Source organism: Herbaspirillum sp. GCM10030257 (assembly GCF_042666555.1).
In the GTDB taxonomy this organism is placed as follows: domain Bacteria; phylum Pseudomonadota; class Gammaproteobacteria; order Burkholderiales; family Burkholderiaceae_D; genus Noviherbaspirillum.
This window is the reverse complement of sequence record NZ_JBHTDH010000011.1, coordinates 1-57,671: the sequence shown is the minus strand read 5'-3', so window position 1 is coordinate 57,671 and position 57,671 is coordinate 1. Positions and strand designations below refer to the sequence as shown.

53 protein-coding genes and 1 pseudogene (1 of these 54 running past the window's edge) are annotated in these 57,671 nt (G+C 56.4%); 22 read left to right on the top strand and 32 right to left on the bottom strand.

Annotation, left to right across the window (positions count from 1 at the left end; genetic code table 11):
• From ACFQUU_RS17270 to ACFQUU_RS17190, 17 genes are all read right to left on the bottom strand, one after another.
• Nucleotides 1-369, bottom strand: partial view of an FAD-binding protein gene (locus ACFQUU_RS17270; RefSeq protein ID WP_382249272.1) — the beginning only. The gene continues 1,338 nt to the left of window position 1, outside the view; only the first 369 of its 1,707 coding nucleotides appear in the window; it begins with the start codon at nt 367-369; the stop codon falls past the left edge of the window.
• 4 nt (nt 370-373) lie between these two features.
• The gene (locus ACFQUU_RS17265; RefSeq protein ID WP_382249271.1) at nt 374-901 is read right to left on the bottom strand and encodes a flavin reductase family protein; all 528 of its coding nucleotides are present in this window, start codon (nt 899-901) and stop codon (nt 374-376) included.
• 49 nt (nt 902-950) lie between these two features.
• Entirely contained in the window at nt 951-2,147 is a 1,197-nt protein-coding gene (locus tag ACFQUU_RS17260; RefSeq protein WP_382249270.1) for a flavin-dependent monooxygenase, read from the bottom strand.
• Between the two features lie 349 nt (nt 2,148-2,496).
• Nucleotides 2,497-3,210, bottom strand: a complete 714-nt coding sequence (locus ACFQUU_RS17255) for an aspartate/glutamate racemase family protein (RefSeq protein ID WP_382249269.1) — start codon at nt 3,208-3,210, stop codon at nt 2,497-2,499.
• A gap of 39 nt (nt 3,211-3,249) precedes the next feature.
• Nucleotides 3,250-4,530, bottom strand: coding sequence for an NAD(P)/FAD-dependent oxidoreductase (locus ACFQUU_RS17250; RefSeq protein ID WP_382249268.1), 1,281 nt, complete (start codon nt 4,528-4,530; stop codon nt 3,250-3,252).
• A gap of 18 nt (nt 4,531-4,548) precedes the next feature.
• Entirely contained in the window at nt 4,549-5,274 is a 726-nt protein-coding gene (locus ACFQUU_RS17245) for an amino acid ABC transporter ATP-binding protein (RefSeq protein WP_382249267.1), read from the bottom strand.
• A gap of 38 nt (nt 5,275-5,312) precedes the next feature.
• Nucleotides 5,313-5,981: an amino acid ABC transporter permease gene (locus ACFQUU_RS17240; protein ID WP_382249266.1), complete on the bottom strand. Its 669-nt coding sequence runs from the start codon at nt 5,979-5,981 to the stop codon at nt 5,313-5,315.
• Between the two features lie 10 nt (nt 5,982-5,991).
• Complete coding sequence (locus ACFQUU_RS17235; RefSeq protein WP_382249265.1) at nt 5,992-6,660, bottom strand: amino acid ABC transporter permease; 669 nt, start codon at nt 6,658-6,660, stop codon at nt 5,992-5,994.
• Nucleotides 6,661-6,746: 86 nt separating this feature from the next.
• Entirely contained in the window at nt 6,747-7,547 is an 801-nt protein-coding gene (locus ACFQUU_RS17230; RefSeq protein ID WP_382249264.1) for an ABC transporter substrate-binding protein, read from the bottom strand.
• A 58-nt stretch (nt 7,548-7,605) separates the two neighbouring features.
• Nucleotides 7,606-8,277 (bottom strand): Lrp/AsnC family transcriptional regulator, encoded by a 672-nt coding sequence (locus tag ACFQUU_RS17225; protein ID WP_382249399.1) that lies wholly within the window; start codon nt 8,275-8,277, stop codon nt 7,606-7,608.
• A 327-nt stretch (nt 8,278-8,604) separates the two neighbouring features.
• Complete coding sequence (locus tag ACFQUU_RS17220; protein WP_382249263.1) at nt 8,605-9,414, bottom strand: enoyl-CoA hydratase/isomerase family protein; 810 nt, start codon at nt 9,412-9,414, stop codon at nt 8,605-8,607.
• Between the two features lie 85 nt (nt 9,415-9,499).
• Nucleotides 9,500-10,627, bottom strand: a complete 1,128-nt coding sequence (locus ACFQUU_RS17215) for a CaiB/BaiF CoA transferase family protein (protein ID WP_382249262.1) — start codon at nt 10,625-10,627, stop codon at nt 9,500-9,502.
• 29 nt (nt 10,628-10,656) lie between these two features.
• Nucleotides 10,657-11,394: an IclR family transcriptional regulator gene (locus ACFQUU_RS17210; protein WP_382249261.1), complete on the bottom strand. Its 738-nt coding sequence runs from the start codon at nt 11,392-11,394 to the stop codon at nt 10,657-10,659.
• Between the two features lie 39 nt (nt 11,395-11,433).
• Nucleotides 11,434-12,588: an acyl-CoA dehydrogenase family protein gene (locus tag ACFQUU_RS17205; protein WP_382249260.1), complete on the bottom strand. Its 1,155-nt coding sequence runs from the start codon at nt 12,586-12,588 to the stop codon at nt 11,434-11,436.
• A 114-nt stretch (nt 12,589-12,702) separates the two neighbouring features.
• Entirely contained in the window at nt 12,703-14,814 is a 2,112-nt protein-coding gene (locus tag ACFQUU_RS17200; protein WP_382249259.1) for an acetate--CoA ligase family protein, read from the bottom strand.
• Nucleotides 14,811-15,308 (bottom strand): MaoC/PaaZ C-terminal domain-containing protein, encoded by a 498-nt coding sequence (locus ACFQUU_RS17195; RefSeq protein WP_382249258.1) that lies wholly within the window; start codon nt 15,306-15,308, stop codon nt 14,811-14,813. Before ACFQUU_RS17195 ends, ACFQUU_RS17200 begins: the two co-directional genes overlap by 4 nt.
• Before the next feature lie 34 nt (nt 15,309-15,342).
• Nucleotides 15,343-16,095, bottom strand: coding sequence for a beta-ketoacyl-ACP reductase (locus tag ACFQUU_RS17190; RefSeq protein ID WP_382249257.1), 753 nt, complete (start codon nt 16,093-16,095; stop codon nt 15,343-15,345).
• 214 nt (nt 16,096-16,309) lie between these two features.
• On the opposite strand from ACFQUU_RS17190, the gene ACFQUU_RS17185 reads away from it, so the two are divergent.
• The 7 genes from ACFQUU_RS17185 (at nt 16,310) to ACFQUU_RS17155 (ending at nt 23,584) form a co-directional block, all read left to right on the top strand.
• A complete protein-coding gene (locus tag ACFQUU_RS17185) occupies nt 16,310-17,275 on the top strand; it encodes a tripartite tricarboxylate transporter substrate binding protein (protein WP_382249256.1) in 966 nt (321 codons plus the stop codon).
• A gap of 73 nt (nt 17,276-17,348) precedes the next feature.
• Complete coding sequence (locus ACFQUU_RS17180; protein WP_382249255.1) at nt 17,349-18,332, top strand: Bug family tripartite tricarboxylate transporter substrate binding protein; 984 nt, start codon at nt 17,349-17,351, stop codon at nt 18,330-18,332.
• Between the two features lie 62 nt (nt 18,333-18,394).
• A complete protein-coding gene (locus tag ACFQUU_RS17175; RefSeq protein ID WP_382249254.1) occupies nt 18,395-19,255 on the top strand; it encodes a MaoC/PaaZ C-terminal domain-containing protein in 861 nt (286 codons plus the stop codon).
• An 18-nt stretch (nt 19,256-19,273) separates the two neighbouring features.
• Nucleotides 19,274-20,818, top strand: coding sequence for an AMP-binding protein (locus ACFQUU_RS17170; RefSeq protein ID WP_382249253.1), 1,545 nt, complete (start codon nt 19,274-19,276; stop codon nt 20,816-20,818).
• 16 nt (nt 20,819-20,834) lie between these two features.
• The gene (locus ACFQUU_RS17165) at nt 20,835-21,974 is read left to right on the top strand and encodes an acyl-CoA dehydrogenase family protein (RefSeq protein WP_382249252.1); all 1,140 of its coding nucleotides are present in this window, start codon (nt 20,835-20,837) and stop codon (nt 21,972-21,974) included.
• Between the two features lie 39 nt (nt 21,975-22,013).
• The gene (locus ACFQUU_RS17160; protein ID WP_382249251.1) at nt 22,014-23,171 is read left to right on the top strand and encodes an acetyl-CoA acetyltransferase; all 1,158 of its coding nucleotides are present in this window, start codon (nt 22,014-22,016) and stop codon (nt 23,169-23,171) included.
• 2 nt (nt 23,172-23,173) lie between these two features.
• Nucleotides 23,174-23,584: a Zn-ribbon domain-containing OB-fold protein gene (locus ACFQUU_RS17155; RefSeq protein ID WP_382249250.1), complete on the top strand. Its 411-nt coding sequence runs from the start codon at nt 23,174-23,176 to the stop codon at nt 23,582-23,584.
• 279 nt (nt 23,585-23,863) lie between these two features.
• Here the strand turns inward: ACFQUU_RS17155 and ACFQUU_RS17150 are convergent, their stop codons facing one another.
• The 7 genes from ACFQUU_RS17150 to ACFQUU_RS17120 all read right to left on the bottom strand — a co-directional run bounded on the left by ACFQUU_RS17150 (nt 23,864) and on the right by ACFQUU_RS17120 (nt 31,939).
• Entirely contained in the window at nt 23,864-25,573 is a 1,710-nt protein-coding gene (locus tag ACFQUU_RS17150; protein WP_382249249.1) for a gamma-glutamyltransferase family protein, read from the bottom strand.
• Nucleotides 25,574-25,693: 120 nt separating this feature from the next.
• Complete coding sequence (locus ACFQUU_RS17145) at nt 25,694-27,328, bottom strand: methyl-accepting chemotaxis protein (protein ID WP_382249397.1); 1,635 nt, start codon at nt 27,326-27,328, stop codon at nt 25,694-25,696.
• Between the two features lie 149 nt (nt 27,329-27,477).
• Nucleotides 27,478-27,939 (bottom strand): cache domain-containing protein, encoded by a 462-nt coding sequence (locus ACFQUU_RS17140; RefSeq protein WP_382249248.1) that lies wholly within the window; start codon nt 27,937-27,939, stop codon nt 27,478-27,480.
• Nucleotides 27,940-28,214: 275 nt separating this feature from the next.
• The gene (locus ACFQUU_RS17135) at nt 28,215-28,391 is read right to left on the bottom strand and encodes a hypothetical protein (RefSeq protein ID WP_382249247.1); all 177 of its coding nucleotides are present in this window, start codon (nt 28,389-28,391) and stop codon (nt 28,215-28,217) included.
• A gap of 140 nt (nt 28,392-28,531) precedes the next feature.
• Entirely contained in the window at nt 28,532-29,668 is a 1,137-nt protein-coding gene (locus tag ACFQUU_RS17130; RefSeq protein WP_382249395.1) for an acyl-CoA dehydrogenase family protein, read from the bottom strand.
• 81 nt (nt 29,669-29,749) lie between these two features.
• A complete protein-coding gene (locus ACFQUU_RS17125) occupies nt 29,750-30,718 on the bottom strand; it encodes a Bug family tripartite tricarboxylate transporter substrate binding protein (RefSeq protein WP_382249246.1) in 969 nt (322 codons plus the stop codon).
• 54 nt (nt 30,719-30,772) lie between these two features.
• On the bottom strand, nt 30,773-31,939 hold the full coding sequence (locus tag ACFQUU_RS17120; RefSeq protein WP_382249245.1) for an acyl-CoA dehydrogenase family protein: 1,167 nt from the start codon (nt 31,937-31,939) through the stop codon (nt 30,773-30,775).
• Between the two features lie 188 nt (nt 31,940-32,127).
• Here ACFQUU_RS17120 and ACFQUU_RS17115 point away from each other — a divergent pair, with 188 nt between their 5' ends.
• Entirely contained in the window at nt 32,128-32,916 is a 789-nt protein-coding gene (locus tag ACFQUU_RS17115; protein WP_382249244.1) for an IclR family transcriptional regulator, read from the top strand.
• 5 nt (nt 32,917-32,921) lie between these two features.
• Here the strand turns inward: ACFQUU_RS17115 and ACFQUU_RS17110 are convergent, their stop codons facing one another.
• Both ACFQUU_RS17110 and ACFQUU_RS17105 read right to left on the bottom strand, forming a co-directional pair.
• Nucleotides 32,922-33,719, bottom strand: coding sequence for an IclR family transcriptional regulator (locus tag ACFQUU_RS17110; protein WP_382249243.1), 798 nt, complete (start codon nt 33,717-33,719; stop codon nt 32,922-32,924).
• A 70-nt stretch (nt 33,720-33,789) separates the two neighbouring features.
• Nucleotides 33,790-35,001 (bottom strand): CaiB/BaiF CoA transferase family protein, encoded by a 1,212-nt coding sequence (locus ACFQUU_RS17105; RefSeq protein ID WP_382249242.1) that lies wholly within the window; start codon nt 34,999-35,001, stop codon nt 33,790-33,792.
• A 272-nt stretch (nt 35,002-35,273) separates the two neighbouring features.
• Between ACFQUU_RS17105 and ACFQUU_RS17100 the strand changes: the two genes are divergently transcribed.
• The 10 genes from ACFQUU_RS17100 to ACFQUU_RS17055 all read left to right on the top strand — a co-directional run bounded on the left by ACFQUU_RS17100 (nt 35,274) and on the right by ACFQUU_RS17055 (nt 48,734).
• A complete protein-coding gene (locus ACFQUU_RS17100; RefSeq protein WP_382249241.1) occupies nt 35,274-36,080 on the top strand; it encodes an IclR family transcriptional regulator in 807 nt (268 codons plus the stop codon).
• 163 nt (nt 36,081-36,243) lie between these two features.
• The gene (locus ACFQUU_RS17095) at nt 36,244-37,563 is read left to right on the top strand and encodes a DUF1254 domain-containing protein (protein ID WP_382249240.1); all 1,320 of its coding nucleotides are present in this window, start codon (nt 36,244-36,246) and stop codon (nt 37,561-37,563) included.
• Nucleotides 37,564-37,572: 9 nt separating this feature from the next.
• Nucleotides 37,573-38,931 (top strand): DUF1254 domain-containing protein, encoded by a 1,359-nt coding sequence (locus tag ACFQUU_RS17090; RefSeq protein WP_382249239.1) that lies wholly within the window; start codon nt 37,573-37,575, stop codon nt 38,929-38,931.
• Nucleotides 38,932-38,942: 11 nt separating this feature from the next.
• Complete coding sequence (locus ACFQUU_RS17085) at nt 38,943-39,938, top strand: Bug family tripartite tricarboxylate transporter substrate binding protein (RefSeq protein WP_382249238.1); 996 nt, start codon at nt 38,943-38,945, stop codon at nt 39,936-39,938.
• 68 nt (nt 39,939-40,006) lie between these two features.
• The gene (locus tag ACFQUU_RS17080; RefSeq protein ID WP_382249237.1) at nt 40,007-41,284 is read left to right on the top strand and encodes an alkyl sulfatase dimerization domain-containing protein; all 1,278 of its coding nucleotides are present in this window, start codon (nt 40,007-40,009) and stop codon (nt 41,282-41,284) included.
• A gap of 29 nt (nt 41,285-41,313) precedes the next feature.
• Entirely contained in the window at nt 41,314-43,443 is a 2,130-nt protein-coding gene (locus ACFQUU_RS17075) for an acetate--CoA ligase family protein (RefSeq protein WP_382249236.1), read from the top strand.
• Nucleotides 43,444-43,490: 47 nt separating this feature from the next.
• Nucleotides 43,491-44,471 (top strand): Bug family tripartite tricarboxylate transporter substrate binding protein, encoded by a 981-nt coding sequence (locus tag ACFQUU_RS17070; protein ID WP_382249235.1) that lies wholly within the window; start codon nt 43,491-43,493, stop codon nt 44,469-44,471.
• Nucleotides 44,472-44,548: 77 nt separating this feature from the next.
• The gene (locus ACFQUU_RS17065; protein WP_382249234.1) at nt 44,549-45,874 is read left to right on the top strand and encodes a DUF1254 domain-containing protein; all 1,326 of its coding nucleotides are present in this window, start codon (nt 44,549-44,551) and stop codon (nt 45,872-45,874) included.
• A gap of 249 nt (nt 45,875-46,123) precedes the next feature.
• Complete coding sequence (locus ACFQUU_RS17060) at nt 46,124-47,170, top strand: porin (protein WP_382249233.1); 1,047 nt, start codon at nt 46,124-46,126, stop codon at nt 47,168-47,170.
• Between the two features lie 433 nt (nt 47,171-47,603).
• Nucleotides 47,604-48,734, top strand: a complete 1,131-nt coding sequence (locus ACFQUU_RS17055) for an MFS transporter (protein WP_382249232.1) — start codon at nt 47,604-47,606, stop codon at nt 48,732-48,734.
• 8 nt (nt 48,735-48,742) lie between these two features.
• Here ACFQUU_RS17055 and ACFQUU_RS17050 read toward each other — a convergent pair whose 3' ends face one another.
• The 5 genes from ACFQUU_RS17050 to ACFQUU_RS17030 all read right to left on the bottom strand — a co-directional run bounded on the left by ACFQUU_RS17050 (nt 48,743) and on the right by ACFQUU_RS17030 (nt 53,621).
• Nucleotides 48,743-49,435, bottom strand: a complete 693-nt coding sequence (locus ACFQUU_RS17050; RefSeq protein ID WP_382249231.1) for a hypothetical protein — start codon at nt 49,433-49,435, stop codon at nt 48,743-48,745.
• 198 nt (nt 49,436-49,633) lie between these two features.
• Nucleotides 49,634-50,122, bottom strand: coding sequence for an acyl-CoA thioesterase (locus ACFQUU_RS17045; RefSeq protein ID WP_382249230.1), 489 nt, complete (start codon nt 50,120-50,122; stop codon nt 49,634-49,636).
• A 64-nt stretch (nt 50,123-50,186) separates the two neighbouring features.
• Nucleotides 50,187-50,549, bottom strand: a complete 363-nt coding sequence (locus ACFQUU_RS17040; protein WP_382249229.1) for a RidA family protein — start codon at nt 50,547-50,549, stop codon at nt 50,187-50,189.
• A gap of 592 nt (nt 50,550-51,141) precedes the next feature.
• Nucleotides 51,142-52,293, bottom strand: a complete 1,152-nt coding sequence (locus tag ACFQUU_RS17035; RefSeq protein ID WP_382249228.1) for a branched-chain amino acid ABC transporter substrate-binding protein — start codon at nt 52,291-52,293, stop codon at nt 51,142-51,144.
• Between the two features lie 332 nt (nt 52,294-52,625).
• Nucleotides 52,626-53,621 (bottom strand): LysR substrate-binding domain-containing protein, encoded by a 996-nt coding sequence (locus tag ACFQUU_RS17030; protein WP_382249227.1) that lies wholly within the window; start codon nt 53,619-53,621, stop codon nt 52,626-52,628.
• 96 nt (nt 53,622-53,717) lie between these two features.
• Between ACFQUU_RS17030 and ACFQUU_RS17025 the strand changes: the two genes are divergently transcribed.
• The 4 genes from ACFQUU_RS17025 (at nt 53,718) to ACFQUU_RS17010 (ending at nt 57,331) form a co-directional block, all read left to right on the top strand.
• Nucleotides 53,718-54,536: a gamma-glutamyl-gamma-aminobutyrate hydrolase family protein gene (locus tag ACFQUU_RS17025; protein WP_382249226.1), complete on the top strand. Its 819-nt coding sequence runs from the start codon at nt 53,718-53,720 to the stop codon at nt 54,534-54,536.
• A 14-nt stretch (nt 54,537-54,550) separates the two neighbouring features.
• Nucleotides 54,551-55,057 (top strand): hypothetical protein, encoded by a 507-nt coding sequence (locus ACFQUU_RS17020; protein WP_382249225.1) that lies wholly within the window; start codon nt 54,551-54,553, stop codon nt 55,055-55,057.
• A gap of 63 nt (nt 55,058-55,120) precedes the next feature.
• Nucleotides 55,121-56,392, top strand: coding sequence for a D-amino acid dehydrogenase (locus ACFQUU_RS17015; RefSeq protein ID WP_382249394.1), 1,272 nt, complete (start codon nt 55,121-55,123; stop codon nt 56,390-56,392).
• A 30-nt stretch (nt 56,393-56,422) separates the two neighbouring features.
• Nucleotides 56,423-57,331 (top strand): ornithine cyclodeaminase family protein, encoded by a 909-nt coding sequence (locus tag ACFQUU_RS17010; RefSeq protein WP_382249224.1) that lies wholly within the window; start codon nt 56,423-56,425, stop codon nt 57,329-57,331.
• A 213-nt stretch (nt 57,332-57,544) separates the two neighbouring features.
• Here the strand turns inward: ACFQUU_RS17010 and ACFQUU_RS17005 are convergent.
• Nucleotides 57,545-57,671: pseudogene (locus ACFQUU_RS17005) on the bottom strand (ABC transporter ATP-binding protein); the annotation flags it as partial.

The following is a 57,671-nucleotide window of genomic DNA, read 5'->3' as shown; positions in this document are numbered from 1 at the left end:
GATCATCGCCGCGCTGTTTTCACAGAAGCTGCGCAAGGTCTCGGTACTGACGACGTCGCCTGTTTCCTGGCGCAGGTAGTCGTACATTGCCTGCGGCGTATCGTTAACTCCTGCCAGCTGTTGTTGCTTTGTCCCACCGCCCGCATAGACCACACCGCCGCTTTTTGCGCTCGCGCCGCCGCCCTGAAAACGGTCGCACAGTATCACACTGGCGCCGTGGCTTGCGGCTTCGATCGCCGCGCAGGCGCCAGCAGCACCAAAACCCAGCACGAGAACATCGCATGCGGCATCCCAGGCGATACTGTCGGCATGATCCAGCCGGAGGGGCGCATCGATCGTCATGCCGTCCGCAACCCGTGAGTTCACCATTGCGTTATGCGCAGACGGCGAGTTCGGGCGGGAGCGGTGTCGATGTCGTATAGGCACCGTCGACATAGACCAGCGGCGAGACCGTATCACCGACAAAGATCTCCTCGATGCGGCCGATGAAGACGGTATGCGTTCCATACTCGAAATGCCCGTCCTGGCGACAGATTACGCTTGCCTGTGCATCGGCCAGATAGGGAATGCCGTCCGCGTTGGCATTCCAGCTGCCTGCGGTAAACCTTTCCTCACCTTTCAGCCGGCCGGCGCAGGCCAGGGCAATGTCCTGCTGATTCGCTGCCAGGATATTCACGCAGAAGTCAGCGCCGCCCGACAAGGGCGCATGCATGGACGAGGACCGGTTGATGCAGATGAGTAGCGATGGCGGATCCGCCGACAGTGAATCGACCGCGCTGGCTGACATGGCGTAACGCTGGCCATTGTGGAAACAGGTAATGACACTCACGGACTTGGCGAGCCGCCGCATGGCTTGCAGCATTGCGTTGCGCAAGACTTCCTGGGAATCGTGGACGCTCATGATGAATCCTTGGGATGATGAATGGTTCTGGTACAAAGCCGACTGGCGTTCAAATGAAGAAGTCCGTGTTGTCGCGCCCAAGCATTACGCCACCGTAATTGCGGGCGAACGGGTCAATGTTGTTGGCAACATGGGAACGCGCAGCATGCACATCAAGAAACACGCGTGTCATCGGGTTGCTGAGATAGATACCTCGTCCGCCGCAGTAGCGCAGTAAGCGGCTGACATGCGATGCGCAGCGCTCGGCGACAGCCGCGGAGTGATAGCGGTATTGCACACGAGTCTTGATCGGCAAGGCGTTGCCCTCGCGTGCGGCTTCCATCATCACGCCGAAGTTGCGCATTAGAATGGTTTTCATCTCATCGACGGCAGCCTGAGCATCGGCGCACGCGAGTTGCGCACCCGTATCTTCGGAGGTCTTTTGTCCTGTGTTGGTACTGACACGCGCCGGTGCGCTATCAAGGAACTGATTGATCGCACCTTGCAATGCGCCGATCGAACTTGTCGACACGGCCCGCACAAAGATTTGCGCAAATGGAAGGCGGTACAACGGTGCCGTATTGACCTTGTTACCCGGACTGTCACACATGAATCCGTCTTTCGCCTTGTGCGTACGGTATTCCGGTACGAAGACGTCTTCGACGACGATGTCGTGGCTGCCGGTGCCCTTCAGCCCCAGCACATCCCAATTGCGTACGATCCTGTAGTCTTTGCGGGGTAGCAGGAAAGTCCGGTATTCGGGTGCCGTTTCACCGTTCTTTGGCGGCACCAGTCCGCCAAGCAATACCCATTCGCAATGCTCGCTACCGCTGGAAAATCCCCAGTGGCCGGAAAACCGGAATCCACCATCGACTTCCTTCACCTTGCCCACCGGCATATACGTGGATGAAGTCAGCACCGAACTATCGCGGCCCCAGACTTCTTCCTGTGCCCGCTCATCGAAGAGAGCCAGCTGCCAGTTGTGCACCGCGACAACACCGTAGACCCAGGCGCTCGACATGCAGCCCTCGGCAAGTGCCATCTGGATCGTGTAAAACACGTCCGGCGACATTTCATAGCCGCCATAACGTTTGGGTTGCAGAACGCGAAAGAAGCCTGCCTTCTGAAAATCGGCAATGGTTTCGGCAGGAACCATGGCTTCGCGCTCCGCGCGCCCGGCGCGTTCCGCCAGGATCGGCACCATGGCGCGTGCCCGTTCGATCAAAAGTTCTGCCGTTTGCTGTGTCTCGGGCTGCCTTTGTTGCATTCTTATCTCCGCGTCATCCACCGTTGAATCGCCTGGCAATGGTTGAGCGTTTTGCCAGTGTTCACATGGTGTTGGATAACTTCGGCTGCAACATCGTCCGAAAAGACTATGCAGGTGCGGGACCAAGCCATCCTGACTGGCTACACCGTTGTACAACTCATTTTTCCACTTCGACCGTGGCGAAAATCAGTCGGCGGCAGGCCGCCTTTTCCGCATGGGTGACCATCCCAGGCTCGCCTCTCTATCCCTCTTTGATAACCGATCGATCATTCGTCTCTTTGCTAGCACGGCAGTCAGTTGATAATGCCATCAACATCGGCCAGTCGTGTTTCAGAAATTTTCCCATCCTTCAGATAGCTGAATGGAAGTAATTAACCATCGTTATAAAGTCAAACACCGGAAGGCCTGTCTGACGACGGATCGCTTTTGAAAAGGGAGGCAGATCGGTGCATTCAAGAACAAATGCCCGGATATTCGGATGCTTCTCAATCGCCCGTAGGGCTGTTCCTAACACCTCTCTCTCAATTTCATCAAGGTCAACATCCGTCTCTGGCTCTGTGAATATCTGATTCCAGGCCTTGCAATCTTCAAGCCCGCAAATGACCAGTCCTTCCTGGTTCAGGATGCCGGCCGAAACGAAATGCTCCGGTCGAAGAGCGCTGGCTCTTGCGGTGATGACGCAAATTTCGCCAGTCGTGCCGTGAACTTGTTTGACCAAAGGGATCTGCAACAAACTGGATGCGAAAACCGGTACATTCAATGCAGCCGCCAATTCACGCTGAAAAATGGCGTTAAACCCACAGCTTGTCGTGATGGCCTTGATACCGTCCGCAACCAGCGCCCTGGCATCTTCTATCATGGTCTGCAGAACCGTTGGGTCCGGATCTTCAAGAATCGTATGAACGTTGGCACCCTGTACCGGTTTTAGTCGTACCGGATAAGCGTAAGACTCCAAGTTGGTGCTGTTGCCCACCAGAGTTTCCAGCTGCATCAATCCCTTGGGAACGTGTCCCGTTTCCCAGCACAAGATGCCAATCTTTGCGCCACCAATTTCGCTTTTCATGTTTTCCTCATACAAGCTGGCGCAACCTCTGCCTGCCATCTAAAACCTGTTTATCCTGTAAGGCGTGATATCGAATGGCATTGGATCGTCACTGACGAGGCTGCTAATAAGCTGCGCCGTGATCGCCGATAAGGTCAATCCTAAATGGCCATGCCCGAAAGCATAAAAAACATTGCTGTGACGGGGTGAACGACCAATCACCGGCAGTGAGTCCGGTGTCGATGGGCGGTATCCCATCCATTCACGCTGCACTTGTTGCTCCGCAATGCCTGGCAATGCCTTGCGTGCGAAAGGAATAAGCGCACGGATACGCCGGAAATCCGGCGGCGCACTTAAGCCCGCCAATTCATCGCCGCTGACCATGGAAACCCCATCATGCATAGGTGATAAGACGAAGTGGTTTTCGGGGAATGAGACTGGACGATTTAATAATTGCTTTTCACCAGTGCGAAACGAAACATGATAACCACGTTCCGTATCAAGACATACGGTGTCGCCACATTGTTTTGCAAATTGCTTTGACCATGCACCTGTGGCGACCACGACTGAGTCAAAGACGTGTAAGCCTTGTTTGGTCTTGACGGTGATTCCACTGCCGGCAGACTGTGGCTTGACTTCTACAACAGCTTCGCGGATATGCTGGGTACCGTTTTGGCGGGCACGTTCGAAGTACGCTTGTGTGAGCGCTTTGGGATAATTAACAAATCCGCTTTCCGGTTGAAAGATGCCATGTTTGTATACCGCTTTATCAAGATTGGGCTCGAGCTCCTCAATTTCTTTTGCATTTAGCACCAAAAAATTAACACCATGGCGTGTCATCAATTCACGATCAAACGCGGTGGCCGCAAAGCCGGAGTCGGTCCCATAGACTTTCAACCACCCGGCAGGCTTGATGAGATGTTGTGCATTGCTGATTTCAGACAAGGACAGGTGAGCCTGCATTGCGCGCGATACCAACGGCTGCAAGTCAGACGCTATGCTTGCAACCCGTGCAGGACGTGCTGAAGCAATAAATCGGAATAGCCAGGGAAGAATCTTGAAGAAATAGGAAGGACGAAGAACAGCTGCGCTATTCCGATCAAAAATATAGGAGGGAATTGCGCTGATAACACCTGGCGTAGCGGTAGGAAGAACTGCTCCGGTAACGATTCCGCCCGCATTCCCTGAGCTGGTCCCGGCACCAATTTCATCAGGCTCGAAGACCGTAACCTGGTAACCCTTCATCGAGAGGGTCAGAGATGCGGCAGCGCCCACCACACCACCACCAATGATGGCGATCGTTCGTGGAGAACTTGCCTTTTGAGCGGATTGTTTATTCATTCAATGTCCCGACGCTGACTAGTGGTGAAGAATCTTGCCGAGAAACTCACGTGTCCTGTCGTTCCTGGGGGCGGTAAAGAATGTTTCCGGTTCTGCGACTTCAACAATGCTGCCCTTATCCATAAACACCACGCGGTCAGCAACCTTTCGCGCAAAACCCATCTCATGGGTCACCACAATCATGGTCATCCCGTCTTTGGCCAGGTTCACCATGACATCCAGAACTTCATTAATCATCTCGGGATCGAGCGCAGATGTCGGCTCGTCAAACAGCATGATTTTGGGTTGCATGCATAGACTGCGCGCGATGGCCACCCGCTGCTGCTGTCCTCCCGACAATTGGTGTGGATACGAATTGAATTTATCGCCCAAGCCTACCTTTTCCAGTAGTTGGCGGCCGCGCTGGTTGGCTGCCTCCTTTGACAGCCGGCGTACATGGATAGGAGCCAGTGTCACATTTTCCAGAGCGGTCTTGTGCGGATACAGATTGAATTGTTGAAACACGAATCCCAACTCCATACGCAATGGTCGCAGATTCGCCTCAACGTTCACCGGTTTGCTGTCAACCAGCAGCTCACCCTCTTGAAACTTTTCCAAGCCGTTTACGCAACGTATGAGTGTGCTCTTTCCTGAACCGCTCGGACCACAGACAACGACCACCTCGCCCTTTGCAACAGAAAGATTGATGTCCTGTAATACGTGATTTTTCCCATACCACTTGTTGACCCCGTTGAAATTAATCATTCATTGATTCCTTGTCGGTGTTAAGTCCTGCTCCATACTTAATGGACAGTATTAGGACTATTTTTTTCCAATCGCCGCGAAAGATGCAACAACGGATAACAAATCAGGAAATAGCCTATTCCAACGACGGCAAAAACAAGCAATCCGTTTGGCACGTTTTGCACAATCACCCAACCTGAACGCGTTAAATCGAGGAGGCCAATCGCAGAAACAACCGAAGAGTCCTTCACCAGCAGAACGAACTGCCCCACCAGGGACGGCACAACCATTCTTATCGCCTGTGGCAGCACAACCAGCCTGAGCTGTTGCGTACGTGTGAGACCTGCCGCCACTGCGGCTTCGATTTGTCCGCGCGGGACGGCATTGATACCGGATGCAATGATTTCCGAAATAAAGCACGCGGCAATATTGGAAAGTGCTATCGCTCCAGCGGTAAAGGAGTTCAGTTCAACACCTGCTGCCGGCAGAATAAAAAAGACGACAAACACCTGAACCAGAACTGGTGTGCCGCGGAATAGATCAGTGTATGCGCCAATAGCAAACGACAACCACTTGTGGGAACTAGCTCGTCCTATACCCAAAATAAACCCAAGGAGTGTCCCTACGATAATGCTGATTGCCGACAGGGCGATGGTTGCTCCGATTCCCTTTAGGAGAACAAAGTGATACTGGGAAACCTGGTAAATCTGCTCAAGAAGCATCGTCATATTCCCGATCTCAGCGAAGTGCGGACGCACGGTTGGAATAACTCCACAACGACGCTATAAATTTCAGCCCGAAGTACAAGACCAGATAACCTGCGGCCGTAGTCACCAGGCCTTCGACTGGCATGAAGCGATCAGTTGCCAGGGCTTGGCCGATACGCGTGAGCTCCAGCACCGAAATCAGCGACAACAGAGACGAGTCTTTGACCAGCACGATGGCTTGCCCGATCAGCGGTGAAACCATGGGACGCAACGCTTGCGGAAGAATGATGAGCCGCATTTGCTGCCAATAACTCATGCCGGAACTGGCACTTGCCTCAACCTGCCCTCGCGGAATGGCAAGTATTCCGGAGCGAATAATTTCACTGACATAGGCGCCGCTGTTTAATGAAAGAGCCAGCACACCAACTACGATTTCCGGCGTGCTCACCCCAAGGATAGGCAAGCCGAAGTACAGAAAATAGAGCTGAGCGAGCAAAGGGGTTGCCCGTATCACGTCGACATAGGCGACTGCGGGGACGCGCAGAAAACGTGAAGGCTGAATACTCATCGCACAGGCAATGATTCCAACGACGATGGCTCCTGTGAACGCGACCAGAGATATTAACGCTGTGGACATGAAACCAACCCAGAATTCCGGAAGGGTTTCAGCTATTATTCGAAAATTCAAGCTCAACAGCATTAGGCACCCATTCTTTAAATGTATTCAAATAAGACGCGGGTAGCGCAATGGTATTTACGCTACCCCTACATTTAATTGAGGTGCACTTAGTGGTCTTCTTTCCATTTGGCGGAGTTAACCCAGTAGTCAAGATTCTTCTGCAAGCGACCATCCAGCGTTGTCTGATCGATGAACAGATTCATCCACGTGAGCAAATCCAGAGAGTCATACCGCGTTGCAAAGGCCAGGGTTTCTTTGGCAAGCATCTCTGGCATCACCTTGAAGGTACCGGCGGGGTAACCTGCCGCCTGGCCAGCTACTGCGGTGCTGTCATTGATGAGACAATCAGCCTGTCCGTTTTTCACGGCGTCCAGGAGTAGATTGCCGCCACCCTTGTAGCTCTTGATCTGACCGTTCGGAAAAACAGTTTTAGCCAACTTTTCACCGGTGCTTCCGAACAGAACCGCAATTCTGGCACCAGGCGCTTTACATGCCTCGGTGGAGGTGAACTTGGTGCCCTCCTTGGTCGCCACCACAGGTCCGACATGAATCCAGGGTTTGGTAAAAGCCACTTTCATTGCACGCGCCAAGGTGGGAGTCATGTCTGCAGCGAGCATGTCGGCCTTACCTGACATCAGAGCGGGCAGAAGTCCATCCCAGTCGAGGTCAAGAAACACCACTTTCACACCCATTTCCTGGGCCATTAATTTGGCGAGTTCAACGGAACTGCCTGTGCGCTCCCCTTTTTTGTTAATCAGGGAGAACGGAGGCCCTTGGGTCTGAACCGCAACGCGCAACTCCCCACGCTTTTGGATATCGTCCAAGGTGCCGGCATGCGCAGTGACTGCCGCCCCCACAAATCCTATGCACGTCAGTAGAATCGCCCGCAGGAATTTTGATGCTGTCATGCTCTTTCTCCTCGTGTACTCTCCGCAGAGGACCATCCTCCGGAAGAAGATTTGAACCCTATTGGTCAGTCGATCCGGACGATTTCGCAGGATGCTCATTTGCGTCCGGCCCTTCATCCTCCCAACACCCTTTGGTCAAGGGAACCCACTTGTTATGCGACTTCATCACCACGAAAGACTCACTTCCTCTGATAACTCCCGCGTCGGCGACACGGGGCAGCAGCTCACTTGTAAAGCGATAAAGATCATGAACATCACCGGCTACCACAACTTCTACGATCAGGTCGTAGCGGCCGGTAACGATGCTGACAGACGATACAAACGGCAATGCGGCAATCTTCTGTGACAGTTCGTCCATTCGTCCTTGCGCATTGGCGTTAATGCCCACAATCGCGGAAATCAGCTCGGGACGCTCTGACAAATTGAGCAAGCCAACGATCTTCAACGCGCTTTTTTCAACCAGTGCCCGCAGGCGAGAGCGCACGGTGGGTGGACTCAAGCTCAATTTTTCTGCGAGCTGGTTCACGCTCAACTGTGCATTTCCCGAAAGCATCTTGGCAATCCGGCGATCCGTAGGATCGAGGTGTTCACGCGTCATTTGTAAAAATAGGCTGGTTTTTATTTTCAAACAGAAGATAATTAATGGAATAGTATTCCAAACTGAAAATTTGGCAAGGAATATTAATTGCCGGAGAAATTGCGACTGGTTCGACGTGCAATTGATAAACATTTGACGCAAGCACGTCTGGACTGGCTATACGTCACTTTACCGACGGCCATACCGAACGCTGACCAACAACCGGTGGATTTCCATCGATTTCGCCGGTCAATCATTTATTTGTCGCGTCAGGCGGCCCGGGGATGATCCTGATGCAGACGCTCCTTCGCGGAATACATCGCCTGTATGACCGTGTGATCTCCGGCGATCGGAGCACCGGCTTCACAAAAAATTCTAAAGGCCTTAAGCGACTATCAGGGAGTGTGACGGTACATGGCGCAGGCCGGCTTTCGCAGCGCAGGAGGCGGCCATTGTTCGCGCGCTTTTGGCAAGAATGAGCTAATCGTCTTCTGACGGCCACCTAAAACGCTGCGGTTCTTTATTGACGAATCGCCTGGCTGCATCACGGTGAAACTCAGAGGAGCGCGCAACGCCCTGCCCGGCTGCCTCCAGTTCAAGCATAGTGCTAAGGTCACTATTGAGCGAGGCGTTGAAACCGCGCTTCGTGATGGAAAGCGCCGATGATGGAAGTGCGGTCATGGACAGGGCAATCTGACGCGCGCGTTCATCGATACGGTCGTATGGCTGGATTTCACAAACGATTCCCATGTCTTTTGCTTCCTCGGCACCAAACTCTCGCGTCGAGAAAGCAAGCTCCTTGGCGCGCTGAAGCCCAACCATGCGCGGAAGCGTGTAGAAGGTCGCACAATCCGGGATGGCGCCGAGACGAAGAAAGGAAAGGCAAAAGCGCGCGCGCTGCGAAGCCAGGATGAGATCAGCGGTGAGCGCCAGTCCGAAGCCGGCACCATAGGCTGGTCCGTCGACCTTGGCAATCACAGGCCGATCGAGAGTGATCAGGTCCTCAATCGTGTAGTGCAACTTGATCATGCGCTCGCGCGATTCTTCAGCGGAAGCGCCGGAATGCATCGTACTGATATCACCGCCTGCGCAAAACGCACCGCCTGCGCCGCCAAGAATCAGTACCCGAACCGTAGGGTTGCGGCGAATAGCACTGACCGCATCGCTGAGTTCTTCCCGGATAACCATATCTAACGCATTTTTCTGAGCTGGCCGGTTCAACGTGATTGTAGCCACCCCAGCTTCCAGGCTGTACAGGATCGTCTTGTACTCGTTTGGACGTGCTTGCATAGGACAGGTCTCCGCTTCAGTTTATCAGTGCTGATTGCAGGCTGCTGCTGGCACGCTTCTGAACACAGCAGGATGGTTTTATCTGTCAAGCGATAACGCCGTTCTCCCGGAATGTCCGGATATCGGCTTCGCTCATGCCCAGTTCGATCAGCAATTCGTCCGTGTGCTGACCGGCTTTAGGGATCGGCAGCGCTTGTCCTGGTGTCCGGGAAAAGCGAGGAGCCGGCGCCGGGTGGACAATGCCATCGGTCTCGACGAAGCTTCCGCGTTCCTTGTTGTGGGGATAGTCCGGCGCCTCAAGGAAATCGAGGACCGGCGCGAAGCAGACATCGGTGCCTTCCAGCAGTGCGCACCACTGCTCCCGCGTCTTGCCGGCTATGATGCTTGCGAGTTTTGCACGTAGCAGCGGCCACTGCGCACGCTCCCATTGCTGGACGAAGTCGTTGTCCTCGATGCCGCACAGCTCCAGCAACAACTGATAAAACTGCGGCTCGATCGCACCGATAGAGATAAACTTGCCATCCGCACATGCATAGCAGCCATAAAAATGTGCGCCGCCATCGAGCATGTTGGATTGCCGCTGATTGACCCAGTCACCACTTCGAATTTTTCCGTGGTAGGTACTCGCCAGGAGGGAAGCGCCGTCACAGATCGCCGCGTCTACCACCTGACCTTTCCCTGTGCGGCTGGCCTCAAGCAAGCCGCACAGGATGCCGAATGCCAGCATCATTGCGCCGCCACCCATATCCCCAACGAGATGCAATGGAGGCGTCGGCGGGCGATCGGCATATCCCGTCGCGTGCAGAGCACCCGTGATGGCGATGTAGTTCAGGTCGTGCCCCGCGGCCTGCGACAATGGACCTTCCTGTCCCCAACCGGTCATGCGCCCGTACACGAGGCGCGGATTACGCTTCAGGCAAACGTCAGGCCCTAACTCCAGCCTTTCCATCACGCCCGGCCGGAAACCTTCCAGTAGCGCATCAGCTTTTTCAATGAGGGCAAGTACGATTTCAGCCGCACCCGGTTTCTTGATGTCGAGTGCGATAGTACGGCGGCCGCGGTCGATGATGCCGCCATTCCCGAAAAAACCGGCCGACAACCGGTCAATTCGTATGACATCCGCTCCCATATCTGCCAGCATCATCGCGCAAAACGGACTGGGACCGATCGCCGCCATTTCGACTACCGTAAAACCACTCAATGGACCAGCCATGCTTATTGCCTTTCTTTAGATCCTCGATTCTATGACTCGAAAAACTCAGCCCGCGCATCGAGAATTATCTTGATGTATTTCTCCACGTCGTCATCGATACGATGGGTCGGACCGACAATAGATAGCGCCGTCAACTGGCCGCCGACACGCCCGGCGATGCCGATCGCAGATACACCCTCGTTGCCTTCATTGCGAGTAATGAAATATTTTTTCGGCAGTTGCTCCTCAATCTGCGCACGCAGCGCTGCGGCGGCGGTAATGCTGCTGGATGTAACTGGCTCGAAGTGCAGTGTATCGATCAGAGCGTTACGGCTGGCTTCATCCATTTCGCCTAGCAGGGCTTTGCCGAGTGCCGTGACATGCAATTCGAGCGTGGTTCCGGGCTGCAGGACATAACGCAGCGCACGCGGACTCTCCTGGCTGGCATAGATTTTCACTTTATTTCCATCCAGCAGGCCGCACATCGAGGATTCTCCCGATTGCCGGGTCAATATTTCCAAGGCTTCCGAGGCGAATGCCTGCAAGGGATCTGCCGCTGCGATCCCTTGCGCCACGTCCAGGAGCCTGGCAGTGGGATGGAAATACCGCGACTTGGGCGAGCGGAGCAGATAGCCGGCTTGACGTAGCGTGTACAACAGGTCGGAGCAGCTACTGTCTGCCAAGTCGAGGTAGCGAGCCATTTCGGAATTGGAAAGGGGACGCCGTTCCCTGGCGTAAACTTCAAAGACTTGCAGAACGCGCTGTGCAGTCGGAATAATTTGAGGCATGAAGGTAAGAATCTACGGTGAATGTTCAATGGAAATCTGTTATTTCAAGGCTGATATGCCAAGCACGCTTTGTGCCATCAGCAGCGACTGAATCTGGTTAGTCCCTTCGGCAATGCTCAAATGGCGTGCGTCGCGATAATAACGCTCGACGGGGAAAAGGGTCGTGTAGCCGGCACCGCCATGTACCTGCATCGACATCTCCGCTACCCGTAGCACCGCGTCGGTGGCATGGCGCTTTGCCATCGAGCAGAGCATCTGGCTGTCAGGCGCGTTGCGGTCGAGCGCATCCGCCGCCCGCCAGCACAGCAGACGCGATGTTTCGACCAGCGTCATCATGTCGGCAATCATTTGCTGCACCAGTTGAAAGCTGCCGATCGGCCGTCCGAACTGTATTCGTTCACCAGCGTATTTTGCTGCCGCTTCATAAGCCGCCTCGGCGATGCCAAGCGCAGAAAAGGCGACAACGCAGCGACCGATGTTGAGATACTTCTTGGCGAGGCCGAAGCCCTTGCCTTCCACGCCAATAAGATTCGCTGCCGGAATCTCGACATCTTCGAACAAGAGCTCGCCAAGCGGGCAGCTCAGCATGCCCATCTTAGGTATCGCACTCGAGGAGAAACCAGGCATGGCGCGTTCAAAGAGTAGACAGGACACGCCGCGTTCGCCACTTTTACGTTGCGTCTGCACAAACACCACACCCAGTTCGCATACCGGACCAAGACTGATGTAGAGCTTGCGGCCATTGACCTTCCATCCGGTGTCGGTTTCGACAGCACGGGTTTCGAGATTGGCGGCATCGGAGCCGATATTTGGCTCGCTCAACGCGAAGCTGGCGATGGCTTCGCCGGACAACACGCGCGGAAGGTATTTTTCCTTCAGATATTGGGAGCCGCCGTCGGTTAGCACCGACGCTGCTAAGTTACTGGTACTTACAATGCTGCGTAAGGAAGGCCAAACCCGCGCGAGTTCGGCGATCAGCACGCCGTAAGTCATTACCGGCAAACCGTAACCGCCGTTTTCCTCTGGCAGCATGCCGCCCAAAAGGCCGAAGTCACGCATTGCCTTTACCATTTCCTGCGGTACCAGCTTTCCTTCGGCTTCGTAACGGTCAACAATTGGGGCAACTTCCGCCTTCAGGTAACGGCGTAGCGAATCGCGCAGTTCAGTCTGGGTCGCGTCGAGAGAGAAGTCCATAAGCTATTCCGAGTGGTCTGGTCTATGCGTCATGTTTTTTGAAGGCGGCTCGGTCTTGCACATATCCTGCACTGCATTGTGAGCCGACTTCATGTTGCCTGGCTTTTAAATCGGTCACTCACTCTCCTGGCGAGCTCGGAAGGCAATCAGCGCGTCCAGAGGCACGGCGCCTTCGCCTGTCGTACCAACCCACACGGGGTTGAGTTCCATTTCGTGGAGCGTGTCGCGGTGCTCCCAGGCGAAATCCGAGATCTGTACGATCAGGGCTTCCAGGGCAGCAAAGTCGACCGGCGGCTGACCACGCACACCCTCCAGTATCTCGACATGCTTGATGTCGCGTACCAGCTCGCGTGCGTCTTCCTGCGACAACGGGATCATACGGTGCGCCACGTCCCGAATGGTCTCGACGAAGATGCCGCCCAAGCCGAACGTCAGGATCAGGCCGAACGCCATGTCGCGGTGTACGCCGACGAGCACTTCGCGCCCACCCCGGGGCAGCATTTTTTCAACCAAGATGCCGTCAATTACCGCGGCCGGGGCATATCGTCGGACTGATTCATGGATTGCGGCAAAGGCTTCGTGCACGGCATCCGCAGAAGCGATATTGAGCCTGACCCCGCCTGCCTCGGTCTTGTGGGCGATCTGCGCGCTGGCAACTTTCATCACCACCGGGAAGTCTAGTTGTTTTGCGTGCTCGACTGCTTCTTCAACGCTCTGAGCCACCTGCCCTTCCGGGATGCGGATCCCGGCTTTATGCAGCATGGCCTTGGTCTCCGCTTCGCTCACCATACGCGTACCGCCGGCGGTCTTTTCCGTTTTGTCCGCAACAGCTCTTGAATGAGATACCTGCGGTTTCCAGGAGATCGCCTTGCTTAGGGCCACAATCGCGTCTGACATGGACAGGAAGGGCAACAGGCCTGCCTTTTCCAACAACTGGAAGCCACCGCCCAGCCGACGGCTCATCCAGACCGGGACAATCAATGTGTCGGTTTCGGCCACGACTTCGGCAATGCCTCTAGCCATGTCCTCAGTGATGTCGCCATAGTCCATCGGGATCGGAAACAGAACGGTGCCCACCGCGGGGTCGGCGCACACGATGCGCAGGCATTCGTTCGACAAAGCCCGATTGCGCAGGATGTCAGCGGTAGTATCGACCGGATTGCCGATGTTGGCAAAATCCGGCAGAAGCTTTTTGAGGGCAGACGACGTGGCAGGAGAGAGGGTGGAAAGCGGCAGGCCCGCGGCGCCGGCGATGTCGGCCGCGAGGGCGGCAGTACCGCCGGAAAAAGTATAGATGCACAAACCATTGCCGCTTTTGGACGTCACCCGTGTGAGAAGATTCGCCACGGCCAGCAACTCGTCGAGATCGCCCACTTCAGTCACGCCAAACTGGCGGAATACTGCGCTGTTGACGGCCGCCGTCCCCGCTACGGAAGCGGTATGCGACTGGGCGGCGCGCACGCCGGCTTCCGATCGCCCGATCTTCAGCACCACCACCGGCTTGTTACGGGCGCGCGCCAGCTCCAACGCTGCCGTGAGCCGCCGACCATCCTTGACACCCTCCATCAGCAGCGCGATGACTCTGATTTGCGGATCATTCGCCATGTGCGCGACGAAATCAGGGATTTCCAGATCGACCTCATTCCCAGCGGAAAACCACAGTCCTATGCCATCGCCAAACGAAAGCCCCTGCAGCAGGTTGCGGCCGAGTCCCCCGCCCTGCGTTGCAAGCCCGATAGAGCCGCTATTCAAGTCATCCTTGAAGGCTGGTGAAAAGTTCATGCCCAGTCGGTCGCGAACGTTCACGAAGCCTGGGCAGTTTGGTCCATAGACGTGGAGGCCGGTGGTGCGACACAGCGCTGCAATTTCGCCTTCCAGTCTTCGGCCTTCTTCACCCACTTCGGAAAAGCCGGATGTCATTACGATAGCAAATGGAATACTGCGTTCCACGCATTGCTTCAAGTTGTCCAGCACCAGCGAGGCATTGACCACGATGAGCGCGACATCGATCTCGTCGGCTGGCAGATCACGGATCGACGGCCAGCACGTTTTGCCACCTATGTCCTGGTATGCCGGATTGACCGGGTAGATCTTGCCTGGGATCGCCGAGTGGAGCCGCAGGTTATCGTACAGGCGGCGCCCCTGACTTGATTCCCGCGCGGAAGCGCCAACCACAACGACGTTGTGCGGATTGATAAAACGCGTTAGATCGACGAATGGTTTCATATGCGTTCTCCCATTGATCGCATCATCATCGCAAAGTCAGCCTGCACGACCACCTCACCGCGCTGATTGATTGCCTCACGCCGAAACACCACCTTGTCCTTGCCGGGGCGGTAGTTCTTGATTTTTTCCATTACCGTAACCTGCACAAAAATCGTGTCGCCGATGAAGGTTGGCTTCGGGAAGCGGCAGTTAATGTCCAGCAACGCCAGCACAAAGGGCTCCAGCTGCCGGTAGCCATTTGACTGCGTAGTCAGACCTGACAGGATGGACAGCACCAGCAAGCCGTGGGCGATGCGTTGTCCGAACGGTGTGCTCCTGGCGTATTCCTCATCAACATGAAGGCGATTGAAATCGCCCGACAGGCCGGCGAAACTGACTATGTCGCTCTCGGTGATAGTGCGGCCGGCCGATTGAAAGGAATGGCCAACTTCAAGCCCTACGGGCGGTGCTGCGGTCAGGACCGTGTCCATGTTGGTTTCGCTGGTGCTTTGCATAGTGATTGGTGTGGATGAAGGCACGATGCAGTGGTTACGAAGAATAGCGGCCGCCGGTTACGTGCAGTAATTCGCCAGTGATGAACGAGGCCCGGTCTGAGGCCAGGAAGGTAACTGCGTTAGCGACGTCTTCGACCGCGCCCAAACGTTGTACCGGTTGGTGGGCAAGAGCGTTAGTGCGCAGCATGTCGTACGTGGACAGCCCGCGCACCAAGGGAGTTTCGATCAGGCCTGGAGCGATTGCGTTCGACGTGATGTTGAACTTGCCTTGTTCGAGCGCCAGGGCGCGGGTGAAACCAATTAGGCCGGCCTTTGCCGCGGAATAGTTGGTCTGCCCCGGATTGCCCCAGTGTGCGCGTGACGCGATGTTGATGACACGACCCCAGCGCTTTTCCATCATTGAGGGCAGAACAGCCTTGGTGCAGTAGTAAGCGCCTTTCAGAATGGTATCCACCACCGAGTCCCAGTCCTCGACCGGCATCTTGAGGAGGTACTTGTCGCGGGTAAAGCCGGCGTTGTTAACCAGGATGTCGATGCTGCCGAATTCGCGCATGGCTTGCCGCGCCATTTCCTGCACCTGTTCATTGTTGCAAACGTCGAGTACGGCGCCGATTGCCTCATGGCCGGCGTTTCTCAGGTTGGCGACAGCCTGTGCCGCCGATTCCGCGTCGATATCGGTAATGACAATCTTGGCACCCTCCTGCGCCAGCGCCAAGGCAGAGGCATAGCCTATCCCACGGCCAGAACCAGTGATTACCGCGACTTTACCAGTGAGCTGCAGGTCCATCTTTCATCCTCCGTTAGCGAATGATTGCTGATTGCGCAATGTTTGTGATCGCGCCGAGTTCTCGGCCGTAAAATTTAATCCGGGCTTACGTAAAACTATACGGTACGCCGTAAAACTTGACAAGTTCTTTCGGTATACGGTTATAATTTTCGGCATGTCGGAAAATATTCGCAGCGCCCGGCATTCCACTCTACCTATAGGAAGGAGACTGACCATGGCAGTTTTGAAGGGATTGTTAGCCGCGGTATTGAGCGTGGCCGCAGTAGGAGCGGCCTTCGGCGCCGATATTTATCCAAACAAGCCGGTGCGCATCTATGTTGGCTTTGCGCCGGGCGGCGCCACGGATCAGCTGGCCCGGCTGTACGCAAAGAAACTGGGTGAAAAATTCAATCAGCCATTTATTGTGGAAAACCGTGCAGGCGGTGGCGGCAATATCGCCGTCCAAGCGCTGACCCAGGCCCCAGCCGACGGTTATACGATTGCGATGGCTGCCAACTATGTGGCGGCAAACGCCGCCATGAAGCGCAATCCTTACGACTGGGAGCGGGAGCTGGCGCCGATCGGCATGGTCGCTTCGACGCCGAACATTCTGGTGGTGCCACCTAATTCCAAGCTCAACAGCGTTGCCGACCTGATTCGGGAGGCTAAAAAACCCAATAGCAATCTGACGTTCGGTTCTGCCGGCATGGGTTCCTCCATCCACCTCGCAGGCGAACTCTTCAAGGTCATGGCCGGGGTCGATATGACTCATGTCCCCTACAAGGGCGTATCACCAGCGGAAGTCGATCTCATGGCAGGTACGGTAGACATGATGTTTGGCAGCGTCTCGACCGCCATCCCGCTGATCCAGGCCAAAAAGCTGAAGGCCATTGCGGTAACCGGGCCCGAGCGCATGAAAGCCATGCCCGATGTGCCAACCATCGAGGAGGCGGGCTTGAAGGGCTACGACGTGCAGGCGGTTTATTTCATGACAGCGCCGGCGAAGGTGCCGACTCCCATCCTGACCACCTTGGCTGACGCGATCGCCGAAATCAACAGGCAACCGGATGTACAAAGCTTCGTCGAGCGCATTTACGCCAAGCCCTTGACCGGGGGGCCGAACGAAGCCAAGGCGTTCTTGAAGGCCGAGATGGAGAAATGGCAGGGCGTGGTCAAAGCCACCGGGTTGAAGGTTGATTGAGTGAAAGCTGGGGTTGCCGCCAAACCCCGGAACGCAGAATTACATCGATTCAAGAACCGTACAGGAGACTCCAATGAAGAACTCTAGGCGTAACGCGCTGGCAATGATTGCCGGCTTGGCCACCGCCCTTTCCCTGCTCCAGACTTCCCATGCAGCCGACAACTACCCCAGCAAACCGCTTCGCCTGATCGCGCCCAGTTCACCTGGTGGGATTCTGGATATCACCAGCCGGGTGATAGGCAAAAAGCTGTCGGAACAGCTAAAGCAGCCAGTGGTGGTCGAAAACGTGCCTGGCGCAGCCGGCATCCTGGGCATGCAGAGCATGCTGCGCGCCGAACCCGACGGTTACACGCTGGTGATGGGCAGCAGCGGGCCGAACGCCGTCAACTATACGCTGTACAACAAACTGCCCTACAAGATGTCGGACTTTGCACCGGTAATCAGCGTCATCACGATGCCTAACGCTCTGGTCATCAATGCCAATACCCCGGTTAAGACTCTGGATGAGTTCCGTTCCTATGCCAGGAACAAGCAGGGCGGGCTATCAATGGCCATTTCCATGATCGGGACCTCGGGGCATCTTGGGGGTGAACTGGTGCGAAACCGGCTCGATTTCCCTGCCGTCACGGTGCCATATAAGGGCGCCGCGCCCGCCTCCAAGGATCTGGTGGCAGGCGAAGTCGATTTCATGGTCGAGAACGTGATCACCGTAGCTCCTCTGGTCAAGGGAGGCAAGTTGCGGGCGCTCGGCGTTACCACCAAAGACCGCAGCCCCATCCTGCCCGACGTTCCCACTCTCGCGGAGCAAGGCTATCCCGATATCGATGTCGGCGCATGGCTTGGCGTGCTCGTATCAGCCAATACTCCGCCCGCCATCGTCAACCGCCTGAATGCGGAATTGAACAAGGTGCTGGCTGACGAAGAGGTGAAAAAGACCTTGGCCCAGCAGGGCGGAAAAGTTCTAGGCGGCACGCCTGCGGAGTTCGATGCCTTCATTCGATCCGAGAAGGACCGCTGGGAAAAAGTCATCAGAGCCGCCAACATCCGGGTGGAATGACCAGAGGCGCCGGCGGCACACAGTAGCGGTCGGCAAGGAATATGGAGCAAGGAGACAAGAGCATGGCAATCGATTATCACAACCTGCGCAACTGGAAATTCGAAGATCGTATTGACCGCTACACCGCACGCGATTGCATGATCTACGCGCTCGGGTTGGGGTACGGCAGCGATCCTATCGATGAAAACGAGCTCCGTTATGTGCATGAAGAACAGACAGCAGTTGTGCCAACATTCCTCGCCACCATAGGAGCGCCAAACGGCTGGGCCGCCGATCCAGCCACCGGCATCGATTGGCTGAAAATCCTGCACGGCGAGCACCGGATGACCTTCCATGCCCCGATGGCCGCACACGGCGCGGTGCGTAGCACGACCAGGGTCAGCCGCGTCGTTGACAAAGGTGCCGGCAAGGGCGCGCTGGTAGTAACCATCCGGGAAATCACGGATGCTGAAACCGGCAAGCCGCTGGCCACGGTCGAGCACGTGTCCTTCTGCAGGGCTGATGGCGGCTTCGGTCAGGGCGACGAAGCCCCGGAAGCCTTGCCCGGCACACCAGAGCGCGTGCCAGACCAGGTAGTCCTGTTATCCACTCTTCCGCAGCAAGCCTTGCTGTACCGCCTCAACGGCGATCTCAATCCAGTCCACGTCCTGCCGCACATGGCACGGACGGCAGGCTTCGACCGCCCCATCCTGCACGGCCTGTGCACCTATGGCATGGCGGCCCGGGCACTGCTGCAGATCTATGCCCCGACCGCGCCGGAACGGTTGACCGGCATCGCCGCCCGTTTTTCGTCACCGGTCTTTCCAGGCGAGTCGCTGCGCACCGAAGTCTGGCGCGACGGCTCGCGCCTGCAGTTTCGCGTCCTGGCCCATGAACGCGACAAGGTCGTGCTGAGCAATGGCGTTGCCAGCCTGGCGCAGTAATCGACAGAGAGGAAAAGCATGTCGCCACTTGAAGTCTATGCAAAGGAAATGCCTGACCGTGTAGCTTACCGTATGGTCCCGTCGGGACAAGCCGTCACATGGCGCGAACTCGAGCAGCGCAGCCGCAAGTGCGCGGCTGCGCTGTTGGAGGCAGGTTGCCGAACCGGCGATGTGATCGCGGTATTCCTGGAAAACCACTTGCGCTATTTCGAGTTGCTGTGGGCAGCGCATCGTATCGGTCTGTACTACACCACCATCAGTCGGCATCTGAAGCGCGACGAGGCCCAATACATCATCGAGAATTGCGACGCGCGCCTTCTGTTCTATTCCGGCATTACCTGCGCGGAGGTCGATGTTCGCCGCATGACCGAACTCGGCGTCGCTTGTGTCAGCATGGACGAGACTGACGCGAGCGCAGCGCATTACGAATCCTGGATAGGGTGCATTCCAGATGACGTGCGTCTGCCGAATACCTTGGAAGGCACTGATTTTCTGTATTCTTCGGGCACTACCGGATTACCGAAAGGCATCAAACGTCCGCTCGCTACGGCCAACCAGTTCTTCCGCGTTGGCAATGCCGCCAGCAGCACCTGGAAGGCGTTTGACCGCAACACGGTCTATCTTTCTACGGCGCCGTTCTATCATACCGCGCCGGTGCGTTGGAACATGGCGGTTCTGCGCGCTGGCGGCACTTGCGTGATGATGGAAAAATTCGACCCGGCCGGTGCCCTGGACGCGATCGATACCTTTGGCGTGACGCACTCGCAATGGGTTCCAACCATGTTCATCCGCATGCTGCGCCTGCCGCGAGAAGAGCGCGAGCGCCATGACCTGTCGTCTCTGCGCTACGCTGTGCACGCCGCAGCGCCCTGCCCGGCCGAGGTGAAGGAAGCCATGATCCAGTGGTGGGGTCCTATCCTGTACGAGTACTACAGCGGTACGGAACTGGTCGGCCGGACATCGCTCGGTTCCGAGGAATGGCTGACGCATCGAGGTTCGGTCGGTAAGCCGGAATTCGGGCAGGTACACATCCTGAGCGAAGACGGCCAGCACGAATTGCCACCAGGCGAGCCGGGCCTGATTTACTTCTCGGGCGGCGGGTCCTTCGAATACCACAAAGACCCCGGCAAGACGCGTGAGGTGTACAACGAGCGCGGCTGGGCCACATACGGCGATATCGGCTACCTTGATGAGGAAGGCTATCTCTACCTGACCGACCGGCTTTCCAACATGATTGTTTCCGGCGGCGTCAACATCTATCCGCAGGAAGCAGAGAACCTGCTGTGCATGCATCCGGCAGTGGCAGATGTGGCAGTGGTAGGTGTACCGAACGACGAGTTCGGCGAGGAGGTCAAGGCTGTGGTGCAGTTACGTGACCCGGGTCAGGCCAGCTCCGAGCTGGCGCAACAGCTGATGGCTTACTGCCGAGAACGGCTGTCGCCCATCAAGTGTCCGCGAAGTATTGATTTTTCCGACGACATGCCACGTACCGAGACCGGCAAACTATTGAAACGCCTGGTCAAGCAGCGTTACTGGCCAACCGAAAAGGGCATTGCCCGTTAATCCACCAGGGAGCAGCATGAACCAGAAGCGCAGATTCTTCATGCCGGAGCACGAGATGTTCCGCGACACTGTCGCCCGCTTCATCGGCGAAGAGATCACCCCGTACCACTACCAGTGGGAGAAGAACGGAATGGTGCCACGGGAATTGTGGCGCAAGGCTGGGCGGACCGGCATCCTGTTGCCGAGCACACCTGATCGGTACGGCGGCGGCGGCGGCGACTTTTTACACACCATCATCGTGGTGGAAGAGATTGCCCGAGCGCTCGCCACCGGCGTGACGGGCTTTACCACTCATTCGGACATCGTCGCGCCCTACTTGCTCAATTTCGGTTCCGAGCACCAAAAGCAGCGCTACTTGCCGGGCATGGCCAAGGGCGACATCGTTGCCTCGCTGGCGATCACGGAACCAGGCGCCGGCAGCGACGTCAAGGCGATCCGCACCACGGCCGCCAAGGTCCAAGGCGGCTATGTGATCAACGGCCAGAAAACCTTCATCACCAACGGCTTTCACGCGGACCGGGTACTGGTCGTCGCCAAGACGGACCCGAGTGCCGCGTCACGCGGCATCAGCCTGTTCTGGGTCGATACCACGACGCCTGGGTTTTCGCGTGGGCAATTGCTGGATAAGGTCGGTCAAAAGGCACAGGACACAGTCGAACTGTTCTTCGAAGATATGTTCGTGCCGGAAGACGAAATGCTGGGCGAGCCCAACCAGGGCTTCGGCTACTTGATGAAGGAACTGGTACGCGAACGCCTGATGATTGCGGTGCGTTGCGCAACCGCTCTGGAAACCGCGCTGCAATGGACGATTGACTATACGAAGCAAAGGCGCGCCTTCGACAAGCCGTTGATCGACAACCAGTATCTCCGCTTCAAGCTTGCCGATATCAAGACGCTGGCTGCGGCTACGCGCGCTTTTGTTGACGGCAGCGTTCAGCAATACCTCGATGGCGACCTGGATGCCGGCGGCGCAGCGATGGCCAAGCTTTGGGCATCGGAAGCAACGCGCGCGATCGATGATCTGATGCAATTCCACGGCGGCAACGGTTACATGCGCGAATATCCGATTGGCCGCGCTTACACCGATGTGCGGCCGAACCGCATCTACGGAGGCACCTCGGAGATCATGCGTGAGCTGATCGCCAGGACATTGTGACCCCGCCCATTCGAACCTCAACACGACCATCGTACATTTATGACCAAGAATCTTTCAAAATCCGTCGCCATCGTGGGTGCCGCTGAGTCCGACCTCGGCAAGGTACCTGGAATGACCTCGCTCGATTTGCAAGCGCAGGCCGCCGCGCGTGCCTTGCGCGACGCGGGCCTCACGCTGAAGGACGTGGACGGCGTGTTCGCTCACGTCGACGACAAGTTCTCGAGTCTGCAACTTGCAGAATATCTCAGCATCCGGCCGCGCTACGTGGACTCGACCAGCGTCGGCGGCATGTCCAATGTCATGCATATCCGCCATGCGATGGCTGCGATCAATGCCGGCATGTGCGAAGTGGCTCTCGTGGCTTATGGCAGCACGCAGTTGTCCGATGGAACGCGCAAGGTTGGGGGTACGCCCGAGGACATGCGCATGCCCCGTGGGCAGTTCGTCACGCCTTACGGGCAGCTAAGTCCCATTGGCTACTATGCCATGGTTGCGCAACTGCATATGCAGCGCTACGGCACCACGCACAAGGACTTGGCGGAAGTGGCAGTCGCAGCACGCAAGTGGGCGCAACTCAATCCCAATGCCTACCGGCGTGAAGAGACTTCGATCGAGGAAGTGATGGCATCGAAGATGATCGCCGATCCGCTGCGTCAGCGCGATTGCTGCCTGGTGACCGATGCCGGTGGCGCCTTCATCCTCACCTCTGCCGCGCGTGCCAAGTCCCTCAGGCGGCCGCCGGTGTATGTCATGGGCATCGCCGAATCTTTCTCCCATCACTACACGCCCTTCAACACTTCCGACTGGCTAGACACCAGCGTGGCCCAGACCGCGAACGAAGCACTGGAAATGGCAGGCGTCACGCGCGCAGATATCGATGTAGTGCAAATTTACGACCACTTCACCATTGGCGTAATCCAGTCACTGGAGGAACTGGGTTTTTGCAAACGCGGCGAAGGTGGCGCGTTCGTGGCCGATGGCCGACTAGCGCCCGGCGGCGATTTCCCGATAAATACCTCCGGCGGTGGCCTCTCCTACAACCACCCCGGTCAGTTTGGCATGCTGCTATTGCTCGAAGCAGTGCACCAGCTGCGCAAGGAATGCGGAGAACGACAGTTGCCCAAGGCCGACCTGGCGCTGGTACATGCGCCCGGCCTGGTATTTTCCTGCAACACCACCCTGATACTCGGAGTCTGACGATGACACAAACCCAACGCCCTCTGCCGCAACCGACCAAGATCACTCAGCCGTACTGGGATGCGGCGAAGGAAAACCGTTTGATCGTTCAGGAGTGTACCCACTGCAAGACGCGCCAGTTCTATCCGCGTGAATTTTGCATATCCTGCCTGTCCGAAGACGTTAAGTGGATAGAATGCAGTGGCAAAGGCACGGTTTACACTTATACAATCAACCGCCGCGCAGCTAACGCAGCGATGAACGATCTGGTCCCCTACGTAGTTGCCGCGATCGATCTGGACGAAGGCGTACGTATGATGGCTAATATCGTAGACAGCCCGATTGAAGCGGTTAAGATCGGCAGTCGGGTGCAGGTCTGCTTCGAAAAGGTGTCGGATGAAATCACCCTGCCGCAGTTCAGGCTAAGGGTTTAATTTTCCCCTACCATGGCCACCGCAAGCTGGGCTTGCCTGAGCGGAATTTGCTGCCCTTAGAAGAACATGACGCTGGTCGCGCCCACTATGGGCCACTCCAGCTCGCTAACCTGTTGTTGGAATCCGCTTGGTTTTGTACTCATCATTCGCTGATCGGAGGTCGTGTCTATCTCTTAGTTTACATTGACGCCGGCGCACCGGTGGCTGTACCCGTCACGGTGGAAAAACTTCAAACACTCTTCCCACCATGACGGATTTTAGCCTCCAACTGCGACGTTATTACAAACCAAGGGCCATGCCGTCACTGCGCGGATCATGCGCGCCCTCGATGCGGCCGTCGCCATGGATAACAATAGCGCCTGCCTGACCTCCGAGCGGGCTGTTTGAAGCAATCGGGCTCATTTCATGGCCGCGACGCGCAAGTTCCTTGAATACCTCGGTCCCGGCATCGCGCTCCAGTTTGAGGCTGTCGCGGCTGTCGGAAAACGTTTTACCCAGGAGGAAACGCGGACGAGCGAGCGCCTGCAGAGGATCCAGTTTGTAATCGAGCAGACGCGTCAGCACGACAGACAAGGTTTGTGGCTGACCATCTGCTCCTTGTGTCCCGTACAGCACATGGGGTTTGCCATCCTTGAGGGCCATGCCGGGGTTGAGCGTATAGAACGGACGCTTGCCCGGCTTGATGACGTTCGGGCTCTTCGGATCCAAGCTGAATGCCGCACCGCGGTTCTGCCATATCATCCCGGTGTCGCCTACCACTACGCCGCTGCCCCAGTCGAAATACACGCTTTGTAGAATACTTACGCTACGCCCCTCGGAATCGGTTGCGCCGAAGTACACCGTATCGCCTGTCTTGAAGACATGTGGCCATGGCATGGCTTTAGCCTTGTCGATCGCCGCCGCCTTGCGCGAGAGATGTTCCTTCGACAGCCACCGCTCGACTGGCTGCCTGACGAAGTCGGGATCGGCAATGCCGGGACGATCAAGGAATGCCTGCTTTACTGCCTCGACCAACAAATGGTAATAGTCGGCACTGCCTTCCGGAACACTCTTGAGATCGAATTCCCTGAGTATTCCCATGATTTCCAGAGTGGAGATGCCTTGGGTTGGAGACGGCGGAGCCAGCAATGTAACGCCCCGGTAGTCGAGCGATGCGGGTGCCGCTTCCTTGGTCTGCGTGCGCTTCAGGTCGCTGGCCGTTAGCGGCGAACCGACGGCTGCAAGGCCCTTGGCGATCCTCGTGGCCAGTTCGCCTTCGTAGAAATCTCGGGCGCCATTTTTGGCAATAAGTTTTAGGCTACGCGCCAGGTCGGCCTGCACAAAGTTTTCCCCAACCTTGCGCGGCTTCCCATCGGGCATGAAGATCTTGCCGAAGCCATCCCAATTTGCAACGTCATCCTTGCGGAAGTCGTGCCAGAACACCTGTGAAGCCGTTGTAGGGAATCCATTTTCGGCGTAGCCGATTGCGGCATCCAGCAGCGATGCAAAGCTCTTCTTGCCGCCCCAGTTCTTCGTCGAAAACTCATGCGCCTTCCCCCAGGTATCCACCGTGCAAGCGGAGCTTACAGTGGAGCCGGCTCCGCGCAGGGGAATGCTGCCGCCAGTATATGCGGGGATCTTTTCCGCTGCCTGACCGATCCCCATGAGGGTGGTTTGGCGGCCGGTGCTGTCTGCAACGATCCAGATGGCGTCGCCGCCGATGCCGCAGAAATGCGGATAAGTAACAGCAATAACGGAACCCATTGCGATTGCGGCTTCGATCGCGTTACCACCTTCGCGGAGTACCTTCAGACCGGCCTCGGTGGCCAGCGTGTGAGGGCTTGTCACCATACCTTTGCCCGATTTCGCCAGCGCAGGCTGTTGCTGTGCAAACACAGAGGGGGCGGAGCCGAGCGCCAGCATGCCGGCAGTGCCGGTTGCGCCCGCAAGGAATTTACGGCGTGATACTGAAGTCATCGGGTCAAAGGTGGAACTGTCGATTTTTTTCATGATTACGTTTATAAAGACGCGTTTCAATAAATAAGATTACTCGTAGGAGAGGGCATCCAGGGCCTCTCTACAACTTTTACATCAGGCCTATGAGCAATGGCCTTCGGCGTGCCTTGCGGTTTACGCCAAACGGCGAAGTGAGGTACTGGGCAGTAAAGCAGTCCCGTCATGTCGTGGAATGGATGTTTCGGCATTGAGATGCATTGCCACCTGCGAGTCGTTGAGCTTGAACGCACTCACAACGTCGGACAAGCTGCGGGCCTGCTCCTGCAACGACTCTGCGGCAGCGGCAGCCTCCTCCACCAGCGATGCATTCTGCTGTGTGACATGATCCATTTGCGAGATGGCTTGGTTAATCTGTTCGATGCCAGATGTCTGCTCCTGGCCTGCCGCCATAATCTCGGCCATGATGTCGGTGACGCGCTTGACGCTGTCGACAATTTCGCCCATGGTGACGCCCGCTTCATCGACAAGCCTCGTACCAGCGTCGACATTGGCCACCGACGCGTCGATCAGGCTCTTGATCTCTTTGGCCGCATTGGCCGAACGCTGGGCCAAGCTGCGCACCTCGGTTGCGACAACCGCGAAGCCTCGACCCTGCTCTCCGGCGCGTGCTGCCTCGACGGCGGCATTCAGCGACAGAATATTGGTCTGGAACGCAATGCCGTCGATTACGCCAATGATGTCGACGATCCGCTTGGACGAAGTATTGATTGAAGTCATCGTGTCGACTACCTGTCCCACAACGACACCGCCCTTCACGGCGACATCGGACGCGGATTGTGCCAGTTGGTTCGCTTGGCGAGCGTTATCGGAATTCTGACGAACCGTGGAGGTCAGTTCCTCCATGGATGAAGCGGTTTCCTCCAGGCTGCTGGCCTGCTGCTCGGTGCGAGACGATAGATCAAGATTGCCGGCCGCGATCTGCGTCGACGCGCTTGCAATCGTATCTGTGCCATTACGCACTTTTGATATGGTGTCGTACAGGTTGCCGTTCATGTGTTTGAGGGCAGTGAGCAGATTGCTGATTTCATCCTTGCCGATCACGTCTACCTTCGAAGTGAGATCGCCTGAAGCGACTTTCTCGGCAAGGGTAACCGCATGCTGCAAAGGATGGGTAATGCTACGTGTCAGTACCCATGCACAAGCCATACCAACCACCAGCGCCGCCGCACCAATCAGATAGAGCTTGATTTGCAGCTGCTTGCTAGCAGCCGCCGTGGCCAGCATGACTTCACTCGCATACGCCTTCTGAATGTCGACGAGCTTGTTAGTCTCCGACATTGCCTTGCGGCTGAGCGGATCGATGGTTGATGACAATACTTTTGCTGCTGCCTCCGTTTCGAATAGCAGTGCCAGGCCGATGACCTGGACGAACGGCTCAGCCATTTCCTTGTTGATGCGGGCGATATTGTCGAGAATCGCTTTTTCGGCAGGAGAGAGCCCTGCCGCTACAATTTTTTCGTGCAGTGCTGCATAACGCTTGTATTCCGTCTCTGCGATGGCCTGCTCGCGTTGGGTCTCAGTGACCTCGGTCTGCAAGGCGACATTTCGCGTTGCGATAGCGGCTTGCAAAAGCGCGCTCCTCATGTCTGTTGCAAGCGTAATTTTCGTATTCGCAGATTCCAGTGCCACTTTCAGTGCGTGGTTATTCCGGGCGCTGATGACATTTCCCGTTATAACGACAAACACGAGCATGATCAATATAATCGAGAAGCCGATGGTTAGCCGCGTGCCAATACGTACACTACGCATATTCATGTTGAACCTACCATTGCATTTTTACTTATGTGATTCGTGTATCGCCCCATACGCGCGAATGGCAAGTGAGGGACAAAGAGACGGAAGTCCGGTGGAGGCCGAAGAAAGAGACGGACCGCTCTTTCTCCGTTCTGCACGATCAGTTACTTGGCCACGTATGCGCCGGACCCGATCATGACGTCGTCGACCATTTCCGAGTAAGCCGTCTTGGCTTCCACAGCCTTCGTCACTGGGTTGAGGAATTTGATATTGGTCTTGCCACCGCCTTTTTGTGCGGTTTCGAGCAGCGCGCGTGTCGAATACAGGCCGTCGACATCCTTAAGGTCGTACAGATTTTTGCCGATCAGCTTGGAATTACCGCCGTGCGCCAGGGTATTGCCCTTCTTGTCGAACACAAAGATGTAGATATCGCGGTCAACGAACTGGCCCTTGGGATTGGAAAATTCCGCATAGGCCTTCTCATGGCCATTAGCCTTGATGTATGCCTTTGCCTTTTTAACCATGGCCACGGCATCATCAATGGTCCCGCGTTCGTTTGCAAGGGACGCGGCATTGAGACCGAAAGCGATAAAACTGAATGCAGCTACCTTGAATAATTTGTTCACAAAATTTCCTTTACGTTGGTGGTGAGCGAATATTGAGCGAGCGGTCGGCAGCCCTTCCATTCCGCAGATCTTGGCTAGCGGGTAGATTAGTGTCTAAAAGCTATCAAGACGCCGAATACCAAGACAAAAATTCGGGTCTTCGGCATTACCGGCAACGTTTATGTTGCCGCACGGAAATTATTTGCCATGTTACACGGTCTCTGAAAATGCGCAATAAAAATTTCTGTACGGCAACTAAAAACAACTACGTTCAAAGACAATCGTCAGAGCGACGATTAGGTGGACAAGCTTCGTATCGCCGCGTCGATGCGCTGGCGTGGAGCAATCACGACTGGACGCATGGCAAGCTCATCAAGATCAAGGGTTTCCCCAAAAATTACAAAGTCAAACTGTTCCGGGCTGCGGTCACTACCCACCGCACGGACTGGGTCGTCACCAACAACCTGGCGCATGATTGCTCTGCCAGTTAATCATCTCATCTTAAGCCTGAAGGACATGTCGTTTTTTATGGTGGCCGGCTTGGGAGGATTTACTCAGAAAAATCGCCCGCTGCAAGAGGCAAGGCGACATTGCCAGATCTCCGGGATGGTCGTCAGGGGCACAACCCTTCCCGAAAAACCCGACGGGCAATGGTTGCTCGATGCAATTCGCTTGCGCCGTCATAGATGCGGAATGGCCTAAGCTCGCGCAATATCATCGACACCGGCGTGTCATCCGAAATCCCCAGCGCCCCCATGATCTGCACTGCCCGGTCGGCGACGCGATAGACGGCCTCGGACACGAATATCTTAGTCATGGCCGATTCGTGCTTCACCGATTCGCCCGCATCCATTCGCGCCGCACAGTGCAGGCTCATCAACCGGCTTGCATGCAGGTCGATATGGGAGTCGGCGACCATTGCTTGCACCTGCTGCAATTCTGATAAAGGCTTGCCGAACGAAGTGCGACTGACCGCATAATCCTGTGCGATTTCCATTGCGCGGGATGCGCGTCCTATGAAACGCATGCAATGTGACAGGCGAGCGGGTTCCAGCCGTTCCTGCGCGTAATCGAACCCCTTCCCTACCTCGCCCAGAACTGCGTCCTCGTCCACCTCACAATCGGTAAACCGTAGTTCGCCGTGGCCGCCAATCTGATAACCATCCATGCTGCCGATATTGCGCACGACTTCATAACCTGGTTGATCGGCGTCGACAATGAACAGGGTGGCTCCCTCTTCCGTCTGGGCGAGAACGATTGCAAATGCCGCGCCGACCGCACCACTAATGAACCACTTATGTCCGTTGATATGCCATCGCTTGCCAACCCTGACCGCACTCGTCTTCAACATCCCAGGGTCGGACCCGGCACCCGGTGCAGGTTCAGTCATTGCAAAGCAGGAGCGTAACGTACCCGCGATCAGAGGCATCAGATAACGCTGCCGCTGCTCCGGAGTGCCATTACGCAGAAGATTGATCATGTTTGGCTGGTCGGGCGGCGCGCAATTAAGCGCACCCGGACCGAGAAAACTGCGGCCGGCTTCTTCCAGGATGCCGGCCCGGTCCTGCCAGCTCAGGCCAAGCCCCCCCAGCTCGACCGGCAACTGCGGCGCATACAATCCAGCCGCGCGTGCTTTCTGCCGCAACTCCCCGATGACGGCATCGAGACGGCCGACATCATGAGCAAGCTGGGGATCTTCGCGGGGAATCGCTTCGGTGTTGATGAAATCCCTCAAGCGTTCCCGAAGCATGCGGATATCGGCCGGGCGACTGTCATGGTGGACTGACATAAATTCTTTCGCTATGGGTTGATATGGCTCTGAATGATCCGTCTATTCAAGCTTGGTGCCAGTCGACTTCACCAGCGCGCCCCACCATGCCGATTCCTTCTTGATGATGGCACCGAACTGTTCCGGCGTATTGGCTACCGGCTCGGCACCCATCTCGATCATGCGCTTCTTGATCTCCGGCTTCGCCATGATTTTGGCGATACTCGCCTGCAGCTTGTTCACCACCGCAGGTGGCGTGCCGGCAGGAACCATGACGCCCTTCCATGCCGTAATCACGAAGTCCTTCATGCCGGCTTCGGCAAAAGTCGGCACCTCGGGCAGGGCTGAAGCACGACTTTCGCTGGGTACGGCAATTGCACGAAGCTTGCCGCTCTGTACATGCGGAAGCAGAGCTGGCATGTTGTCGATCATCATGCTGATATGCCCGGCGACCAGGTCGACCACTGCGGGACCGCTTCCCTTGTATCCGACATGTACCATTTTCAGGCCGGCGGTCTGATTCATCAACTGGCCGGCAAGCTGTGCCGGGCTGCCGTTGCCAGGTGACCCGAAATTGATTTCATTCGGTTTGGACTTGGCATACGCAATGAATTCCTGCAACGTTTTTGCAGGAATGGATGGATTGATCGCCATCAGATTATGCTCTCGTACGAGCATGGTTACCGGTGCGAGATCCTTGACCGGATCATACGGCATCTTGCTGTAGAGGCTGGGGTTGATGACAGTCGGTCCGGCTGCCGCCATCAGGATCGTGTACCCGTCGGGGCTGGCCTTGGCTGCCGCATCGCCGCCGATATTGCCGCCGGCGCCAGGCTTGTTTTCCACGATGACAGCTTGTCCAAGTTCGTTCTTGAGTTCCGCGCCGAGTATACGGGCTACCACATCGGTCGAGCCTCCGGGTGCAAATGGCACGATCATCCTGATCGGTTTTGACGGGTAGCCAGCTTCGGCCATGGCAGGCTGCGACATCGCGACGGCGACTGCCGCTGCTGTTATCAGGGTTTTCAACATACTGTCTCCTTATCTTTCCTTAATGGGGTGGCTGATGGTTCTTTAGAACAAAAATTACTTACCTTCCCGGTATCCATGCGCGGCAAGTGTTCGTTTTGCAATGTTCAGTTGGTGGATCTGGCTGGTGCCTTCGTAAAGACGGAACAGGCGCACGTCGCGATAAAAGCGCTCGATGCCATAATCGGCAATGTAACCGTAGCCGCCAAACATCTGTACGCAGCGGTCCGCGACACGGCCGCACATTTCTGAAGCAAAGTATTTGCACATCGAGGCTGCCAATGTCACATCCTCGCCACGGTCACGTTGACGCGCGGTTTCGAGGATCAGGGCACGCGCGGCATGGATTTCAGTCTGGCAGTCCGCAATCATTGCCTGAATCAGCTGGAAGTCAGCGAGTGGCTGACCAAACTGGCGCCGCTCGGTGACGAATCGGATCGCTTCGTCCAGCATCCTGATCGCAGGGCCGGTGCATAAGGCCGCAAGATGAATGCGCTGCTTGTTCAAAACCTTCATCGCCGTGCGAAAACCCATGCCTTCCTCGCCGCCGATCAGGTTTTCGGCCGGCACCCGGCAGTCGTGGAAATGGACCTCCGACACGGGCGACCCTTCCTGGCCCATCTTGCGATAGGGGGCCGCGGTCGACAGGCCTGGTGTATTTCTCTCGACAATGAAGGCAGAGATCCCTGCCGCCCCCGGCACCTGCGGATTGGTCCGCGCCATTACGGTAAACAGGCCGGCGATGGGTGCATTGGTGATGAAGCACTTCGTGCCATTGAGAATGTAGACATCGCCTTCGCGACGCGCAGTCGACTTGAGCGCGGTCGCCTCCGACCCAGCTTCCGGCTCCGTCAAGGCAAAGGCGCCGGTGACGTCGCCACTGGCGAGCATGGGTAAATATTTTTCCTTTTGCTCCCGCGTACCGTCGGCAACCAACGCTTCGGAACCGATGCCGGTATTGGTACCGACGCGTGCACGGAAAGCCACCGAGCATTGCGACAACTCGATGGCTGCCAGCACGAGTTCTTCGGTCGTCATCCCTGCGCCACCATATTCTTCAGGTATCGAATAGCCAAACATGCCCTGCTGCGCCATTTCGCGCACGATTTCCTGCGGCACTTCGTCGTTTTCCATCACCGCTTTCTCGTGCGGGACCAAGCGTTCTTTAACAAAGCGGCGCAAATCGCCGAGAAATATGTCGAAACCTTCCGGGTCTCTAATCATGTTTGTCGCTCCATTGGTCTGCGTTTACCGCAGTATTTCTAATGTCAGATGTGATTCGTCAGAAACCAGACTAGCCAGAACCCCGACAATGTGAAACCATTGTTTCGATATCTTGAACGTCAGACCATGTTCCATCGAATCGAGACGGGTAAGATTGACGACATATTCCGTTTGAAACCCCGACTTTCATGCGTAGCTCCGCCCACCATCCTGACCCCAACTTTGCGACCACTCTCGCCCATGGCTTGAGCCTGCTGCAATGCTTTCGCGTTGGTTCGTCCATGCTCAGCAACAAGGAACTGGCCGAACGGACCGGTCTTTCAAAGGCGACCGTCTCACGCCTGACCTACACACTCATGGCGCGCGGCCTGCTTACCTACGATGGGCATCTGCGCCGCTATCAACTTGGGCCCACTGCCCTGTCATTAGGCTATCCGCTGCTCGCCAGTCTACGGGTAAGGCAGATTGCCAGGCCGCTGATGAAGGCGCTCGCGGACTACGCCGGCGGCTCGGTATCACTTGGTATCCGCGACAGGACCAACATGGTGTATATCGAGACCAGCCGCGGACATGATGCAGTGGCATTCCGCCCGGACATCGGCGCATCGCTGCCCATCATGACCAGTGCCATGGGACGCGCATGGCTGGCTCAGGCGGACCAGGAAGAATGCGCCCGGCTACTGGAAGAGATCAACCGATTACACCCTGATAAGCAGGCTGACAATACGAAAATCGTTGCGATGGCCAAAGCCGATCTTGCCGAGAAGGGATACTGCATTGCACGCGGGGAATGGCAGCAGGACGTGCACGCGATTGCAGTGCCGATGCGTACCGCGGTCGACGGCGAAATCCTTGTATTCAACTGCGGGGTGCTGACCGGGCGCCTCAAAGGCAAAACCATCGAAAGCAAACTCGCCCAAGGTCTGCTTGACATGGTGAAACAGGTCGAAGCGTCCATGTTCCCGCCGCACCTGTAAAACGTTCAGGTGAAGCCGAGTATTACCTCAATGCTGCGGACCAGAGACACCAGTTTCGGCGCCACCTCGCGTTCGATCGCCGCATACGAGCCACTCGAGGAAGGAATGCCGCAGTTGAACACAAACAAATTGGAATCGACAGGGCGTGACAGCGGGACCGCAAAACCATATACGTCACTGCGCCATTCTCCGCGGTTGCCACAATAATGACGCTGCTCATAGGCGTTCACGGCCTGCATCGCAGCGTGGTAGAAACGCTGGTAATGCTCCGGATCCTTGACCCGAATCTGATTGAGCACGGCCTGTCTCTCGTCGGCAGGCGCCCTGCTCAGCCAGGCACGTCCTATCGCCGTGGTAAGGATAGGTAGAGGTGCGCCAATATCCGGCGTCATGACGAGCCTGTCGGTAGACCGGGAAGTTTCCACGTAAATCATGTGGATACGGTCACGAATGCCGAGTGACACCGCGCCGCCGGTCTGTTCTGACAGTTCGCGCATCAGGGGCCGCGCAATCTGCCGGATCTGCATATTCGCCAGCAATGGATAGCCCATTGAAAGCACGGCGGGTCCAAGCCGGTATTTTTCCAAGCTGACATCATGACGGAGATATCCAAGGCTCGTCAGCGTATGCGTCAGGCGCGCCACAGTGGTTTTCGACAAGCCTGTGCGCTGTACGAATTCCCGGTTACCGAGAACGGATTCACCCACGCGGTAGCTGAGGAGGATATCAATGCCGCGGGCCAGCGTCGTGGCAAATTGCGGATCCTTCTCCATGGCCATTTCGGCAGATTCCTCAGCCTTCATAGGTATTACCCATTACCCCTGCGATGATTGACCTGCATGATCACAGTATAGCCGGCCACCTGCAAGCTGGTTAAATGACGCCCGCGCCACGCAATTCATCCATCTGGTCACGAGACAGTCCCAGCGTCGACAGGATCTCTGCGTTGTGCTCGCCAAGGTCGGGGCCGGTACGCGGCGCTGCAGGATCGAACCCTGTGATGCGTGGCACGATGCATGGCGCAGGCAGAGAACCGTGTTCCTTGTCGGGTAGCCTGATCAAGGCCTGCCGTGCCTGATAATGCGGATCGGTCGCCACATCAGCGATCGAATATATCTTGCTATAAGGAACGCCGTGTTCATCGAGTGCCGCCGCAACGGCCGCAAAATCTTGCGCCAGACACCAGTCCGCAATCATGCCGTCCAGTACATCGACATGTTTTACGCGAGCCGGGTTGGAACAAAACCGTTCATCGTCGGCAAGTTCGGGGCGCTGCATGGCATGACATAAGCGCCGAAAGATGACAGCCGACGATCCTACCACCGTGATATAAGCACCGTCGCCGGTACGGTACATGTTCGAAGGTGCCGTATAGGTGGCGCGATTGCCTGCCCTCTGACGCACCACACCTTCTTTTTCGTATTCGGCGGCCAGCGGGTCCAGAAGGCGCATCATTGCTTCCGTTGCAGACAGGTCAATTTCGGAGCCGCGCTGTTGCGGATGCGCGGCGCGCTGCACAATGGCCGTGGCAATCGAAAAGGCGCCGAACAGGCCGGAGACCACATCGCCCAGCGGAAAATTCATATGCTGCGGTCCACTCTGCGCATCGCCGGTCAGATTGGCGAAACCACTCATCGCTTCAAAAATCCTCGCAAAGCCCGGACGTGCGGCATACGGCCCCGTTTGGCCAAATCCAGTCAGGCGCAGCACAATCAGCTTCGGATTCGCTTGATGGAGCGTTGCAATATCCAGTCCCCATTTGTCCAGTGTCCCGGTGCGGAAGTTTTCAACCAGCACGTCGATGGTTTCGATCAACTTCAAGAACAAGGCCTTTCCTTCCGGCTTGCGCACGTCGAGGGTAAGGCCTTTCTTGCCGCGATTAGTTACTTTCCAGAACAAGTCGACAGGGGCAAGCGTACGCAGAGAGTCACTGCCATCCGGGAGCTCCAGCTTGATGACTTCCGCCCCCATGTCGCCGCACAAGGTCGCGCTGAATGGCGCTGCGAGAACCGTTGCCATATCGAGAATCCGAATACCGGAAAGAGGACCGGACGCTGCCGGCGCATCTGGAGAAGTCGATGTCATATCAGTTCCTCATCATGTAGATGCAGGCAGTTTGTTTTAGCAGTGGCGAAGTCACAAGCAGTGTTTCGATATCTTGAACGCCCTTCAACGCATTGCATTCAGCATAAATGCTGACCATCTCTGCAGCATGTAATGAGGAAATTGATTTCCCTCTTGCAATAACTGAGGCGAAACGCGGGATAGGCTTTGTCCCAATAGGTGGGAATCGATTCCAATTGTTGACGCACCCGTCCGGAGTGGAACAGACTAGCTCTCAACTGATGCGAGGTCACATGAACAAGCCAGTCGAACTCTACATTGCCGAGCGCCGAGAAGAAGATCCGTCATTTGGCGGCCTGCTCGCCAAGGGATTTGCATTGCTGCGCTGCTTCGTGAACGAGCCGCGCCCAATGGGTAACAGCGAATTGGTTGAACGGCTTCAACTGCCTCGCGCAACGGTGTCGCGCCTGTGCCGAACGCTCTACCAGCTTGGCTACCTCGACTGGGATCCAAGCATCGACAAGTACTTCGTCGGCGCACAGGTGCTGGCACTCGGCTATCCCTACCTGCTCGGATTGCAGGTTCGCCATATCGCGCATCCGATGATGCAACACTTAGCCGATTCGATAGAGGGCGCCGTATCGATGGGCGTTGCACATCATCTTGAAATTACGTATCTGGAGTCCTGCATTCATAAAGAAGGCACGCCGGCAAAGCCTGGTGCGGGCGCCACGCGTTCCGTGCTGACCACCGCCATGGGCCGGGCATACCTGGCCACGTTGTCAAAGGACAACCTGACCAAAATTCTCGCGGACGCCAAGCGTGAACGTCCCGATGAATATCACGCGCATATCGATGCGGTGCGCTTCAATATTGCCAATTATCCGAAGCGCGGCTACGCGCTCAATGAAGGCGATGCGGGACTCGGCGTGCATGGCGTGGGCGTGTATTCCAAGATTGTTCATCTGAACCGGCCGTTACTGTTCAATTGCGCGGTGCTGGGCTCCCAGATCAAGCGCGGCATGCTGGAAAAACGCATAGCGCCGCTGCTGATGGAAATGACGCGTGCCATTGAGCGCGCGGTAGGTTTGCCGGTTTAAGCCCGCTGTCGGGTTCCGCAACGCGAGCGGATACGGCATGGCAAGAGACAGCTTAGCAATCGCATTTACAGAGCGATTGCATCAGGGATCTATATCACCATGGGCATGACGCCGCCAGAAGCGTCATCCAGGCACAGTATTTTGTACAACCAAGGAGACTTGCATGAATCATCCTGCAGCGCCAGTGTATGACGCGCCAGTGTACGCTTCCGCGCTGGAAGCCTATGTCGCGTCCGCCGCCATTCCGCTAGTCATTTACGGCTATCCACTGACCGAGGCTATCCGTACCTGCCGGCTGCAGACATCGGTCGCCGAAGTCACCGGATATGGACGTGCGCCTGTCAACACGCTGTCGGCCAGCCAGCGGCAATGGACACATGAAGACCGCGACATCGTCACGCCGGCAAATGACCTGCTTTACTTCTGCGGCTGGATTAATTTAGCCGATGGGCCAGTGACCCTTTCCATTCCTGCGCGCCCCGACGCTGACCGCTATTTCGTGGTGGAGTTGCTGGACGCATTCACCGACAACTTTATCAACCTCGGGCTGCGCAACGTCCCGGTTGAGGGCGGCACCTACCGCCTGCTGGCGCCGGGACAGGCTGCCAGCACCGATGGCGCAATCGACGTGCAATGCCCGACCACGCTGGTCTGGATGCTGGGCCGGGTGCTGGTAAACGGTGAGCAGGACCTGCCGGCAGCGTGCGCCTTCCAGTCAGGATTTTCCATCACCAGCCCTCCCGGTAACCGTCGTCCGCAGTGCGTCGAGAGATGGGTCGGCGGGAACGAGCCGGCGATCGACTTTTTCCAGAATCTGTTTGCCGCATTGAAGGAATTTCCGCCACGCCCCGATGAGGTCGGCTTGCTGGCGCTGCTGCGCCGCGTCGGCATCCGTATCGAGCAGGGCGTTGATATGGCAAAACTGAAACCCGTAGTGGTGCAGGGTCTCGTCAACGCCTACCATCAAGGCATGAAGCTGATTGAGACCAATACCCGCAGCCAGTTCCGGAAGAGCTGGGGCTACAGTCTGAAGCTCGGCAAATGGGGCGATGATTATCTGCTGCGCGCTACAACCGCCATGAAAGGACTTGGCGCGCTGTCGGCGGATGAAGCCGTGTATGCCCTCGGCGATTACGACGAAGACGGTCAGCCGCTCGACGGCGCCTATCGCTATGAATTGCGCTTCGACCCCGGCATGCTGCCGCCGGCGCAAGCTTTTTGGTCGGTGTCCCTCTATGGCAAGGATTACTATTTCGTCGACAATCCGATCGGACGTTATGCCATTGGCAATCGGACACCTGGCCTGCGCATGGAAGCGGATCGTGGACTCGTCATCACGATCAGTCACGAGCCGCCAGCGGATACGGCAAACTGGCTGCCGGCACCGAGTGGGCCGTTTTATCTGATCCTGCGGCTATACCATCCGAGCGCCGGTTTCATCAAAGGCGAATATGTGATACCGGCCGTGCGCCGCATTGGTTGAGGGCCGCTCATGCTAACGGATACACGCACGAACCAGCTCTCGGCTCAGGCCGCCGGTTCACTTGACGATGCCAACGCCGCGATATTGCGCAAGGCGATTCTCTACACCCTGCCGCTCTACGAAATGGCGCGCATGCGGGCGATGACTTGTCCGCGCCGCGATGCAGCCGGCACGTACGCAGGCGACTCGCCGGAATCGACGCTGCGCTGGGTCAACCATTTCATCCATACGCGGCAACTGCTGGGGCCGCAGCATCGCCAGGTGGTCACGCCGAACAACGATACCCTTTATACCAATGCCTGGCTTGACCTCTCGGCGGGACCGGTAATCGTCAGTGTGCCTGACAGCGGTGATCGCTACTATGTGCTGGGGCTGCTTGACTTCTACACGAACCCGTTCGGCTATATCGGTACACGCACCACTGGCAACGCGGCGGGCAGCTATCTGCTGCACGGCCCGGGGTGGAACGGCGAGGTTCCCCCGCACGTAACGCCAATTGCCTGCCCGACCGATGCTGTCTGGCTCATTGGCCGCATCATGGTCAGCGGCCCTGCCGACCTGCCCGCCGCACACGCCTTCCAGGACCGGTTCACTCTGACAGCTACCGATGGTTCCTCCGCACGGCGGCGATTCGATGTCGGCATGCGTCCCGATGAGCACCCGTCCAATCCTGCACGCTATGTCGATGTCGTCGCCGCGGCATTGCGCGTGAATCCTCCGCCTTTACACGAAGCATCCCTGGTGGCGGACTTTGCGTCGCTCGGCATTGGACCGGATGCATCATCAAGCTCCCTCGACGCCAAGCAACTGGCGGCGATTGGTGAGGGGATCGCGGCCGTGCTGAAAGAGCTTGGCGCACCGCAGCCGTCCGAACTTGGCGGAGGCTGGTTTCTTCCTGTCGAGGTGCATCAGTCGTATGGCGACAACTACTTCGCCCGGGCGCAAGTGGCACTCAATTACATCGGCGCGCTCGGCATCGAGGAAGCCATGTACATCATGGCCGATTGCGACGGCGATGGCGCGCCGCTTGATGGCCAGCAATCGTATGAGCTGCACTTTCCGCCGGATCGGATGCCCCGGGTCGGCGCATTCTGGTCGGTCACGCTGTACAACAAGGCCGACTGCATGCTGGTAGACAATCCGCTCGACCGCTATTCGCTAGGCGACCGCTCGCCGAATCTGCTGCATGAGCCGGACGGCGGCTTGCGTCTCTACTTCGGCGCACAAGCACCGTCCGACGCGACACTACGAAACAACTGGATACCGGCGCCACCCGCCCCGTTCTACCTGACGTTGCGCCTGTACATGCCGCATGCCGCACATCTGGACAAGACCTTTGTTTATCCCTCGATCACCCGCCTTACGTAAGGACCACGATTATGGATTACCGCAACCTGCTCCCGGCTGGCACCTGCCGCCTTGCCACCAGCCTTACCGCGCTCGCACTGACCGTCTTTAGTGTCACGGCACATGCCCAATCCTGGCCAACGAAAACCGTGACCATCGTATCGCCATACGGCGCCGGCGGCTCCAATGACGTATCGGTACGGATTATCGCCAAGGAACTGGAATCGAAGTATGGCCAGCCCTTCATCGTGGAAAACAAGCCAGGCGCCGGCACCCGCATCGCCAACGACTATGTAGCGCGTGCCCGCCCCGACGGCTATACCTTGCTGTGGGCAGCGGCGCCATTTGCAATTACGGCTGCTGCGGGCATCAAGACACCGTATGACATTCACAAGAGCTTTGTGCCCGTTGGGCCGCGCGTGACCGGCCCGGTCTTCCTGACGGTTCCCGCCGATTCGCCGGTCCGCACGGTGGCCGACTTCATCAAGATGGCGCGCAGCAAGCCGGAAGGAGTCACGTTCGCCTCACCCGGCATCGGCTCCGGCCCGCATCTCGCGGCCGAGCTGTTCGGTCTCAAGAGTAATTTCAAGGTGACCAATGTCCATTATCGTGGCGATGCCGCTGCGTACACCGACCTCGTCGGCGGCCGGGTGGATGCCGCGCTGACCGCCATTACAAGCGCCCTGTCGCATGTGAAATCCGGCAAGCTGCGCGTGCTCGGCGTGGCGTCTGAATCGCGCACTCAGGTTTATCCCGATGCGCCGACCTTCAAGGAAGCCGGCGGACCGGACATTGCAGGCTATGGCTGGTTCGCCTTCATGGCACCGGCCGGCACTCCCGCAGCGATTGTCCAGCAGCTCAATCGCGACGCCAATGCCGTTCTCAACAACCCGGAAATCACGCAGAAGCTTATCGGCCTGGGCCTGCAGCCAACACCGTCGACGAGTGCCGAGCTGGGCGCCTTCATCGACGCGGAGGTCAAGAAATGGTCAGTCGTGATCAAACAGGCCGGGATCGTTCTGGAATGAACGCAGCGTGGCGCCTAAAGAAGGTATACGGCGCACAAACTCTTTGACACACATCGCGGAGAAAATCCATGACGTCTGAAAAGCATGACGATGATGCAGGCATCCCGCTGGTCACCGGCACGGGTATAACGCCGGTTGCAGAAGGTGTCTGGCTGCTCCAGGGCCAGGGTCAGTCGTTCGTTGCCGAGACAGATGCCGGTCTGGTTTTGGTCGACACCGGCCCCGGCGGCCGGGTGACACGCGCCATGATTGAGCACCTGCGCTCGGTCAGCGACAGGCCCGTGGCTGCAATCTGTTTCAGCCATGGCCATGTCGGCTACAACGCGGGATTGCCGCTATGGAAGGAAGATGCGGCACGGCGCGGCCATCCCCCACCGGTAGTGATTGCCCATGAACGCGTCCCCGTACGCTATGCGCGCTACCGCGCCACGCAAGGCTTGCAGGAACGCATGGCGGAAATCCAGTTCCGGATGAAACCCGGCGGCATGCGCGGCAAGATTGCCTTGCATGACCCGGACAAGACCTATGCGCAACAACTGACGCTGGGAACGGACCGGCGCGTTCAGCTACTTTGGGCGCCTTCGGAAACCGACGATGTCACGGCCGTCTGGGTGCCGCATGCGCGCATCCTCTACGGCAGCGCAGCGGTGATCGATTCGATCCCCAATATCGGCACGCCTTTCCGCACCATGCGCGACACCCTGCGCTGGGCCGATACCCTTGACCGCCTGTGCGACCTGCGGCCGGTGCGGGTGGTACGTGAATTTGGTCCGGATATCGCAGGCGAGGAAGAAGTGCAGAAGGTCCTGGGCACCACTGCGAAGGCGCTGCGCTGGCTGCATGCCGAAGTGATACGCCTGATGAATGAAGGCATGGGAGAGCGCGAAATCCTTGCGGCTATTCATTATCCGGAACACTTGTTCGGCGTGCCCTGGATGCGGCCCAGTTATGGCGCGCCGGATTACATCGTGCGAGACATTTTCCGTTCCGAGAACGGTTGGTGGGACCGCAATCCTACCAGTCTGCATCCGGCCACGCCGACGGAGATTGGCCGCGAAGTCGTTGCCGCCATTGCGGACAAGGCTGCATTGATCGCCCATGCGCAGGGGCTTGCCGACAAGGGCGAATATCAATTGGCGCTGCATGTCATCGATATTCTTGCCACAGCCTGCGAAGCAGGAGATGAAATAAATGCGGTACCGGAACTGGGCCAGGCGCGCCAGCTAAAAGCTGCCTGGCTACGCGCCCGCGCCGATCAGGTACCCAGCTATGTGTCGCGCAGCCTGTACAAGGTGTCAGCCGACATGCTCGAGCAGGACAGCGCGCATACCTTCAGCATCCGTTGAGACAATTCCTTATCAGGAGACAGCACAGAATGACCCGTACCCAGGAAAGGCTCGACAGCTTTTTTTCACCCCGTTCGATCGCCGTGGTCGGCGCTTCGGCAACGCCGGGGAAGATCGGTGCGATACCGGTAACCTACCAGCTCGATTACGGTTTCGAAGGCGAGCTCTATCCCATCAATCCCGGACGTGACCAAATTCTGGGCAGGAAGGCCTACCCAACGTTATCAGCCGTCGGCAAGCCGATCGACTTGGCAATTTTTGCCATTCCCGCCGCCGCAGTCGAAGCGTCTCTCGACGACGCGATCGCTGCAGGCGTGAAGAATATCGTGATGTTTTCTGCCGGCTTCGCCGAAACCGGCGCTGAAGGCCGTGCCGCCCAACAGCGGCTGCTGGCCAAGGCCAACGCGGCAGGCATCCGCATGATCGGCCCGAACTGCCTTGGCTTCATGAACATTGCACGCAATGTTTACGCGACCTTTTCACCGGTCGTGTTTTCCGGGCGGGCGAAGTCCGGCACTATCGGCATCGTCAGCCAGAGTGGCGCATTTGGCGCCTATGCGTATGCGATGGCGCGCGAGCGCGGTCTCGGATTATCGGTATGGGTAACCACCGGCAATGAAGCCGACATCCACGTAGCCGACTGCATCGCATGGATGGCAAGAGATGCGCAGACCAAAGTGATCATGGCCTACATCGAGGGTTGCCAGGATGGTGAGAGATTGAAGGAAGCACTCGCGCTCGCGCGCGAGGCTGGCAAGCCGGTGGTCGTTGTCAAGGTCGGCCGCACCACGCTGGGCGCGGCCGCTGCGGCATCGCATACCGCATCCCTGGCCGGTGACGATGCCGTGTTCGACACCCTTTTCAAGCAGTACGGCGCATGGCGGGCGCGCACCATCGAGGATTTTTTCAATATCGCCTATGCATTGTCCGTCTCGGGCGTACCAGAGAAAGGCAAGCTGGGCCTGCTCACCGTGTCTGGCGGTGTCGGGGTGCTGATGGCGGACGACGCCGCCGACTGCGGACTGGATGTCGCGCCAATGCCGCAGGCCGCGCAGGACTGGCTGCTTGCGCAGGTGCCCTTTGCCGCGCCGCGCAATCCGGTCGATATCACGGGCCAGGTAACTTCACAGCTTGACCTGATTGAAACCACCGCACGCGTGATGTTGCGCGACGGCGATTATGGCAGCCTGCTCATTTTCCTCGCGGCCGCCGGCCTGAGCGAACAGATGCAGACGCTGCAGAAAGACGTGGCAAAGACCTTGACTGCGGAATTCCCGGGGCGCACGGTCATGTTCTCCACGCTGTTTTCGCATGAGCACCAGCGTGCACTCGATGCTTGCGGCTGCGCGTCGTTCCAGGAGCCGTCGGGTGCCATCCGCGTGCTGGCTGCGCTGGAGTTCTTCCGCCTGCAGCGGCAGATGCAAATGCAGAAGGTGAAAGCCGAAGATATCGCACCGGTCATGGCAGAAACCCAGCCCCGCGTCACGATTCCGTCCGGTACCCGCAATGAAGCTGATTCGCTTGCGCTGCTGCGCGAATACGGCGTGCCAGGCGTGCCGATACGCGTGGCACGTAATGGCGGGGAAGCGGCTGAGGCGGCGCGCACGCTCGGTTTTCCGGTCGTCATGAAAATCCTGTCGGCCGACATTACGCACAAAAGCGACATTGGCGGCGTTGCATTGAATCTGCACGATGAAGCGGCAGTACGTGCGGCATATGACAGGGTAATGACACGCGCAGGTGAAGCAGCGCCATCGGCCCGCCTTGACGGTGTGCTGCTTGCACCCATGGTGCGTGGCGGCGTCGAGTGCATCCTTGGCGTGCAACGTGATCCGGTCATGGGACCGGTGGTGATGTTCGGCATGGGTGGCGTCAATGTTGAACTTCTCAGCGACGTCAGCTTCCGCATCGCTCCGGTGAGTCTCGATGAGGCTCGCGAGATGATCAAGGAAGTGAAGCTGTCACCGCTGCTGCAAGGCTATCGCGGCGCGGCACCAGCTGATATCGATGCACTGGCGCAGGCCATTGTCGGACTGTCGGATCTAGCGATCGCCGCCGGCGATACGCTGGAATCAATTGACGTTAATCCCTTTGTCGTGCTGCCCGCTGGCCAGGGCGGCACGGCGCTCGATGCGGTCGTGATTGGCCGCGAGCAATGAACACCGTAAGACGGACCCGAACCGAGGAAATAAACCAGGAGACGAGTATGAGCAAGCGCAGAACTGTATTGCAAGCCATTGCCCTGACCGCATTGCTGGCGACAACCGGCACTGTGCCGGCGGCCGACTGGCCGATGGACAGACCAATCCGCATGATCGTGCCCACGCCGCCAGGCGGCGGCACCGACATTTTTTCCCGTGTGGTTGCCAACCATCTCGGCAAGGCACTCGGACAGACCATCGTTGTCGAAAACAAGGGTGGCGCCAACGGCCTGATCGGCCAAACGGCAGCCGCCAAATCGGCCGGCGACGGTTACACCATCCTCTTCACCTACACGGCAGCCATTGCGGTGAATCCTGCCCTGCAGCCGTCAATGCCCTACGACACACTGAAGGATCTAAAGCCGGTTGCACAGATCGGCAGCGGGGGCAATTATCTCGTCGTGGCGTCTGACGTGCCGGCAAAGGATGTGAAGTCTTTCATCGAATGGGCCAAGCAGCAGCGGGAACCTGTCAACTATGGCTCATGGGGTGTCGGCTCCGGAGGGCACCTGACCATGGAGGCGGTCAAGATGCATACCGGCATCAAGCTTAACCATGTTCCCTATCGCGGCAGCGGCCCGCTGATCACCGACCTGGCAGCCGGTACGGTAAAAGTGGCGTTTGCCGACACGGTAGCGACCCTTCCCTATCTCAAGAACGGAAAATTCAGGGCACTGGCCGCGTCCGGCAGCGCCCGTGCGCCGATGACGCCGGATGTGCCGACCCTGAGCGAACAGGGTGTGCCGTTCAAGCTTGACAGCTGGTATGGCCTGTTCGTACCGGCAGGCACGCCAGATGCCGTCATCAAGCGTCTGAACGCGGAGGTTCTCAAGATCGTCGGACTGCCGGAGATCAAGGAGCGCTTCCTCCAGATGAACATGGCGTCCTCGCCGCAAAAGTCTCCCGAAGAATTCGAGGAGACGGTACGCAAGGATATGCAGGCCTGGGGCGACATCGTGCGCAAGAACAATATCAAGGTTGAGTAGGCAATACATCGGTTCGCCGGCTGCCAGTTTCCCGGCCCCCCCTTGTGGCCGACTCACGCTCATTAAATAGGACAACCATGACACAAGCACTGTCGCTTGCCGTCGCCCCCGAACTGGAAGCCGCCATTCGCAAGGCATTCCTTTACGTTTTCCCGGTACATGACCTTGCGCGCACGCGCCTGCTTTTCACGCAACTGCCCGACAGTCCGCGCAATGTGGCCCCCAACGTCTTGCACCACAACCGCAAGCTATTGAATCATCGTGCGCGCCAGGTAACGATGCCCAACAACGACACCCTGTATTCAACAGCCTGGCTTGACGTCTCCGCCGGCCCGCTGCTCCTGTCGTTGCCGGACATGCATGACCGCTATTACAGTATTGCGCTGATGGATGTCTTCACCAACAACTTTGCCTGCGTGGGCCGGCGCACAACCGGCACCGATGCCATCACCTTCGCCATCGCGGGACCTGACTGGACAGGCACCGCGCCTGACGGTACGCACCTGATCCGCTCTCCGAGCAACGATGTCTGGCTGCTTGGGCGGATACTGGTCGACGGCTGGGAAGACTTGCCTGAGGTACACCGGCTGCAGGAGGCAATGCGGCTGGAACCGCTTGACCCGGCAGTCCATGCGAGCGGACCCAATTTATACCGCACCGCCCCAGGCGAGCGCACGCCCTCCACCTTCCTCGAACTCATCAACGAAACTCTCGGGCGCAACCCGATACCCGAGCACGAACGCGCGATGGTGGCAGGCTATGCAAACATCGGCATCAGGCCGGGCGTCTCCGGCGCATGGGATGCGCTTGATGATGCAGTACGCAGCGCCTGGACCACATTGATGCCGCAACTGTTCCATGAACTCAAAAGTCTGCCCGCGTCGTACCTGCAACGCGAGGAAGATCAACGTGGCCACTGGGTCAGCGGTCGTGATCACATCGGCAATTTCGGTGACGACTATGCCTATCGGGCTTTTATCTGCCTGTCGGGACTAGGCGCACTGGAACGGACCGAAGCAGTCTACCTGACCTCGCGCGTGGATGCCGTCGGCGAGCCCCTGGACGGACGCCATTCATACCGGGTGCACGTTCCAGCAGGAATGCCGGTCGATGCCTTCTGGTCTCTGTCGATGTATGAGTTTGAACCGGACGGGCGCGGCTTCTTCGTCGACAATCCGATCGGACGCTATACCATCGGCGACCGCACGCCGGGCCTGGTTTTCAATTCCGACGGCACGGCTGACCTGTGGCTGCGGCATGCGGCCCCGCGAGAAGACAGGATGGCGAACTGGCTGCCTGCGCCTGCGGGACCATTTGCGCTGGCGCTGCGTTTTTATCAACCGCAGGCGTCCTTGCTTGACCGCAGCTTTGTGATGCCGGATGCGCAGCGACTGGACACTTGATCAGCAGCTGTACGCCTGCCATGCCGATTTCCGGCATGAACGAGAACGCAAAGCCGGGCTGCTTTCTCAATATGTGGGATCAGCACTGAATTGCATGCGTTGCGCAAAAGTACTGGCATCCTAGGAAAGTAGACAACGGCGCCAAAAATATTGACGAACCAAGGCTGCACATCAACGACACCGCGACAGACCGGCGACGCATGAGACCCCGGCGGTTGCGACACAAAACCTGTTTTGGAGGAGACTGTAATGAAAAAAATCATCTTGGCAACAGCTTGCGGCATGATGGCCGGATTTGTGCATGCGCAAAGCTCGGTGCAGATATCAGGCGTCATCGACCTTGGTGTGGACTACGCGAAGGGCTCGCAAAGCCAGACACGGCTACGCGACGGCGACATGGCGGCATCGCGCCTGATCTTCAAGGGCGTGGAGGATTTAGGCGGTGGCCAGCATGCCGCGTTTTTACTGGAAAACGGCTTTCATGCGGACACTGGCGCAGAATTCTTTGGCAACAACCGCCTGTTCGGACGTCAGGCCTGGGTAGAACTTGGGGGCGGCTGGGGCACGGTTCGGCTTGGCCGGCAATACACACCTACCTTCGATGGTTTGGTCAAGGCCGATGCATTCTTTGTCAATTCAAACGTGTCACCAATAAACCTGGTCACCAGCCGTGAGGGCCAAGGCGCTGCAAAGGCTATTTACCTGGGGCGCTTCGATAACATGATTGCCTACCGCTCGCCGACCATGGGCGGCTTCTCCGCAACGCTGGCTTACGCACCAGGCGAAGCCGCAGGCTCGTCCAGCGGGAGGAATACCGGCGCCAATCTAATGTATGCAAAAGGACCGTTATACCTGTACTACGCGTATCAGATGCAATATGCGGGTACGGCGGCCGCACCGGTGGCCGATCCAACGCGCACCACATTCCACTTCGTGGGCGGCACCTACACCATGGGCCCCGTTCAGTTGGGCCTGACAGTTGAGACGGATTCCAGCAACGCGCCGGGTGTCAATGACGCACGCCACTATCTCGCGGCCGTGACCTGGAAAATCAACACAGCCAATACGTTGCGTGGTGAAGTCGTCAAGCGCGCGGTCGACAACAGCCCGCTGGATCCTTACGCGGTCACGATTGGCTGGGATCATGCATTGTCCAAACGCACTTTCCTGTATGGGCGAGCCGTCTATGTCAACAATCCCGCCGGTGGTGCCAGTACAATCAATCTGATCCCTATTAACGCTGGCAGCGGCGACGACGGACGTTCAATTGGCTTTGGTGTCCGACACAATTTTTGATCGAGAATAGAGGGGCCGCATGGCCATTGCAATGGCCATGCGGCGATGCCTCATTTAACTGGCTCGCCTTTTTTGCCTCGTACTTCAACGCGTGGTCTCAGAGCGCAAGGCTTCGGCAATTTCGGGGCCCCTTTTGCGTTTAAATGAATCGTATTTAGCCCGCTTTCAGGATTGCTGGAGATTGCCATCCAGTGACCTATAAGCAATCCATTCTCCTGGCCTCCTGTCCAGCACAGCCGCGCATGCCCTCGGCGCGTTTATCGCAGCAACATTAGTTAACGAAGGAACATCGTTTGATTTTAGCTAAGGCCTCAGCCTGCTAAATCAGGACGATACCGTCCGGCATAAGGTATTCGGCTATACTTCATCATCGACTTTTCATACCTGCGCTCTTTCGCGTTCTATCGCTTTGAACCTATCTGCATTGATCGCCATGATGGTGTTGGCACACACCGCATTCACAGGCGGCCGGGTCGCACTGACACTGTTTGCGATCGAGCTTGGCGGCACGCCATTCGAAGTCGGCTTCGTGGTCAGCCTGATGGCGGTGATCCCAATGCTGACATCGGTGCATGCGGGTCGCTGGACTGACCGTACAGGCGTAGTCAAGCCAACGGCAATCGCCTTGCTAATGCTTGCTGCTGGAACGCTGCTGCCTGGCCTGCTGCCATCCATTGCCAGCCTTAGCGCATCGGCCGTATTTTTAGGGTGTGGCTTCATGCTTGTTCACCTTGCAATCAATAATGCAGTGGGACACGGCAGCACACCGCAAAACCGTACTCGCTCGTTCTCCATGCTTGCGCTCGGCTTTTCGACCTCTACTGTGGCTGGACCGGTAGCTGCCGGTTTTCTGATTGATTTCGCAGGTCATGCGCGCACCTTTCTGACATTGGCATTACTTCCAATTCTCGCCTTGATCGTGCTTGCCAAAATATATAGCAAGGCAACGCTGCCGAACATTGCCGTAACAGCAACCGTAAAACCCAAGGTGATTGATCTGTTGCGTCACGCACCGTTACGCGCTGTATTCATCGTAAGCGGACTGCTATCGATGGGATGGGATCTGTTTACCTTCATGACGCCGATGCACGGTGCGCGAATCGGTCTTTCCGCATCCACCATCGGACTCATCATGGGCACGTTCGGTGTTGGGACCTTTGTAGTCCGGCTGGTTATGCCACGGCTTTCAAGCTCGTACTCCCAGTGGCAAATTCTGACTGGGGCGCTTGCGTTGACCACTGCGGTGTATTTCCTATTCCCATTATTTAACGCAGTAGCCATTCTACTTACACTGTCCTTCATCCTTGGCCTCGGCTTGGGATCTGCGCTGCCAACAATCATGAGCGCAATTCACGAAACCGCTCCAATTGGACGGAGTGGCGAGGCGGTTGGTGTGCGCTCGATGCTCATCAACGCAAGCCAATCAGTGCTGCCAGTAAGCTTTGGCATGATCGGCGCAGCAGTTGGTACCAATTCGGTGTACTGGGTTCTTGCGATCATGCTGGCTTGCGGCTGTATGTTTGCTATCCGGCAGGAACGGAAGAAACTTGAAGAAGGAAAATGATTGATGTTTTAAGCGCTCAAGCCGATGCTTGCAGTGTTGCGTTTCCGGGTTGGCATCACGCGGAACTCACGGTCGCCGAGAAGCAACTCTTTGACAACGCCGATACAGACTTGGTCATCCATCATGCAGCTTGTTTTATTTTTATGACCACTCAATACCGAGCCGATTGCAAACAACCTTTCGCCCGCGATATGCATGGCGAGGTCCAGCGTTCGTTCTCTGGAACCGATCGCATCGCTGATCCAGCCAGTGAAGATTTCATAACACCTGTCGTCGAGATTCTTCGCCTTATCCGCTGACTGTGCGACTTCTGCAAATGAAATTCCTCCATCATCCACATCACGCATCACTCTGGCAAACACGTAGGCAAAATCATCAATCGGAAGGAAAACTGTCGCCTTCGTAATTGCGTGTGCAAGCATCATCCCATTGGTGATGGTCTCACCATTCCAGATTCCTTCAAGCGCCAGCGCGGCGTGCACAGGGAAGATTCGTAAAAGAGATTCAACGTAAGCCCAACGAGCGGCTTCGGTTGCACAGACCTCGCTCATTTCGGCCAGCGTGACAGATTTGCCAGCGAAGAATTTGTCCACAAGAGTGGCGTACTCAATGTGCGGAAACTTGCGTTGCTTGGTACGATGATAATGTTGGATGTCTAGTGCTGATGCCACATTCTTAATGTCGATTTTGCTGAGTTCCATAGCCTTGTGCCTTAACGAGTGCTATTAGGTAGCACGCAAGGCAAATGGTTCACCAGGGAAAACACTAACGTATTAGGCTACTTAGAGCACCTATCAAAATGCCGCTTGCCGTGTTGCTTGGGGTCGCCGAGGCCTCCTAGCCGTACGCCTGTACTGCCTTCGTCGGCGCGCCTTGCCATCGTCATTTTGATAGGCGCTCTAGGTTCGTGACAGTCCGAGCACTTCACTCTCCTGCTCCTTACGCATCTTAGCCATTTGGAGTGCGTGGTGCTCTAAGCGCTTGTCTTCCTCGGTAACCGGAGTCCAACGCGGTACGGCAACAGTATCCCCGCCTCCATCAATGGCCACAAAGGCTATTACGCATCGCGTTGTAGTTTTTCGGTCTCCGGTCTTCGGGTCTATGGCAGAAACTTCTACCGCGACGTTCATGCTGGACGTTCCCGTGTGGATTATCATGGCGCTTACCTCGACAATCTGACCGATAAAAATCGGCTTAAGGAAGCGGATACCTCCTACGTAAACTGTCACGCAGTAATATCCACTCCAACCCACGGCACATGCATAGCCCGCCTGGTCGATCCACTTCATCACGGCTCCGCCATGTACCTTGCCACCAAAGTTGACGTCTGCAGGCTCGGCGAGAAATCTCAGGGTTATCTCACGACGTGTTGGTTTGTCATTATGCATTTAGGTACCCATCTGTGTGTCGGAAAGCCGATGCCATGCGCCTTATTAAGTCATCAAACTCGGCTTAGGTCGATTGCTTCAAGGCTGCCGTAACCACAACTTCGACCAATTTCTCGCTTGTTGCCAGTTTCGCCTCAACCGTAGCTCGAGGTGGCGCCGCTCCAGGTGCTACCCATGCGTCCCATACCGTATTCATCCGGCTGAACATACCAATATCGGCAAGATATATCATGCAAGACAGGATTCGCGACTTATCGCTACCGTGCTCTTCGAGCAACTCATCGATCATCGTAAGTACTTCGGCAGTCTGTCCCTCGATGTCCTGTTGAGTATTGTTCGCTACCTGGCCGGCCAGATACACGACGCCGTGATATACAGCAGCTTCAGAAAGTCGAGGGCCGACATGAGATCGCTTTAATTCATTCATAGTTGATGTTCCGTTGATATATTGAGAGGTGGGGACAAACGTCCTGACCCACCGCTGTGAAGGTTAAAAAAGGCCGGTGCGAAGCCGGCCTAAACTCCAGGAGGAGTGGAGACATACTTTAAAATCGAGTGAGGTTTACCTTGCGAGCTCACAACGCGCGCGCAGTTCGGATGCTGGCTAGTCATGTGGTCGCGGCATGTCAGTCACCAACATCGAAAGAGGGAAATCGAAATGATGAACGGAGCAAAGGATGCGTCGGCATGGCCAGATTGACATTTCCTTGTTCAGCAACACCTCGAGCTCCGGATCACTCTTTGAGAACATGATGGCATACGGTTCTACCGTCAACGCGTCGCCAATAACAGCGTAACTTTGAGGTGTCCCGGAATTCGCCTTCAGCCCATATAACAGCACGTCCTCCATTGCGTAGGCGTCTGCCAATCCCGCCTCAATGGAAGAAAACCATGCTGTAGACTATATGCTTTGCTCATCTTCTACCTTCAACCGTAATGTTTGGGTCCAGGCTACTCGCGTAACATGGACCGTACGTCGTGCCATGAAGGTAAAGGTCTGACCGTACCCTGCTCGCTGCTTATTTTGTAACGGTGATCACTTCTCGCTTACCATTTTTGTAGGTGTATAACGTCAAGGTGCCATCAACGATATCGCCGTTTTTATCAAAGGCAATCGTTCCCGTCACGCCTTTGTGGCTAATCTTTGCCAGTTCGGGTAAATATTTAACCGGGTCGGAGGAACTCGCTTTCTGCATTGCAGCTACCATGACCATCACGGCGTCATAAGCATAGGGAGCATTAAGTACCACTTCGTGGCCGAATCGCTTGCTAAATTTAGTCTTGAAAGCCTCCAGTTCCGCCTTCTTTCCTTCCTCTACTCCACCCGCCTCGGCGCAGACCACCTTGCCTTCACCTATGGCATCCCCGGCCAGGCGTGCAAGTTCGGTGGAGCAAATACCGTCTCCACCCATAAACTTGGCTTCAATCCCGAGCTGCTTCATTTGACGCAGGATGGGACCACCAACCGCGTCCATGCCGCCAAAGAAGACAACGTCGGGATTTTTGCCTTTTATCTGGGTAAGAATCGAACTGAAATCGGTCGCCTTATCTGTCGTATATTGGCGGGAAACGATCGTAACCGACTTGGTTTTTCCGGTCGCTCCTCTCACGAACTCGTCAGCCACTCCTTGACCATATGCAGTTCGATCATCAATCACGGCAATGTTCTTTGCCTCGTTAATCTGGACAGCATACCGTCCTAGTGTCCCGCCGAGTTGACCGTCGTTAGCGACGACTCTAAACGCGGTGTTGAATCCTTGCTGCGTGTATTTTGGATTGGTTGCAGAGGGAGATATCTGTGGTATTCCGGCGGTGTTGTAAATCTTTGATGCTGGGATGGTAGTGCCAGAGTTCATATGGCCAATAACACCGTTCACCTTTGCGTCGACGAGCTTCTGGGCAGCGGCAGTTGCTTGTTTAGGATCGCTTGCATCGTCCTCTCCCAGCAATTCGAATCGCGCAACACTGTTACCAATCTTCACCTTCTTCGCATTCAATTCCTCGATCGCCAGGCGAGCTCCGTCTTCTGTGTCCTTGCCCATATGCGCGGATTGCCCGGAAAGGGGCGCAACGTGCCCGATTTTGACAACGAGCTCTTGGGCATGCGCACTTGCGCTCATAGCCAGTGCAGCCCCCACAGCGAGGGAGAGAAGATTCAGATTGGTATTCATAGTAGTCCCCAAGAATGCAACGATTCGAATGCGCCTGCATTGCGCAGGCGTCCTACGGCGCGACATAAAACGCAGGGTATGACCCGTGTCTATGCCGTCTTCCGTTCTCGTATTCTTGTCGGACGCTTTCGGATCGACAAGTCATGTTTTCTATCGGGAACCATTAGTTAATCTAATGCGACGTCAGCCTCCCTATGACAAATGGAGAATTTTTCAGGAATCAAGGTCGTAAAAATCTCGAATGTCGAAGAACAGTCCATCTGAGCGACGGCTCGTTTCGTGGCTCGTTTTGCGTCGCTGAATATTCCAATTACCGTGACCGGCTACGGTGCCTACGATCGTACCGTCGCAATCTTCTGTAATACGGCATTTCTCCGCTTTTCGAACTCCGCGCATTCCTCGTGCAGCCATTCTTTGAACGTTTCGATGGATTCCCGACCCATCGTTCCCGGATTAAGCAGCAGAAAATAGGCCGATGCGGACTTTACGCAAACGGGATGCACCGGCATTAACTGCGCGCTTTCCAATTCTTCGAGGACCAACGCCGTTCTTGCGATGGACACACCTTGGCCTAGCAACGCTGCATTCGTCGCTAGCTGGGCCAGGTTGTATAAATTGCCCCGCTTGCCAAGCTTCTCGACCTTTCCTCGCTTTCCATCGGTGACGCCGCGAACCCACTCTTCCCACTCGGCGTATGGGGGCGCGCCCTCCCACGGGGAATCATCGTGAAGTAATGTATGGTCGACAAAGTCCGTCAACTCCGTTATCGCGCCGTTTTTCTCAATGTATGCAGGGCTGGCAACCGGTAACAAAAATTCGGCCATCAGAGGTACTGCCTCGAGCCCCTCGTCATTTCCCGGCCGGCCGTACACGACGAGCGCGTCGATTGCTTCTGCATTCATTTGAGCGACAGGCATGCCAAACATTTCACCTTTCAGGCGTATTTCCACGTTGGGATACAAGCGGCTAAAACGATTCAGCCGAGGCATAAGCCACATCATGCAGAATGACGGGGAGGACCGGATTATCAAGTGCCGGTTCGGCGACTGAGGCTGTATCGCTTGTATCTCCGCTTCGAGCTCAGCAAGTATCTGCTTGACGACCTTGTGCAAACGCTCCCCTTCGTAGGAAAGCGATATTCCCTTGGCAAGTCTCTGGAATAGTTTAACGCCGATCTGGTCTTCCAAGCCGCGTATCTGTTGGCTAATTGCTCCCTGGGTGACATGAAGTTCATCAGCTGCTCGGGTGAAGCTCAGGTTCCGCGCTGCAGCATCAAAATACTTCAGGGCATGAAGGATGGCTGGTGTAAGGCGGTGGGAGCGCGGCATTACGAAGTCCTCCTGGAGACATTTCTACAATCAATACAGTCTAGAGTGTATGACCACATTAGTACAACTAATAGCGTCAGATAGAAATCTTCGTTTGTGAAAATTCCGATTAATCGCAAGAATGGGGCTTATCACGACAAGGGAACGTACATGATCAGACCAATAATCGGAATCACTGCAGACCGCAGTGATGAATCGAACAACATCGAATCGCATTTTCACGTCCGAAGAAATTATTGTGCAGCCGTGTCGGCCGCGGGCGGGCTGCCGGTTGTCCTCCCCTACGATATGGAGGCCGTCAATGAATATTCCCAGCTCATTGACGGATTGATCGTTACGGGGGGCATGTTTGACATAGATCCAGCAGAATATGGGATGACTGCGCGACATCCCGACAAAGTTACTATTAAAAGAGACCGGACAAATTTTGAACGCGCGTTGCTCCGTAGAGCCCTTGGAAGGGATCTGCCTATCCTGGGCATATGCGGAGGTATGCAACTGATTGCGGTGGAGTTGGGTGCCAAGTTGCATCAACATCTCCCTTCGGATATCGCAACCGATATCGAACATAAACAGTTTGAATCATGTAGCGTAGGTACGCACCGAATCCGCATCGAAGCGGGCACTTATCTTCGCCGCATCCTTGGTACCGATACTCTTGTTATAAATAGCCTGCATCATCAGGCAGTCATCAGCGGAAATAAGGCTCTGCACATCAGTGCAACGGCGGACGACGGAGTTATTGAATCCATTGAAGTACCTGGCCAAACATTTTGCCTGGGAGTCCAGTGGCATCCCGAATACCTTGTTAATGCATCGGAGGGAAATATCTTCTCCGAACTGGTACGAATGTCAAAGTTGGCAAAAGCCCCGGCTTCGAGTTTGAACTGTACGAAGTCTTCTAGTACAACTTAAAGATGGGAAGCGGCATGAACTCCATGGACATTACTCACGCTATTGCGTCAACTATGGATTACTTTCGCCTTGCGGCCATGGTACTCGATCGCTTCGTCTCAAAACGTAACGTAGCGCTATCGATTGATCATATTGCGCAGGAGTTGAATGTGCTGCCAGGAGATATCGGCGATGTGTGCATGCGCCTTGCTAGTACAGGTGTAATAGTACAAAGTCCAGAGCGCGAACATTGGTCGTTAGCGGTCGATGCGACAGAAGTTACGCTTGAAAACGTATGGCATGCGATTGGAGGGCTTTCCAACGGAAAAGGGCCGGATTTAGTTGTTTGTGACACGTCTCCTGCTTACAAAGTCGACTTGTTCACTGCTCAGGCGTTTTTCGGGATAGACCAGACTATTGCATCGCATTTACGTCGTTACCACCTGGACGCGATCCAGGCATCTAAACGGCATTTCGTATATATCGCCAAAATGCGTCGCTATGAGCCGGATGTAGATTCGTTGGATGCTGCCTATGTCTGAGTCCAGCCGACTTATGAACGGAAGACCTATCGCAAACGCAACGGCTCAAGGGAAACCTTTAAGATTGGGAGTATGGTAATGAGGGTCTGTATTGTCGGGGCTGGGGTGATCGGCCTTACAACCGCATACGAGCTAGCCAAGCGTGGATATAAAGTAACGGTTGTTGACGCATGTGATTCGTACGGCAGGGGAACAAGCTTTGCAAATGGCGCTCAGCTCAGCTATTCCTATGTTGCACCATTAGCGGATCCATCCATCTGGCGGCAACTTCCTGCGTATCTTTTAAGTCCGACATCCCCATTAACCTGGAAGCCGAAATTAGACATAAGGCAGTGGACCTGGTTGGTACGATTTCTCGCAGCGTGCAACTCAGCCGCTTCTCATCGTACAACTGCGGCTCTGCTTGAACTCGCAAACCTGAGCCGCTTTAAGTTACACAAACTACAAACCAGGCACGCTCTAGACTTCAATCACCGGACAGCGGGAAAGCTTGTACTGCTTTCGTCTGTTCAGGCTTTGGACGGTGCAAGACGCCAGATCCGGATGCAGGCCGATCTAGGCTGCGAACAGGAACTCCTTTCACCCGCACAGTGTATTGCGGTCGAGCCGGCGCTCACCCACGCCATCGAACGTTGGGTTGGAGGCGTCTACACGCCTTCTGAAGAAGTTGGCGACTGCGCACTGTTCTGTGAACAACTTGGTGCCGCACTGAAAAAGGATTATGGTGTTCATTTTATTTTTAACACGAATGTCCTCGAGATCCGGCGATCAAACAACACCATCAACGCTCTCAGTACCTCCAGCGGAGATATCGCGGCAGACCAGTTTGTTTTGGCCAACGGTGTCGGCAGTCCCAGATTAGCAGACCAGTTAGGAATACGGCTGCCAGTATATCCCCTCAAGGGATACAGCATAACAATTGAAAACGAAGCGCTAACATCCCAAATGCCGAGCGTAAGCATTACGGATCAGGAAAAAAAAGTCGTCTACGCCAGGATTGGCAACAGGCTTCGAGTAGCAGGACGTGCCGAAATCGTCGGTGAGAATCTTCACGTTGACGAAATGCGCTGCAGGGAACTCGCAGCCGAAGCACATGAGTTGTTCTTTCCGGGTCAGGCAGTAGAAGACTGTATCAAGCCTTGGGCAGGCTTGCGCCCTGCGACGCCAACCGGGCTACCGATTATCGGCAAAACGCCCTTTGCAAACCTTTTCCTGAACTGCGGCCACGGCGCCTTGGGTTGGACACTTGCTTGCGGGAGTGCCGAGCTGCTTGCTGCGGATATGGCAGGTCAACCAAGGCCAATGCAAGGAATACCCTTGGGCTTAGCCGCATAAATCTTATCTGATGAATTCACAGGGTGATATATGAAAATCATAACAAATGCGCAAGTCGCTGAACTGCTGACGGTGGAAGACGCAATCGGCACAATGCGCACTGCATTTACTGAGTACGCCCGTCTGGGAGCGATGCAAGAACGGGTCCGAATTGATTGTGGCAAAACCAAGTTGAGCATGATGGGGGCGATTCTTCCTGGAATTAATGCGGTAGGTGCAAAACTTTACACAACGATTAACGGCAAGTTCACGTTTGTAGTGGTGCTCTTTTCTGCAGAGGATGGGTCGCTGTTGGCGGCGATGGAAGGTGACGCCATGACTGAATTCCGTACGGCTGCCGTCACTGCAATTGCGACTGACGCTCTTGCAAAAAAGAATACAGACGTTTTAGGCATTTTTGGGACGGGTGTGCAAGCAAAGGCGCATGTACCCGCACTTCTCTCTGTTCGAAAATTTTCGGAAGTGCTCGTGGCAGGGATCGACCGACCAGAAGCCTTTGCAGAGGATATCTCGAATAGGTATGCGATTAAATGTCGGGTTGAACCGGCTGCCACGGTTGCCGTGCAGGCTGACGTTTTAGTGACTGCCACAAGAGCCGCTACCCCCCTTTTTGATGGACATCTCGTAAAACCGGGCGCATTTGTCGCCGCAATTGGATCTAGCAAACCAGGTACAAGAGAAATAGACGATGAACTAATTAAGCGGGCATCACGCATAGTCGTCGAGTGGCGAGAGCAAGCCAGGAAAGAGGCGGGAGACCTTATTCTTGCGCAACCTGGTTTGGTAAATTGGGATGCCGTCCTTGAGCTTTCAGATGTGTTGACGAACCCTGAGTTTGGCGATAATGAGAAGCGCAGTCTCGTGCTGTACAAGGCTATCGGTGTCGGGATAGAAGACGTGGCACTAGCAGAATTTATATATAGCCGTCTAAGGAATTAAACATTTGCAAAGTAACGCGGCTGCAAAACGTTAACGGCCGACGCGGTGGCTGGGCGTGTCAGATATATTGTGTGCGAGGGCTACGTAGACTTTACCACCGCGCCGCTCGCCGCCCCCTGTGTAGGGCAAGAGCGTGCGGCGCGGTGGTAAAGTCGGTTTCATTTTCGCAAACTGATTCGTCACCTGTTTCAGCCGTGCGCAGCACGGCTCCATTCAGACTTCCAGCCATTCCTTGCGAATGGCCGCATTGCCCCGCAGATCGTCGGGCGTACCCTCGAACACGATCGAGCCATGCCCCATCACGTACACCCGCTGCGAAATCTCCATCGCAATCGCCAGC

Bases quoted from the DNA above. Each gene is read 5' to 3' on its own strand.
- ACFQUU_RS17265 (WP_382249271.1), bottom strand. From the start codon at position 901: ATGAGCGTCCACGATTCCCAGGAAGTCTTGCGCAACGCAATGCTGCAA.
- ACFQUU_RS17260 (WP_382249270.1), bottom strand. From the start codon at position 2,147: ATGCAACAAAGGCAGCCCGAGACACAGCAAACGGCAGAACTTTTGATC.
- ACFQUU_RS17255 (WP_382249269.1), bottom strand. From the start codon at position 3,210: ATGAAAAGCGAAATTGGTGGCGCAAAGATTGGCATCTTGTGCTGGGAA.
- ACFQUU_RS17250 (WP_382249268.1), bottom strand. From the start codon at position 4,530: ATGAATAAACAATCCGCTCAAAAGGCAAGTTCTCCACGAACGATCGCC.
- ACFQUU_RS17245 (WP_382249267.1), bottom strand. From the start codon at position 5,274: ATGATTAATTTCAACGGGGTCAACAAGTGGTATGGGAAAAATCACGTA.
- ACFQUU_RS17240 (WP_382249266.1), bottom strand. From the start codon at position 5,981: ATGACGATGCTTCTTGAGCAGATTTACCAGGTTTCCCAGTATCACTTT.
- ACFQUU_RS17235 (WP_382249265.1), bottom strand. From the start codon at position 6,660: ATGCTGTTGAGCTTGAATTTTCGAATAATAGCTGAAACCCTTCCGGAA.
- ACFQUU_RS17230 (WP_382249264.1), bottom strand. From the start codon at position 7,547: ATGACAGCATCAAAATTCCTGCGGGCGATTCTACTGACGTGCATAGGA.
- ACFQUU_RS17225 (WP_382249399.1), bottom strand. From the start codon at position 8,277: ATGTTTATCAATTGCACGTCGAACCAGTCGCAATTTCTCCGGCAATTA.
- ACFQUU_RS17220 (WP_382249263.1), bottom strand. From the start codon at position 9,414: ATGCAAGCACGTCCAAACGAGTACAAGACGATCCTGTACAGCCTGGAA.
- ACFQUU_RS17215 (WP_382249262.1), bottom strand. From the start codon at position 10,627: ATGGCTGGTCCATTGAGTGGTTTTACGGTAGTCGAAATGGCGGCGATC.
- ACFQUU_RS17210 (WP_382249261.1), bottom strand. From the start codon at position 11,394: ATGCCTCAAATTATTCCGACTGCACAGCGCGTTCTGCAAGTCTTTGAA.
- ACFQUU_RS17205 (WP_382249260.1), bottom strand. From the start codon at position 12,588: ATGGACTTCTCTCTCGACGCGACCCAGACTGAACTGCGCGATTCGCTA.
- ACFQUU_RS17200 (WP_382249259.1), bottom strand. From the start codon at position 14,814: ATGAAACCATTCGTCGATCTAACGCGTTTTATCAATCCGCACAACGTC.
- ACFQUU_RS17195 (WP_382249258.1), bottom strand. From the start codon at position 15,308: ATGCAAAGCACCAGCGAAACCAACATGGACACGGTCCTGACCGCAGCA.
- ACFQUU_RS17190 (WP_382249257.1), bottom strand. From the start codon at position 16,095: ATGGACCTGCAGCTCACTGGTAAAGTCGCGGTAATCACTGGTTCTGGC.
- ACFQUU_RS17185 (WP_382249256.1), top strand. From the start codon at position 16,310: ATGGCAGTTTTGAAGGGATTGTTAGCCGCGGTATTGAGCGTGGCCGCA.
- ACFQUU_RS17180 (WP_382249255.1), top strand. From the start codon at position 17,349: ATGAAGAACTCTAGGCGTAACGCGCTGGCAATGATTGCCGGCTTGGCC.
- ACFQUU_RS17175 (WP_382249254.1), top strand. From the start codon at position 18,395: ATGGCAATCGATTATCACAACCTGCGCAACTGGAAATTCGAAGATCGT.
- ACFQUU_RS17170 (WP_382249253.1), top strand. From the start codon at position 19,274: ATGTCGCCACTTGAAGTCTATGCAAAGGAAATGCCTGACCGTGTAGCT.
- ACFQUU_RS17165 (WP_382249252.1), top strand. From the start codon at position 20,835: ATGAACCAGAAGCGCAGATTCTTCATGCCGGAGCACGAGATGTTCCGC.
- ACFQUU_RS17160 (WP_382249251.1), top strand. From the start codon at position 22,014: ATGACCAAGAATCTTTCAAAATCCGTCGCCATCGTGGGTGCCGCTGAG.
- ACFQUU_RS17155 (WP_382249250.1), top strand. From the start codon at position 23,174: ATGACACAAACCCAACGCCCTCTGCCGCAACCGACCAAGATCACTCAG.
- ACFQUU_RS17150 (WP_382249249.1), bottom strand. From the start codon at position 25,573: ATGAAAAAAATCGACAGTTCCACCTTTGACCCGATGACTTCAGTATCA.
- ACFQUU_RS17145 (WP_382249397.1), bottom strand. From the start codon at position 27,328: ATGCGTAGTGTACGTATTGGCACGCGGCTAACCATCGGCTTCTCGATT.
- ACFQUU_RS17135 (WP_382249247.1), bottom strand. From the start codon at position 28,391: ATGCGCCAGGTTGTTGGTGACGACCCAGTCCGTGCGGTGGGTAGTGAC.
- ACFQUU_RS17130 (WP_382249395.1), bottom strand. From the start codon at position 29,668: ATGCTTCGGGAACGCTTGAGGGATTTCATCAACACCGAAGCGATTCCC.
- ACFQUU_RS17125 (WP_382249246.1), bottom strand. From the start codon at position 30,718: ATGTTGAAAACCCTGATAACAGCAGCGGCAGTCGCCGTCGCGATGTCG.
- ACFQUU_RS17120 (WP_382249245.1), bottom strand. From the start codon at position 31,939: ATGATTAGAGACCCGGAAGGTTTCGACATATTTCTCGGCGATTTGCGC.
- ACFQUU_RS17115 (WP_382249244.1), top strand. From the start codon at position 32,128: ATGCGTAGCTCCGCCCACCATCCTGACCCCAACTTTGCGACCACTCTC.
- ACFQUU_RS17110 (WP_382249243.1), bottom strand. From the start codon at position 33,719: ATGAAGGCTGAGGAATCTGCCGAAATGGCCATGGAGAAGGATCCGCAA.
- ACFQUU_RS17105 (WP_382249242.1), bottom strand. From the start codon at position 35,001: ATGACATCGACTTCTCCAGATGCGCCGGCAGCGTCCGGTCCTCTTTCC.
- ACFQUU_RS17100 (WP_382249241.1), top strand. From the start codon at position 35,274: ATGAACAAGCCAGTCGAACTCTACATTGCCGAGCGCCGAGAAGAAGAT.
- ACFQUU_RS17095 (WP_382249240.1), top strand. From the start codon at position 36,244: ATGAATCATCCTGCAGCGCCAGTGTATGACGCGCCAGTGTACGCTTCC.
- ACFQUU_RS17090 (WP_382249239.1), top strand. From the start codon at position 37,573: ATGCTAACGGATACACGCACGAACCAGCTCTCGGCTCAGGCCGCCGGT.
- ACFQUU_RS17085 (WP_382249238.1), top strand. From the start codon at position 38,943: ATGGATTACCGCAACCTGCTCCCGGCTGGCACCTGCCGCCTTGCCACC.
- ACFQUU_RS17080 (WP_382249237.1), top strand. From the start codon at position 40,007: ATGACGTCTGAAAAGCATGACGATGATGCAGGCATCCCGCTGGTCACC.
- ACFQUU_RS17075 (WP_382249236.1), top strand. From the start codon at position 41,314: ATGACCCGTACCCAGGAAAGGCTCGACAGCTTTTTTTCACCCCGTTCG.
- ACFQUU_RS17070 (WP_382249235.1), top strand. From the start codon at position 43,491: ATGAGCAAGCGCAGAACTGTATTGCAAGCCATTGCCCTGACCGCATTG.
- ACFQUU_RS17065 (WP_382249234.1), top strand. From the start codon at position 44,549: ATGACACAAGCACTGTCGCTTGCCGTCGCCCCCGAACTGGAAGCCGCC.
- ACFQUU_RS17060 (WP_382249233.1), top strand. From the start codon at position 46,124: ATGAAAAAAATCATCTTGGCAACAGCTTGCGGCATGATGGCCGGATTT.
- ACFQUU_RS17055 (WP_382249232.1), top strand. From the start codon at position 47,604: ATGATGGTGTTGGCACACACCGCATTCACAGGCGGCCGGGTCGCACTG.
- ACFQUU_RS17050 (WP_382249231.1), bottom strand. From the start codon at position 49,435: ATGGAACTCAGCAAAATCGACATTAAGAATGTGGCATCAGCACTAGAC.
- ACFQUU_RS17045 (WP_382249230.1), bottom strand. From the start codon at position 50,122: ATGCATAATGACAAACCAACACGTCGTGAGATAACCCTGAGATTTCTC.
- ACFQUU_RS17040 (WP_382249229.1), bottom strand. From the start codon at position 50,549: ATGAATGAATTAAAGCGATCTCATGTCGGCCCTCGACTTTCTGAAGCT.
- ACFQUU_RS17035 (WP_382249228.1), bottom strand. From the start codon at position 52,293: ATGAATACCAATCTGAATCTTCTCTCCCTCGCTGTGGGGGCTGCACTG.
- ACFQUU_RS17030 (WP_382249227.1), bottom strand. From the start codon at position 53,621: ATGCCGCGCTCCCACCGCCTTACACCAGCCATCCTTCATGCCCTGAAG.
- ACFQUU_RS17020 (WP_382249225.1), top strand. From the start codon at position 54,551: ATGAACTCCATGGACATTACTCACGCTATTGCGTCAACTATGGATTAC.
- ACFQUU_RS17010 (WP_382249224.1), top strand. From the start codon at position 56,423: ATGAAAATCATAACAAATGCGCAAGTCGCTGAACTGCTGACGGTGGAA.